We start from the raw sequence: 56,771 nt of genomic DNA, 5'->3' as shown, positions 1-56,771 counted from the left end.
GCGGGCTGAAGGGGAAGACGTGGAGGAAGGTCAGGCCGCAATCCTCGACCAGCTTCAGCGAGTTTGTGAACATCTCTTCGGTTTCAGTCGGGAAACCGGCGATCAGGTCGGCGCCGAAGATCATGTCGGGGCGCAGGCTGCGTGCTTCTTCGCAGAAGTGGATCGAATCCTCGCGCAGATGGCGGCGCTTCATCCGCTTCAGGATCATGTTGTCGCCGGCCTGCAGGCTCAGATGCAGATGCGGCATCAAGCGGGGTTCGGTGGCGATCGCCTCCATCAGCGCGGGGTCGGCCTCGATCGAATCGATCGAGGAAATCCGCAGCCGGGCAATCGTCGTCAGGCGCAGAAGCTTCAGCACGAGGTCGCCCAGATGCGGCGTCCCGGGCAGGTCCGCGCCCCAGGAGGTGAGGTCGACGCCGGTCAGAACAACTTCGGAAAAGCCCTTGTCCACCAGACGCTTGACCTGTTCGACCACCACACCCGCAGGCACCGAGCGCGAGTTGCCGCGGCCATAGGGGATGATGCAGAAGGTGCAGCGGTGGTCGCAGCCGTTCTGCACCTGGACATAGGCGCGCTGGCGGCCGAAGCCGTCGATCAGGTGGCCCGCAGTCTCGCGCACCGACATGATGTCATCGACCTGGATCTTCTCGGTCACGCCGATCAGATCGGGCACGTTCGGGGCGGAAAGCCCGGTCCAGGTCTCGGCCTGCATCTTCTCGTGGTTGCCGATCACCCGCGTCACCTCGGGCATTTCGGCGAAAGTCTCGGGCTCGGTCTGGGCGGCGCAACCGGTCACGATCATCGCCGCACCGGGGTTTTCCCGCGCAAGGCGGCGGATTTCCTGCTTGGCCTTGCGGACCGCCTCGGCAGTTACCGCACAAGTGTTCACAATCACCGCGCCGGAAAGGCCAGCAGCTTCAGCCAGTTCTTTCATCGCTTCGGATTCGTAGGCGTTCAGCCGGCAACCCAGCGTCGCAAAGACCGGAGGTTTCACATCGGCGTTCATGCGTTTGCCGCCAGATAATCGGCCGAAAGCCAGCCGTCAAAGACACGCGCCACCGGGCCGGTCATCCAGACGCCATCCTCGCGCCAGTCGATCTCCAGCACGCCACCGTCAAGGTCCAGCCGCACCTTGCGCCCGGTCAAGCCGCGCAGATGCGCCGCCACCGCCGTCGCACAGGCACCCGAGCCGCAGGCGAGCGTGACGCCCGCGCCACGTTCCCAAACGCGCATGCGCAAATGATCCGGCCCCAGAACGGAGGCGAACTCGACATTGGTCCGTTGCGGGAAGAGGGGATCATGCTCCAGCGCGGGGCCACGGGCGGGCAGGTCGACCGCCTCGGCATCGGGGACGAAGAACACGCAATGCGGGTTGCCCATGCCGACAGCCACCGGATCGCCCGGCAGCGGCAGGTGCAGCGTGTCGACTGCATGGGCCAGGGGCACCTCGGTCCAGTCGCGCTGCGGCGCGCCCATGTTGACCGAGACGCGGCCATCGGCCAGCCGCCGCGCCGACAATCTGCCGCGCACCGTCACCAGATCGACGCTGTCGCGCCCCAGCCCCTGCATCACATAATCCGACACGCAGCGTGTGGCATTGCCGCAGGCCTCGGCCCGGCTGCCATCGTTGTTCCAGAAATCCAGGATGAAGTCGGCATCCTCGGCCGAGCGAATCTCGGCCAGCTGATCGAATCCCACGCCCCGGTTGCGGTCGCCCAGAGCCTTGGCCAGCCCTTCCGTCACCACCGCCGCGCGCCCGCGCGAATCGATGATCACAAAATCATTGCCCGCCCCATGCATCTTCATGAAGCCGAGTCCGCCTTGGGCGGCGCGGTGAGAATCTGTCTTGTCCATCCGGCGCATATACGCCCGACCGCATTGTTTTGCCAGTCGGCGACGAAAAGTCTGGCGCCTGCCCTTGCGGACCCGCCGCGATGGCGCTAAATCCGCCCCCGCATGGGGCCGTTAGCTCAGTTGGTAGAGCAGCTGACTCTTAATCAGCTTGTCGCAGGTTCGAATCCTGCACGGCTCACCATGCAAAATCTCCCTTCCGAAAAAAGTGCGATGATCGGGGTTGACGTCCCCCGCAGCTTTGCTTAGTCAGCGCCGCAGTGGGCCGGTAGCTCAGCCGGTAGAGCAACTGACTTTTAATCAGTAGGTCTCGGGTTCGGATCCCGACCGGCTCACCAAATCTTCCAGAAATACCAAGGGTTGCGTCGCGAAAGCGGCGCACCCCTTGGTGCTTGGAGGTCGCAAGTCCTCAGCGCTGGTACTCCGCCGCGGTGACATGTTCGAGCCAGGTCACGGCAGAGCCGTCCAGCATCTCGGCAATCGCGATATGGGTCATGGCGACGGTGGGGCTGGCGCCATGCCAGTGCCGCACGCCGGGGGCGAACCAGACCGTGTCGCCGGCGCGAATCTCTTCCACCGGGCCACCCTCGATCTGCATCCAGCCGAGGCCTGCGGTCACCAGCAGGGTCTGGCCCAAGGGATGGGTGTGCCAGGCGGTCCGCGCGCCGGGTTCGAAGGTGACCGTGACGCCCGAGACGCGGGCCGGGGCCGCGGCCTTGAAGGGCGAATCGAATCGCACCTGCCCGGTGAAATAGGATTCCGGGCCGCGGGACGAGGGAATGGTGCCGGCTTTGGTGATGCTCATGGCTCAAGGTCCTTCTGTTCTGGGCGCGGCCACGCTGTCGCGTTCGATCAGCTGCACCGGCAGGATGGTTTCGATCGGCACCGTAGCACCGCGCCCGGACAACATCGCAGCCATATGGCGGGCCGCAACCACCCCGGCGTCGAATTGCTGGATGCGCACCGTGGTCAGGCGCGGCGGGATCATGTCCAGAAAGGGCATGTCGTTGAAACCGGTGACCGAGATATCCTCGGGGCAGCGCAGGCCGAGGGTCCGGCACTGGTCGATCGCCCCCAGCGCCAGCCGGTCGTTGGCGCAGAGGATCGCCGTGGTGCCGGGATCGGCGCGCAGGATATCGGCGGCGGCACAGCGGCCATCGCTTTCGTCGAATTGGTTGGCTTCGATGATGATCAGGCTATCGGGGTCAATCCCGTTGCGGAGCGCGGCGGCGCGGAAAGCATCCAGCCGCAGCTGCCCGGTCGACAGCGCCCGCGGCCCGGCCAGATGGGCGATGCGGCGGTGCCCCTTGTCATAAAGCAGCGAGAAGACCGCGTTGATGCCCGCCGTCTCGTCGTTGATGATATAGGGGATCTGGGTCCCCTCGATCTTGCGGTTCAGCGTCACCACGGGCAAGCCCGCCGCCGCCGCGCGCACGATGGTCGGGTCATCCAGCAAGACGGCGGTGTGGATGATGCCATCGACGCCCCGGTCCTGCAAAATCTCCACCAGGCGCTGTTCGCGGCCCTTCTGGCTGTCGGTGTTCACGATGATCGAGGCATAGCCCAAAGGCTCCATCACGCTTTCGATGCCGCGCAGGATCGGCGGGAAGATCAGGTTGGTGATGTCGGGGATCATCACGCCGATCGTCATGGTGCGCTGGGTCCGCAGGCTGGAGGCGATCTGATTCGGCCGGTAGCCGAGTTTCTCCGCCGTTTCGCGGATGCGGGTGACGACATCTTCGGTCAGCGGCGTGTCGCGCTTGGGGTCCAGTGCCCGCGACACGGTCGAGACATGCACCCCGGTTGCCCGCGCTATGTCTTTGAGAGTGACACGTTTATTCATATACCCCCCGGGGTTCAATTTCCCCACTATAGGCAACCGAACCGCCGCACGCAAACGGTTGCATCTGCCATCTTGACGCAGATTGACCCAGTCGCTACGGTTTGTGCAATCGTTTGCGCGGCCCGAGCTGAGGAGGTCGGTCGCGCCATCGGGGGGAGGGGCCACGCCCAGATTCCGAACCGCCGGGGAGGGCGCTTTCGTGTCTGTCGGGTTGGCGCCTCCTCCCGGTGAAAAGCTTTCGCCGATCACGCAAACGATTGCGTGACATGTCCTTGAGGAGGAACGACATGAAGACCAAGTCAATGATCGGGGCGCTGGCCGCTTCGGCGCTGATCGCCGCACAGGCCCTGGCCGAGGAGGCGCCGATCAAGATCGGGGCCTCTCTGCCCCTGACCGGAAGCTTTGCCGTGGCGGGGACCAAGCACAAGCAGGGTTACGAGCTTTGCGTCAACCTGATCAACGAGCGCGGCGGGATTCTGGGCCGCAAGGTCGATCTGATCGTCTCGGACAACCGCTCCGATCCGGCCACCGCGATCAACCAGTATGAACGGTTCATCAATGTCGATGGCGTCGATGCGGTCTATGGCACCTTCTCCTCGCGCCTGACCTTTCCGGTCGCCAGCATCCTGGAAAAGAACGGTTTCGTGCATGCGGTGCCGGCGGGTGGCGCGCTTCGGATCTACAAGCAGGGCTACAAGAACCTCTTCTACTTTCAGCCCAATGCCGCGGAATATGTCGGTGCCTCGCTGGAAGGCGTGATCAAGGATCTGGTGCCCGCCGACAAGCCGCAGACGGCTGCGATCATCTCGGCCGATGACTTCTTTGCCAATGGCGTCTGGTCGGGGCTGATGGGCGAGAAGGTGATGGACCCTGCCTCGGGTGCCGAGGTGGCGGATCTTGCGCCGGGCTATCTGGCCGATGCCGGGATCAAGGTGGTCTTCCAGCAGAAATGGCCGGAGGAGGGCTTCAGCGACTGGCTCAACCTTGCCAACCAGGTCAAGCAATCCAAGCCCGACCTGATCATCGGCCTGACCGCCTCCGAGGATGAGGCGGTCGAACTGACCCGCGCCCTCAAGACCGTCCATGCCGAGGCGAAGATGGTTTACCTCAGCCAAGGCACCCAGGCCGAATATGCCGAGGGCACCGGCGACAGCGCCAATGGCGTGCTGGTCCACACCTCCTGGCACAAGGACGCGCCGTTTGAATCGGTGCTGGGCGGCAAGCCCTTCTCCAACGCCGATTATGTCGCGGCGCATCAGGCGGCCTATGGCGCCGTGCCGGACGAGGACAGCGCCATTCCCTTCGCCGTCTGCCAGGGCATCGAACAGGCGATGATCGGCGCGGGCAGCACCGACAATGCCAAGATGGGCGAATGGCTGCATGCCCGCACCAAGGAAGACCCGGTCAAGACCATCCTCGGCCGCTTCAACTGGGACGAGACCGGCCTGCCCAAGGACAAGCCCTTCCTGATGACCCAGTGGAAGGACGGCAAGTTGCAATTCGTCTACCCGACGGACGAGTTCAAGGGCGTGGCTGCCCTCACCTATCCCAAGGGCAAGTTCTGATCCTGTGATCCTCTGGGTCCGGCAGGTCCGGGCCCCTCCCCCCCTCTCGCGAAAGGACAGTCCATGCTCGACGTCAAAGGGCTCGGCAAGCATTTCGGTGGGATCAAGGCCGTCGACGGCTGCACATTCCAGGTCGAGCGCGGCTCGATCACCGCCTTGATCGGCCCGAACGGCGCCGGCAAGACCACCGCCTTCAACTGCATCAGCCGCACCGCCGTGCCCACCAAGGGCGAGGTCTGGCTGGACGGCCAGCGCATCGACGGGATGCGCCCGCATCAGGTGACGCGGGCCGGCCTCAGCCGCACCTTCCAGATCAGCCGGAACCTTTCGGACATGACGGTGCTGGAGAATGTGATCTGCCAGACCAAGATCCACGGCTGGCGCGACATGTTCAAGCCCGCCATGTCCACCGCCGAAATCGACAAGGCGATGGGAATCCTCGATTTTCTGGGTATCACCCGGATCGCCCATGAAGACGGCGCCAACCTCTCCTACGGGCAGAAAAAGCTGATGGACCTGGCCGCGCTGCTGATGAGCGAGCCGAAGATCATCCTGCTCGATGAACCCGCAGGCGGCGTGAACCCGACCCTGTTGGAGGAGATTGCGGGCCATATCCGCAAGCTGAACGACAAGGGCATGACGGTGCTGATCGTCGAACACAACATGGATCTGATCATGCGCCTCAGCCACCACATCGTGGTCATGGCGCAGGGCAGGGTGATCGCCCAGGGCAAACCCGCCGAGATCCGCGAAAACCCCGCCGTGCTGGAGGCCTATCTGGGCGGCGTGCTGGAGGAGGCGGCGTGATGAGCGAACTTCTGGAAGTCACCAGCCTGACCGCGGGCTATGGCGACGGGCCCTCGATCCTCGATGGCGCGCATCTGACGGTGCAGCCGGGCAAGGTGCATTGCATCATCGGCCCGAATGGCGCGGGCAAATCGACCCTGCTCAAGGCGATCTGCGGCATGCTGAAGATCCGCCAGGGCGATGTGAAGTTCAAAGGCGAAAGCCTGAAGGGCCTGCGCCCCGACCAGATCTTGCGCAAGGGCATCTGCTTTGTGCCGCAGGAACGCGCCCTCTTTCCCAAGATGACCGTGCGGGAGAACCTGCGGATGGGCGGCTATTCCCTGGCCGACAAGAGCGGTCTGGAAAAGGCCATCGACCAGATCGAGGAGCGTTTCCCGATCCTCGGCCAGCGCCGCGACCAGCAGGCCGGCACCATGTCGGGCGGCCAGCAGCAGACCCTTGCCATGGCGCGGACCCTGATCATCAAGCCCGATATCGTGATGCTGGACGAACCCTCACTCGGCCTCGCCCCGAAGATCATCCAAGAGATGTTCGACATCATGAAGATGATGGCCTCCGAGGGCATCACCATCCTGCTGGTCGAACAGAATGCCCTGATGGGTCTGCGCAATTCCGACTGGGGCGTCGTGCTCGACCTCGGCCGCACCCTGTTCGAAGGCCCCGCCGCCGATGTGCTGGCCGACCCGCGCATCCAGGAGTTGTACCTCGGCGGCAAACGCGCCGCCTGAACCGGAGACACAGATGGACCTTTTCCTCCAGACCCTTATCCTCGGCCTGGCCCTCGGCGGTGTTTTCGCGCTGATGGGGTCGGGGCTCAGCCTTGTCTTTGGCGTGATGCGGATCGTGAACCTTGCGCATCCCTCGCTGATCATCGGCGGCGCCTATATCACCTACTGGGGCTTCAAGCTTTGGGGTGTCGACCCCCTGGTGATGTTGCCGGTCGCCACCGTCATCATGGCCGCCATCGGCGTGCTTCTGTACAAGCTCGTCTTCGAGCGGCAGGCCAAATCGGCGAAATATTCCGAGATGACCGTGCTTCTGACCTTCGCCACCGCGATGATCGTCGAAGGTGCCTTGGGCGGCATGTTCACCAACACCCAGCGGATCACCTCGCCCGCCTATGCCACCGATGCCTTCTTCCTTGGCGATATCTTCATCCCCAAGGGCCAGCTTTACGCCGGGATCGTCTCGGTCGTGCTGATCACCGCGCTGGCGCTGTTCCTCAAATACGCCCGCTTCGGCAACGCGATCCGCGCCACCACCCAGAACCGCGAGGCGGCAGAGCTTCTGGGCGTCAACGTCAACCTCGTCGGCATCATGAGCTTTGCCATCGGCATCGGCCTCGCAGGTGCCGCAGGTTCGCTGGTCTCCTTCGTCTTCTCCTTCTTTCCGGCCAAGCATTGGGAGTGGATCTCGATCCTGATGTCCCTCGTCGTCCTTGGCGGCATGGGGTCGATCATGGGGACGGTCCTCGCCTCCTTCCTGCTCAGCGTGCTGGCGGCCTTCGTCGGGGCCTATATCGGCGCGACCTGGTCGACGATGACCTTCTTCCTCGCCCTTTTCCTGATCCTGCGCGTGCGGCCCCAGGGCCTGTTCGGCGAAAAACCGGAGCTTGCATGATGTCGCTGTCCACCGATACCCAGGCCGCCTCCTCCGTGCTGGAGGCCCGCCGCGCCCATAATGCCAAACTGGCGGCGAGCGCCGACAAGACGCGGGTCGTGCTGTTCCCCGTGACCCTGCTGGCCGTGCTTCTGCTGCTGCCGGGCCTGCAATTCGTCGGCAATTACAATTACCTGCTGCATCTGGTGCTGTTCGCCGCCTGCTATGCCACCATGGCCTCGGGCTGGAACATCCTGGGCGGCTTCACCGGCTATGTCAGCCTTGGCCACAACGTCTTCTTCGCTATCGGCGGCTATTTCGCGGGGATGATCTTTGCCCGCACCGGGATTTCGACCATCCTTCTGGCGCCCCTGGCCGGCCTCATCTGCGCCGGGGTCGGCTATCTGATCGGCTCGATCACGCTGAAGACGCGGGGGCCAAGCTTCATCATCTCCTCTCTCGCGCTGACCATGATCGCGGGGATCCTGTTCAACAACTGGGAGTTTGTCGGCGGCACCAATGGCGTCACGCTGAAGGCCAACAGCCTGCCCGCGCAATGGGCCAAGCTGCCCTATTACTACGCCTTCGTGCTGCTGGCGGCCTTCGCGGTCTGGTCCTCCTACCGGATCAAGCATTCGAAGTTCGGCCTCGGCCTGCGCGCAATCTCGAAAGACGAGATCAAGGCCGAAAGCGCCGGCATCGACACCCGCACTTACAAGGTCCTGGCCTTTGCCATCTCGGGCGCTTTCGTCGGCATGGCCGGGGCGATCTGGGGCGAGTATCTGACCTATATCCGGCCCAATATCTTCCTCGTCATCCTGGTCAGCGTGAACATGGTCCTCATGTGCATCCTGGGCGGCAAGGGCACCATCGCCGGGCCGGTCATCGGCGCCATCCTGATCATCGCCTTCAACGAGCTGTTCGTGGCCACCCTCGGCGCGTCAGAGCTGAACATCCTCGCCTCGGGCGCGCTGATGGTGATCGTGCTGATGTTCTTCCCCCTGGGTATCATCGGCACGCTGGCCCGCCTGCACAAGCTGCCCCGCTTCCTGAACTGGGATTAAAGCCATGGCCTTCACCCTTTACAACGCCCCGCAATCCACCTGCTCGCAGCGCGTCCGCTACACGCTGCATGCCAAGGGCCAGGGCTTTGCCGAACACAAGCTGGACCTTTTCGTCGGCGATCAGCTGAAGCCGGACTACCTCGCGATCAACCCCAATGGCGTGGTGCCCGCGCTGGTGCATGACGGGGCGGCTGTGATCGACAGCGCGGTGATCCTTGAATACCTCGAAGACATCCTGCCCGACGTGGCCCCCCTGCGCCCGAAAGACCCGGTCAAGGCGGCCGAGATGCGCGCCATGATGCGCTTCATCGACGAGGTGCCGACGCCCGCCATCCGCGTGCCCTCCTACAACCTGGCCTTCCTGCCGCATTTCCAGACCATGACCGAGGACGCCTTCCAGGCCCTGGCCGACAGCAAGCCCCTGCGGCGCGAGTTCCTTCTGAAGATGGGCCGCACCGGTTTCCCCAAGGCCGAGATGGACGAGGCCCTGGGCCGCCTGCAGCGCGGCATCGACCGGATGGCGCAGTGGTTGGCGGCGAGCGGCGGGCCATGGCTGATGGGCTCGGCGATCACGCTGGCCGATATCGCCCTGATGCCGGTCATCGTGCGGATGGCCGATATCAACCTCGACGGCATGTGGGCCGGCAAGCCCCAGGTCGCCGCCTGGCTGGAGGGCATCCGCGCCACCCCGGCCTTCGCGCCGACCTATTACCACGGCTCTCTCCTGACCGAGAAATACCCCCATCTGGCCAAAGCCAAACAAACGGCTGCCTTCGCCTGAAGCCAGCAGCAGGACCGCGCGAACCGGACCTAACCCAACCCTACGAGGCTCCCCATGGATTTCCATGCCACCCAAGACCCCGCGCTGACCCGCCTCATCATCTCCCGCGAGGAGGAGGTGACGCCCAAGGTGCTGAACGCGATGCAGAACACCGAGGACGCGCGCCTGAAAGAGCTGATCACCGGCCTTGTCACCCATATGCACGCCTTCATCCGCGAAACCAGGCCCACCGAGGCCGAGTTCGAGGCCGGCCTGCGCTGGATCACACGGCTGGGCCAGCTGACCGACGAAAGCCATAACGAGACGGTGCTGGCCGCCGATGTCTTCGGCATCTCGACCCTGATCGACCTGATCAACAACAACGGCATGCAGGGCGAGACGATGTCGGCCCTCCTCGGCCCCTTCTACCGCGGCGAAAGCCCGACATGCGCCTTTGGCGAGACCATCGCCAGGTCCAAAACCCCGGGACCGGAGCTTTACATCAAGGGCCGCGTCACCGAACTGGACGGCACCCCCTTGCAGGGCGCCACGCTCGACATCTGGCAAGCCTCGCCCGAGGGGCTTTACGAAAACCAGGACCCCGATCAGGCCGATTACAACCTGCGCGGCGTGCAGATGACCGGGGCGGATGGGCGTTACGAGTTCCACTCGGTCCGGCCCGCCGGCTACCCGGTGCCGACCTTCGGCCCCTCGGGTGACCTTCTGAAGGCGCAGAACCGCGAACCGATGCGACCGGCCCATGTGCATTTCATCGTCTCGGCCCCGGGTCACAAGACGCTGGTCACCCAGATCTTCACCGATACCGAGGAGATGATGGCCGCCGATGTGGTCTTCGGCGCCAAAAGGCAGATCTGCGGCACGCTGGTCGAACATAGGGAACCGCACCCCGATTACCCTCAGGCCAGGCTGCCCTTCTTCACCTGCGAATACGACTTCGTGCTGAAGCCCGGCACCCCGTCCTTCCCGATCCCGCCGATCTCCGGCAAAGCCAAGGCCGACAGCCATGTCTGAGACGCTGTTGAACAAGATCGCCGTGGTCGTCGGCGGCTCTGGCGGCATCGGCGCTGCCACCTGCCAACGGCTGGCAAAGGCCGGGGCCACCGTGGTCGTCGGCTACCGCTCCGGCCGCGCGAAGGCCGAGGAGTTGGCGCAGGCGCTGCCCGGGCAGGGCCATGTCGCCCTTCCGGTGAGTGTGACCGACAGCGCGAGCATCACCGCCTTCCGCGATGCGGTCATGCTGGCCTGCGGCAGGGTCGATATCCTGATCAACGCCGCCGGTACCACCACGCCGGTCGTCCATGCCGATCTGGAGGGCCTGACCGACGCGATCATCGACGAGGTCTTCGCCTCCAACTGGCGCGGCGTGTTTGCGACGATCCGCGCCTTTGCCCCGGTCATGAAGGCCTCGGGCGGCGGCGTCATCATCAACCTCTCCTCCATCGCGGCCTACAAGGGCTTCGGGTCGTCGGTGGCCTATTGCGGCGCCAAGGCGGGGCTGGATTCGATGACCCACACGCTGGCACTGGCGCTGGCGCCCGACATCCGCGTGCTGTCGGTCTCGCCCGGCGTGGTGGCCACCGGCTTCGTGCCGGGCCGCACGCCCGAACAGATCGCCACAGCGGGCGAGGCCGCGCCGCTCCGCCGCGTGACGCAACCTGAAGACGTGGCCGATACAATCTATGCCGCCGTAGCCCATATGCCGCTGTCCACCGGCATCCGGATCGCGGTCGATGCCGGAAGGGCGCTTTGATGCAGTCGAAAGTCATTCTCACCTGTGCGGTCACCGGCAACCTTGCCACCCGCGAAAACCACCCCCTCCTGCCCGCCACGCCGGAGGAGATCGCCACCGCCTGCCTTGAGGCCGCCGATGCCGGCGCCGCCATCGCGCATATCCATGTCCGCGATCCCGTCACCGCCAAGCCTTCGATGGACCTCGCACTCTATGCCAAGGTGATCGAGCTGATCCGCGCCCGCAACTCGGCCTTGATCCTGAACCTGACCACCGGGCCGGGCGGTCGCTATGTCCCCTCGCTCGACAACCCTGCCGTGGCCGGGCCCGGCACCACGCTTCTGCCACCCGAAAAGCGCGTCGAACATATCACGGCCCTCAAGCCCGAGATTTGCACGCTGGATCTGAACACGATGAACTCCGGCGGGCAGGTGGTGATCAACACCCCGCGCAACGCCCGCATCATGGCCGAGATCATCAAGAGCGCCGGCGTGAAGCCCGAGATCGAACTGTTCGACACCGGCGATATCGGCCTTGCGCAGGACATGCTGAAGGACGGCTCGATCGCCGGCCCGATGATGTGCTCGATCGTGACGGGGGTGAAATACGGCCTGCCCTCGACCCCGGATGCCATGGCCGTGGCGGCCCGGATGCTGCCGCAGGGCACGGTCTGGACCGGCTTCGGCATCGGGCGGATGGCTTTCCCGATGCTGGTGCAATCCTGGCTGCTGGGCGGCCATATCCGCATCGGGATGGAGGACACCAGCTTCATCGCCAAGGGCCAGCTGACCGCCGGCAATGGCGAGCTGACCCTTCGCGCCCGCGACCTGATCGAGAAACTCGGCGGCCAGCTCGCCACCCCGGACGAGGCCCGCGCCCTTCTCGGCCTGCCCACCTGACATTCAACCGGATTCCCATACGGAGACACATTCCATGAACATGCAACATCCCCCCCTCTCCGGCCCCGCGATCCGCGTGGAGGAAAAATCCGCCGATCTGGACAACCTCAAGCTTCTGCTCGCCGACACCCCCGCGCCGCGCCCGGGCCCAGGTCAGGTCCTGGTCGAGATCGTGGCGGCAGGGGTCAATCCTTCGGACGTGAAGGCCTCGCTCGGCCACATGCCCCATGCGATCTGGCCGCGCACCCCGGGCCGCGATTTTGGCGGCATCGTCCGCGAAGGCCCCGCCAACCTGATCGGGACCGAGGTCTGGGGCGGTGGCGGCGAGCTTGGCATCACCCAGAACGGCAGCCACGCCAAATGGATGGTCCTGCCGCAAGCCGCCGTCCGCGCCAAGCCGGAGAATTTCAGCTTCGAAGAGGCGGGCTCGGTCGGCGTGCCCTTCATCACGGCCTTCGAGGGCCTGCGCGAGGCTGGCGGCGTGCAACCCTGGGACAATGTTCTGGTCTGCGGCGCCAATGGCAAGGTGGGGCAGGCGGCGATCCAGCTTGCGACCCTCGCCGGGGCGCGGGTCTTTGGTGTCGAATACAAGCCGATGGATTACCTCGGCCATGCCAATGCCGCGATCGAGATGTTCGACAGCTCCTCGCAAGACGTGGCGGCCTTGATCCGCGAAAAGACCGGTGGGCATGGCGTGGACATCGTCTTCAACACCGTGGGCAGCCCCTATTTCGCGCTGGCCAATGCGGCGATGGCCAAACAGGCGCGGCAGATCTTCATCTCCACCTTCGACCGGGCGGTGGACTTCGACATCTTCAATTTCTTCCGCGGCCGCCACAAGTTCATCGGCGTGGATACGCTGGCGCTCGACAGCGTTTACGGCGCCAAGATCTTCGACAAGCTGAAGCCGAAGTTCGAAACCGGGCAGCTCAAGCCCTTTCCGATCAACCCCGCCGCGGTCTACCCTCTGGAGGATGCGGCCAAGGCCTATGCCTCGGTCCTGCGGTCGACGCCCGACCGCGTGATCCTGAAACCGTGATGGAGGTCACTCGCATCACCGACGCCCGGGGCTACAAGGCCCCGGAGCATGTCGACATGGCCTGCCTGCGCCTGCAGGGGAAAGAGGCGAGTGGCGCGAAATCGATGTGGATGGGCCTGTCCCATCTTCTGCCGGGCGGGCATACCAGCCTGAAAGCCTCCCGGCAGGAGAAGATCTACCTCGTGATCAGCGGCCAAGTGACCCTCAGCAACGGCGTCGAGGAGGTGACCCTCGGCCCCCTCGATTCCTGCCATTTCGCCGCGGACGAGGCGCGTGCCCTGCGCAACGACACCACCCTGCCCGCGACGATCCTGCTGATCATGCAAGAGCTTCCTGCCTGACCTGGCCCGCAGTCGCGCTGCGGGTCAGGCCCAGCCGGGCGAGGCCGGGCGCAATCTCGGGCGCCGACATGAACAGCCGCCAGAGCAGCCCGCTGCGGGCGTTTTCGATCATGCCGACGATGGGCCCCTGGTCAATCGCCAGATGGCTGCCTGCCACCCAATCCGCCGTCTGGTTGAAGGCGTCGTAAAAGCCCCAGTCGCCCCAAAGCCTGTCGCCCAGATCCTCGTGGTAATGCCTGAGCGCCGCCATCGACTCCACCGGCGTGTATGGCATCGAGGCCAGCGCCGCCGTGGGCGCGATCACCCCAAGGTCATTGGTCGGCGAAAAGGCGTTATAGCCCTTGTCGCCATCGCAGGCCGTCAGCCCCCAGGCCGGACCATAGCCTTTGAATCCCTTCGGATTGGCCTTGGCATAGGCGACATGGATCTGCGCATGGGCGCGGTTCTGGGCAAAGAATTCCACCTTGCCATCGTGAAGCCCGCGCGGGTCGAGGCCGAGAAAGCTGTAATGCGTGAAGAACAGGGGCCCGCCCCAGTCGGGGCCAAGGGGCAGGGGGATGCCCAGGAAGCTCTTGCCGTTGTCATAGGTCGTCGAGGTCTTCCAGCCGACCTGATAGGCCGCCGGATCAATCGGATGGGTGGGCGAGGCCGCGGCGAGGACGAAGGCCATCAGCCCCTCGTGATAGCCGGTGATCGGCAGACCCTCGCCCCAGTCGCTGCGGATGACGTGGTGGCCGGTGCGGTGCCACATCATCTTGGAGGGCGTGGGGCAGAAGGCCGCCCAATCCACCCCGCGCCACAGGGTGTCGATCTGGCGGGCGGTGTCGCCCTCGCCCAGCCATTGCCGGGCGGTCAGCAGGCCCTGCATCAGGAAGGCGGTTTCCACCACGTCGCCGCCATCGTCATTGGCCGAAAAGGCGATGGTCTGCCCCGTGGTGCCGTTCATCCAATGCGCAAAGGCCCCGTCATAGCGCGGCGCGGCAGACAGGAAGTTCACGATCTTCGCCAACCTTTGCCGCACATCGGCGGCGGGCAGAAAGCCCCGCTCCGCCCCGGCGATCAGCGCCATGATGCCAAAGCCGGTGCCACCGGTCGTCACCGTCTCCTGCGTGTCATAGCTGGTGGTGCCAGAGGACCGCTCCCGCGCCATCCCGCTTTCGGGATGGGCGAAGTCCCAGAAGTAGCCAAGCGTCCGGCGCTGGACCAGATCCAGCAAAGCCTCGTCCGAAAGCGCCATGTCAGCTCCTTTTCCAGTCAAAGCGCAGGGTGGCCACATCCTCGGCGGAGCGTCCGATCATCAGGTCGAACAGCCCCGGCTCCCAATCCATCGTGTATTGCGCCAGGCTCTCGCCCAGCGGATAGCGCAGGGTCTCCGGCGTCAGGCGGAACGTGACGGTCGTGGCCTCGCCCGGGGCAAGCGTGACCCGTTCGAAGCCGATCAGCTGGCGCCTTGGCCGGGCAGAATGGCCGGTCAGGTCGTGGAGCCAGGCCTGCACCAGATCGCTGCCCGCCATCGCGCCGGTGTTGGTCACGGTCAGCGAGACGGTCAGTTCCGCCGCATCGCGCAACGCGGAGGCCGAGGCGGTCAGGGGCCCATGCGCAAAGCTCGTATAGCTCAGGCCGTACCCTGCCGGGTAAAGCGGCGTGGCGGGGCTTTCCAGGATGCAGTCGGTGGTGAACTTGCGAAACCACGGGCGGCCCGCAGCATCGGTCGCGGTGTCGCCCGTGACGGTCACGCCCGCCCCGGTGATCGGCCGTCCGGTCGTCAGACCCTCGGTCCGATAGGGCAGCTGGCCCAGATGCCGGGGCAGGGCCTGCGACAGCCGCCCCGAGGGGTTGACCCGGCCGAACAGCACATCGGCCAGCCCGTTCCCGGCCTCGGCCCCCAGATGCCCGGCCCAGATCAGCGCATCGACCCGCGCCGCCTCGTGTTCCAAGGCCAGCGGGCGCCCGGCCATCGCCAAGAGGATCAAGGGCTTCCCCGCCTCCGCCGCGTAGGCTGAAACCGCATCGAACAGCGGGCGCTGCGCCTCGGGCAGGCCGATGTCGAGCCGGGTCGAGCTTTCGCCGGAATGTTCCTTCGCCTCGCCCAGACAGAGCACGATCGCATCCGCCGCCTGCGCCACGGCCAGGGCCTCTGCCACCATCGCCTCGGGGCTGTCGGGACCGAGCACGACCGAGGGCATGTCCCGATTGTGCACGTTCAGCCGCGCCGCAAGGGCGGGGTCGTTGACGATGTTGCAGCCCTTGGCATGGCGCACCGCCAGCCGGTTGCCGGCCGCCGCCGTGATCCCCTCCAGCAGCGTGACCGATTGGGACGGGTCCACGTCGATGGCCCAGGTGCCCTGCATGTCGATCCGGTCATCGGCCAAGGGGCCGATCACTGCCAGAGTGCCGCCCGCATCGCGCAGGGGCAGGGCGGCGTTCTCATTCTTCAAAAGAACCAAAGACTTCGCCGCCGCCTCGCGCACCAGCGCCACATGGGCGGGGGTGCGGGTCACGGCGTCGCGCAGGGCCGCGTCCATGCCGATATAGGGGTCCTGGAACAGGCCGAGGTTCCACTTCGCCTCCAGCACCTCGCGGGCGCGCTGGGTGATCTCGGCCTCGGTCACCGGACCCGCGCGGTAGGCGCCATAGGGGGCGTGGTAGAGTGCGGGGTTGGCCGCGCCATCGGCGGCAAGTTCGGCCAGATGGCGCAGGAAGGCTTGGGAGACGAGGTCGATGTTCACCCCGGCCTTGAAGGCCAGATAGGCCGCCTCGCGCGAATTGGCGGCGATGCCGTGGTTGACCAGCTCCGGGTCGATGGCGGTGAAATCGGTGACGATCAGGCCCTTGAAGCCCAGCCTCTGGCGCAGCACCTCCTGCAACAGGACGCGATGCGCGGTCACCGGCATGTCGTTGATCGTGTTGAAGGCGACCATGATCGCCCCGGCCCCGGCCTCGATCCCGGCGCGGAAGGGTTCCATCACGCGGACGAGCGTCGCCACCGAAGCCTCGACGCTGGAATAATCCCGCCCGGCAAGTGCGAGGCCATAGCCGAGGAAGTGTTTCAAGGTCGCCATGAAGCGGTCGGGCCGGGCCATGTCGCCATCGGCCCCCTGATAGGCCCGCACGATCACCTCGGCGATGCGGGCGCCGAGGTAGGGCAGCTCGCCATTGCCCTCGGCAATCCGGCCCCAGCGGGCATCGTGGCAGACATCCAGCATCGGCGCCCAGTTGATCGTGATGCCATCGGCCCGCGCCTCGCGCGCGGTCATCTCGTTGATGCGGGCGATCAAATCCAGATCCCAGGAGCAGGACAGCGCCAGCGGGATCGGCCCGCCGGTCTTGTAGCGCTGGATGCAGTCCTTGCCGAAGAGGAGGGGGATGCCGTTCGGCCCCTCTTCCACCGCCAGGCGCTGCAACTCGCGCCGGTCGGCCACCGTGGCCCCGGTCGAGATGCCGCAAAGCTCGCCGCGGCGGATCATCACTGGCACATCGACTGCCTGCGCCACGCCGGTCGTGTCGATCCCCGCGCCGGAAGGGTAGTTCAGCTGGCCGATCTTTTCCTTCAGCGTCATCCGGCCCAGCAGCGCGTCGAGGAAGGCGTCCCTTTCAGTTGCGAACGACATGGATCACCTCCCGCCGGTCATCGCGGCGCGGCGAGGGGATGCTGTCGGCGGCGCCGGACAGGTGCAAGGGCTCGCCATCGTGATAGGGCCGGACCGCGATCACGCCGCTGTCGATCTCGGCGATATAGTCATAGACCGGCTCGCCATTTGGCAGGTAGGGCATCTCCCGGTTGTGGATCGAGGAAATCACCGTCATCTCCTTGCAGGTGCGCTTGAGCGTTTCGTAGAATTCGGACTGCGCCTGCGGGTCAAGGCCCGCCGTCACCTCGTCCAGGAAGGCGATCTCGGGCTGGTGCAGCAGAAGCCCGGCGAGGATCAGGCGTTTCTTCTGCCCGCCGGACAGGGCGCGCTCCCAGGGGCGGCCGTTGAAGTTGCGCTCGTTCAGGCAGCGCAGCAGGGGGGCGCTGTCCAGCCCCGCCTCGACCAGAACCGCGGCCACATCGGCATCCTTGAAATCCGCCGCATCGGCAGAGCCGGCCACCAGCTGTTTCAGCGTGGTATCGGGCGTGCGCACCGCCTGGCTGGCGTAGAAGGGGCGCAGGCCCAGGGGCAGGTAAATCTCCGCCCGGCCATAATCCTGCTGATGCATCAGCGCGTTGAGGAAGGACGACTTGCCGCTTCCCGAAGAACCGACCAGCGCCGTCCAGGAGCCGGTGGGAAAGTACAACTCGCCCTCGGCGCGCAGGAAGGGTTCCGAGGCGGCCCCCTCGTGCATCAGCTCCAGCCCGAGGACGACGATGCCATCCTCGACCGGGTGGCGGTGATAGCTGAAGTCATGCACCCCGGTCGCCTGATAGAAGGCGCGGGTGTCCTGCACCTTTTCCACCGCGGCGGCATATTCGGTGATCCGTTCGGTATCGGCTTTCAGGGAGGCGATGGCGGGCGTCACATCGATCAGCCAGGAAAAGCCGGTGGTCAGCTGGCCGACGAGGGCCGCCGTGGTCACATAGGCCTGAAAGCTGATCTCGCCCTGGGCATAGGCCGGCAGCGCCAGGACCGAGGCGAGGACCTGGAAGGACAGCGTGCTGTAGAATCCCTGCAGCCCCATGAACCCGGCCTGCAGGATGTTGGACCGGTGCCAGACCCGGTCAATCTCGACATAAAGCGTGCGGTTGACCTTCTTCTGCACCGCCTCGCCCGATTGCGCGGTGATCTGCCCGGCGCGTCGGATCATGGTGTTGAGCTCGGACCGGAAGGCGCCCTCGGCCTCCTGGAAGTTCTTGTTCACGTCGCGCATCACCGCCCCGATGCGGGTGAAACCCCAGGTGACCAGCAGGGCAAAGGGGATGATGCCACCGAGCGTCAGCACGAAACTGGCCGCCTCGCCGAACATCTCCATCCCCCGGACGGGGGTGGAGATGCGCCACAAGGCCCGCGAAACCTCCCAGGTCGAGGTGACGACGGACAGGATGCCCATCGCCAGCCCGATCGCATTGCCGGTCATGGTCTTCAGGCTTTCCGCCTGGCGCTGGTCGATCGAATCCAGCCCCGGGATCGACTGCATCTTCAAGAGCGCGCCGCCCTCGTCCAGCGTGGCCTCGGTGAACTGTTCGTTCAGCCAGCTGCGCCATTGCCGCTGCAGGGTCTGCGACAACAGGTGGCGGAAGGCCACCATGGTGACTGACAGCGCCACCGCGCCGGTCAGCATCAGGGCCGCACTTTCAAAAAGGGCGAAGGGTTGCAGGTTGCCGGGGGTCTGGTAGGTCGCCTTGGCGTTCTCGAACGAGCCTGCGGCCATCGCGACCCAGACACCGATCAGGCTGATGAACCACGACAGGCCGGCCACGGCCAGACCCAGCGCCCAGGCCCGCCGCCACAGGGTCGAGCGCCAGTAGGCGGCGATCAGCCCCCAGAAGTCCTGCATGCCCCCGACCGCGGTGTGCGGGCCTGATTTGGCCGACACGGCGGGGGCGAATTCTTGCCCATTGGCCTGCGCGTTCACCGGTTTTCCCCGTTGGTCCTGCGGCCTTGGCTGCGCCGCGAGGTTCGCCTCAAGGGTAGTCTAGCCTGATTCCTTTTCGCTTCGCCTGCTAAATCGGCGGTTTTTCGCGCGGTTTGAAGAAAAAGTGACGGGCTTCTGCATGGTTTGTCCCTGGCCCCGGCGCCCGCTCAGACCAGCGCCAGCCGGATCAGCCAGGCCAGCCCGCCGACCACGCAGACGCTGGCGATGTAGAGGCCCACGAACCACAAGAGCCGGGCCATCAGTGGTACCCGTCCTCGGGCTTCACCTTGCCGCGGAAGACCCAGTAGGAATAGCCGGTATAGGCCAGGATCATCGGGATCAGCACCGCCGCCCCGACCAGGAGGAAGGCCAGCGAGGTATCGGGCGCCGCGGCCTCTTCAATGGTCAGGCTCGGCGGCACCAGGTTGGGGTAAAAGCTGACGCCAAGCCCGGCATAGGACAGCACGAACAGCGCCGCCGTCGACAGGAACGGCCGCAGGGCATCGCCGTCGCGCAGGCCTTTCCACAGCTGCCAGACCGCCAGCGCCAGCAGCACCGGCACCACCGCGCTCCAGATGCCGGAGGGCCAGCCGAACCAGCGCGCCAGGTATTCCGGCCGCAGGAAGGGCGTCGCAAGACTGACCGCGCCGATCAGCGCCACCAGCGCCAGCGCGAGCGGTCGGGCAAAGCCCTGCGCCCGGACGAGGATCGCACCCTCGGTCTTCAGGATCAGCCAGGTCGCCCCCAGCAGCGCATAGCCCACCACAAGCGCCAGCGCCGTCAGGCCGGAAAAGGGCGTCAGCCAATCCCAGTTGCCGCCGCCATAGGCGCGCCCGGTCACCTTGATGCCCTGCACCAGCGCGCCGAGCGCCATGCCCTGCGCAATCGCCGCCACCAGCGAGCCGGCAAAGAAGCCGAACTCCCAGAAGCCGCGCATCCTTGTGGTGCGGTGGACGAATTCGAAGGCCACGCCACGGAAGATCAGCCCCAGAAGCATGGCGATGATCAAAGGGTAAAGCGCGGGCATCACCACGGCATAGGCCAGCGGGAACACCGCAAAAAGCCCGCCACCGCCCAGCACCAGCCAGGTCTCGTTGCCATCCCAGATCGGCGCCACCGTGTTCATCGCCAACTGCCGCTCCGCACGGCCGTTCAGAAAGGGGTATAGCAGCCCGACGCCCAGATCGAACCCGTCCAGCAGCACATAGGCCAGGACGGCAAAGGCGATCAGCGCGGCCCAGATGAAGGCGAGGTCGAAGATCATGGCTTACTCCTTCGCGGCTGTGTGCGGGGCTGCGGGGTCGGCGGCAACGGGCGTGATCCCGGCGGTGCGGGTCGGGCCGATCTCGTCGATCTCGATCCGGTCGCGCGGGCGTTTCGACATCAGGCGCAGGGCATAGAAGGTGCCCGATCCGAAGACGAAGAAATAGGCCAGAACGAAGGCCAGAAGCGAGGTGGCGACCGCCGGGGCCTGCAGGGGCGCCACGCTATCCGCGGTGCGCAACAGGCCGTAAACGGTATAGGGCTGCCGCCCCGCCTCGGTCGTGATCCAGCCGGCCAGCACGGCGGCAAAGCCGGCCGGGGCCATCACGACGGCGGCGCGGTGCAGCCAGACCGCCGTGAAAAGCCGCCCCGACCAGCGCGCCCAGGCCGACCAGAGCCCGATCCCCAGCATCGCAAAACCGATCGCCACCATGATCCGGAAGGTCCAGAAGATCAGCGCCGATTTCGGGCGGTCTTCGGGCGGAAAGTCCTTCAGCCCCTTCATCGGCGTGGTCAGGCTATGGGTCAGGATCAGCGAGCCGAGATAGGGGATCTCGACCGCATAGCGCGTCACCTCGCCCGTGTCGTCGGGCAGGCCGAAGAGGATGAGGGGCACCTTGCCCTCGGGATAGCCCTCGAAATGGCCCTCCATCGCGGCGATCTTGGCGGGCTGGTATTCCAGCGTGTTCAGCCCCTGGGAATCCCCGGCAAAGATCTGGATCGGCGTCACGATCAGCGCCATCCACATCGCCATCGAGAACATGATCTCGGCCCCCCGGCTGTCGGGGCTGCGGATCAGGTGCCAGGCGCCGACGCCGCCGACCATGAAGGCCGTGGTCAGATAGGCCGCCAGCACCATATGGACCAGACGGAAGGGGAAGGAGGGGTTGAAGATCACCGCCCACCAATCCTCGGGGACGAACTGGCCCACCGCGTTGATGCTGTAGCCCTGCGGCGTCTGCATCCAGCTGTTGACGCTGAGGATCCAGAAGGCGGAAAAGAGCGTGCCGACCGCCACGATCGCCGTGGCCGCCATGTGCAGCCGCTCGCCCACCCGTTCCCGGCCAAACAGCATGATGCCAAGGAACCCCGCCTCCAGGAAGAAGGCCGACAGCACCTCGTATCCCATCAGGGGGCCGATCACCGGGCCGGTCTTGTCGGCAAAGACCGACCAGTTGGTGCCGAACTGGTAGGACATCACGATGCCCGACACGACGCCCATGCCGAAGATCACCGCGAAGATGGTCTTCCAGTATTCGAAAAGCCGCAGATAGACCGTGTCCCTGTGCCAAAGCCACAGCGCGTTCAGCACCGCAAGGAAGCTCGCCAGCCCGATGGTGAAGGCCGGAAAGATGATATGGGCCGAGATGGTGAAGGCAAACTGCAGACGCGCCAGATCAATCGCCGAGATATCGCCGAACATGGGGTTCTTCCTGAAGTCGTGAGACGCCCTGCATGGGGGGATGGGCGCAAATCTTGGCATCAGCCTGCCCAGAGGGGCCGGTCTTTGCAACTATGCGAAGGTATGCGGCCGCCCGATCCCCCTTGTGACGTCAGGGCAGAAGAACGGTTGCCCCGGTGGTGCGGCGGTTTTCCAGATCGTCATGCGCCGCGGCGGCCTCCTGCAGGGGGCGGGTCTGCGGTGCCGGGGTCTGCAGGTCGCCGCTGGCCAGACGGGCGAAAAGATCGCCGCTGCGGGACAGAAGCTCGGCCCGGCTGGCGATATAGTCGAAGAGCACCGGACGATTGGCCGAAAGCGAGCCGCCCCGCGCCAGATCGGCCAGGCTAAAGCCGGTGATCATTCCCGAGGATTGGCCGAAGTTCACAAACATCCCTCGACGCTGCAGGCATTTGAGCGAGCCGGCCCAGGTGTCCTGCCCGACAGAATCGTAAACCACCGCAACGCCCTGGCCCTCGGTGACCTCGCGGACCACGCTGACGAAATCCTCGCTCCGGTAGTTGATCACATGGGCATAACCGTGCTGGCGGGCCAAGGCGACCTTCTCTGCCGAACCCGCCGTGCCGATCGCCGTGGCCCCCAAAGCCTTGAGCCACTGGCCCAGCAACAGCCCGACCCCGCCCGCCGCCGCATGGACCAGCACCCGGTCGCCCGGCTGCACCGCATGGCAGGCGGTGACGAGGTATTGCGCCGTCAAACCCTTCAGCAGCGCGCCCGCGATCAGCACATCGGAAATCGCTTCCGGCAGGGCCAGAAGCCGCTCCGCTGGCACCACCCGACGCTGGCGATAGGCGCCATGCGGCAGGACATAGGCCACCCGGTCGCCGGGGGTGAGGCCGGTGACGCCGGGACCCGTCGCCTCGACCACGCCCGCCGCCTCCGCCCCGGGGATCATCGTGGGGGTGGTCCAGGGGTAAAGGCCGGAGCGGTGGTAGATATCGAGGAAATTGACCCCGATGGCCGTCTGCCGCAGCAGAACCTCGCCCGGGCCGGGGGCAGGGGTTGCGATGTCCTGCCAGAGCATGACTTCCGGGCCGCCGGGGCGATGGGCGATCAGGGCCTTGTCCATAGCGTCAGCTTTCGTAGAGGAATTCGGGATCGACCGGCACCTGCATCGCGGTCACCAGATGGTTGGTTTGCGCGGCCAGCCCGATGATCGCGACCAGTTCGGCATGCTGCGCCTCGGTCATGCCCTTGGCGCGGGCGGCGGCGGTGTGGGAATGGACGCAATAGCTGCAGCCATTGGCGGTGGAGACGGCGATATAGATCATCTCCTGCACCACGCGGCCCAGAACGGTTTCCCCGGCCATGACCTCCTTCAACCCGCCCCAGGTCCGCTCCAACAGCGCCGGGTCATTGGCCGCCGCCCGCCAGAAGTTGTTGATGAAATCCGATTTCCGCGTGGCGCGGATGTCGTCGAACACCGCCTTGACCCGCGGGATCGCCTCGGCCTCGGCATCGGTCAAGAGTTTCACGGTTGCCATGCTATCCTCCTTGGTGCGGTCAGTGGACCGCAGCATACATGATCTTTTCCTCGGTCGCCTGGGTCGGCGACAGTTCCTCGACAATCCGGCCCTGACGGCAGACGAGAATGCGGTCCGACAGGTTTAGCACCTCGGGCAGGTAGCTGGAGATCACGACGACCGCGAGGCCGGCATCCGCCAGGCCATTGATGATCTGGTGAATCTCGGCAATCGCCGCCACATCGACCCCGCGCGTCGGCTCGTCGAAGATCACCAGACGCGGCGCCTGGACCAGACCCTTGCCGATGACGACCTTCTGCTGGTTGCCGCCCGAAAGCTCCACCACGCGGGCATTGTCGTTGATGGCGCGGATGTTCAGCTTGGCGATCCACTCCGCCGCGAGCGCCTTGATATCGGCCAGCCGCACCACGGTCGCCCCCGTCTTGGCCGCCGCCAGCGCGCCGCCAAACATGTTCTCGCCGATGCTCATCGTCTCGAAGATGCCTTCGGTCTTGCGATCCTCGGTCACATAGACGATCCCGTCGCGCACGGCCGGGGCCGGGGTGATGTAGCGCACCGGCTTGTCGTCCAGAAGGATCGTCCCGCCGCGCAGAAAGTCGCGCTTGGCGATGCCGGCGACGATCTTGAAAGTCTCGGTCCGGCCCGAGCCGATCAGGCCGAAGACCCCGGTGATCTGGCCTTCGAACACCGAAAACGAGGTGTTGCGCACCATCGCCCCCATCGAGATATCCTGCACCGACAAGACCTTGCGCCCAGGCTTGCGCAACGACGCATCGTCGCGCGCCTTGTAGATGCTGGCGGACAGGCTCCGCCCCACCATCGCCGCGATGATGCTGTCGCGGGTGAAAGTGGCGGTCTCCCCCGTCACCACCAGCTCGCCATCGCGCAGGATGGTGATGCGGTCGGAAATCGCCAGAGCCTCCTCCAGCGCATGGCTGATGAAGATGATCGACACGCCCGAGGCCTTGAGCCGCCGGATCAGCGCGAAGAAATGCCGCTTCTCCTCCGGTGTCAGGGTCGCGGTCGGCTCGTCGAAGATGATGACTTCCGCGTTGTGGTGCACGGCGCGGGCGATCTCCACCATCTGGCGTTTGGCCGCGCCCAGGGTTTCCACCATCGCCGTCGGATCGACGCTGAAGTTCAGGGATTGCAGGAACTGCTGGGTCGAAATCGTGATGCCGCGCAACCGGTTGAGGAACTTTTCCGACCCGAGGTACAGGTTCTGCGCCACGGTCATCGAGGGCACCAGCGAGGTTTCCTGAAACACCATCGCGATCCCCGCCGCCAGCGCCTCGTTCGGCGTGGCAAAGCTGCGCTCCACCCCCTTGTGAAAGATCTTGCCAGAGGACGCCTGCACCACCCCGGCCATCATCTTGGTCAGCGTCGATTTCCCCGCGCCATTCTCGCCCAGAAGCGCATGGATTTCCCCCTTCATCAGGGTGAAATCCACCCCGCTGACCGCCGGCACGCTGCGATAGGATTTGGAGATCGCCTCCAGCTTCAGGATCGGTTCCATTCAGCCCTCCCCCCCGCAAGCCAGGATGCAATCGCCACCCTTGGCGGCCACCAGAAGCCGCCCCTGATGTTCCAGAACCGAGGTCACCCCGTGCCGCCTGCCATTGGCCCGGCTGTGCAGCGCGTGCAGCGGCGCCAGATCGGCCCCAAGCCGCACCACCAGCCCTTGCGAGCGGGTCGGCGACCAGGCCTTGTGGACGCCCATCATCCTTATGCCGCCGCATTGCAAAGGCTCCAGAAAGCTTTGCCCGGAGGCGAGCGCCGGGGCGATCCAGAACGCGGGCGGCACCTCGGCCATCATGGCAAGGCGGTAGTGGGTTTCCTGCAAGACAAACTCGATCAACCGGTTGCGCGGGGCGAACAGCGCGAGCCAGGCCCCACCCCCATCGGCAGGCACCAGCCGCGCCGGATAGCCCGGCAGGCTTTCCAGCACCGCCTGCGGCCGCGCGCCCCCCAGCCGCAGCAGCCGATGCCGCCAGCTTTCGCTGACGATGACCCCCGCGCCCTCCGGCAAAAGCCCATAGGGCCAGGCGAGGCCGCCCGCTACCTTCCGCCAACTGCCCTCAAAGACCCAGACCGAGCCGGAGGCGTTCTTCATCATCAGATCGGTGGCCCATTGCGCGGGCTTCAACGTGGCCGAGCCATTGGCGAGCCACAGCCGCCCGTCCGCCCCGAAAGCCAGCGCCGTGATGCAGGCGACCCCTGCCGGCAGGGGCAGGGGCTTGCGCGCCAGAGACAGACTGCCATCCTCCAGCGCCACGGCCAGATCGCCCGAGGGGGAGACGGCCAATGCCGTCACCTCTGACCCAAAGCTTTGTACCACGCTCCCATCGGGCCGCACCAAGTCAGCGCCTGAACTGGCCAGAACCTGCCCTTGCCACAGCACCAGATTGTCCGGCGCGGGCATGGCGGCAAGGACCGGGGCGTCATCAAGCGCCGTGTTGGGCCGGAAGGCGCCATCCAGCGGCGGGATCGTCACGGCCTTGCCGCGGAAGATGTCGAGGATCGGATCGAAGATCATTGGCCCAGCCCCCAATAGGACTTCATCCCGCTCCACCCCTCATCGGCGCCTTCGATCGCAAAGCGCCCGATCCGGTTGTTGAAGATGCCGCCGATGAAGAGCTGGCCCTTGTGCTCGCGCATCGAGGTCACCATCGCATGCGAGGCGCCGGTGAGGTCCCCCATCGTGCCGATGATCCGCCCGGCCTCATCAAACTTCACCACGCCGCCGGTGTTGATATTGGGGAACAACCAGTCGTCCTGCGGAAGGCGCCGCGCCATCCGCTTGCGCATGCCGGGATGGCGCAGCGAAAGGTCGAAGGAAGGGGTGCGCATCCCGAGCCAGGCCATCCAGTAGCTGCCATCCGAGGCGCGGTTGATGTTGTCCGGATAGCCCGGCATATCGCGGATCACACACTCCGCGGTGCCGGCCTTCGGCCCTTCCAGCCAATAGCGGTGGATCCGGCAGGCCCAGCTTTCGGCGAAGAACAGCGATTTGTTGTCATGCGCCATGCAGACGCCATTGGTGTAGCGATAGCCGTCGAGCAGGGTCCTGGTGCTGCCATCCTTCGGATCGTAGACCAGAAGCCGCCCGGTGGCGCGGTTTTCGATACTGTCCAGCGTCCATTCATGCGCATCATAGCGCTTGGTGCTGTCGGTGAAGTAGATCTTCCCATCCGGGGCAATGTCCAGATCGTTCGGGTCGCGCAGGCGGGCGTCATCGACGATCGAGGTCAGCGAACGCGCGGTTTCCGCCGAAAGCTTGGTCACCACCCGGTCGGGGGAGATCTGGTACAGCCCCATCGCCCCGACGCAGGAAATCAGGTTGCCCTTGGCATCGAAGGCGAGCCCTAAGGGAAAGCCGCCGACATGGGCAAAAACCTCGGACCTCGTGTAATCGGGGGCAAAAAACCGCACGATCTCGCCATGCCGCGTGCCGCAATAAAGGTGGTCCTCGGCGTCGAGGATCACATCCTCCGGCCCCTCCAGCTCTCCCAGACCGATCGCATCGGCCTGCGACAGCCGGTTGTTGAGCGCATAGGGCGTGCCCGAGGTGGGCTCGGCCGATTGGGTCGGGCCCATAGCGAGGTAGACGGGTGCGACATAGACCTCGTTCAAGACCTTGTGGCGGTTCTTCAGCCAGCGGATGTCGATGGTGACGGCGACGGCCAGCAGCAGGCCCAGAACCATCTGGTTGGTCCCGGTGCCATAGCCCATCCGGATCAACCCGTTGGTCATCACCAGGACGATGATCGCCCCCATCATCCCCTTGGCGACCGACCCGCGCCCGCCACCCAGCGAATTGCCCCCGACCACGGCGGCGGTGAGCGCCGCAATCTCCAGCCCTTGGCCGGTGCCCGGCCCCGCGCCCGACAGCCGCGTCGCGATCAGGAACCCGGCGGCGGAGGCACAGAGGCCGGAGAAGACATAGGTCAGGAACACCGTCCGCCGCACCTTGATGCCGGCGTTATAGGCCGACCGTCGCGAACCGCCCACCGCCAGCACATGCCAGCCCGGGCGCGAGCGGGTGAGGGCCACATGCGTCACCACGCCCAAGGCCAAGGCCGCCCAGACCGGGACCGAGACGCCGAAGGCCGTGCCGTCGCCGATGAAATCCCAGACATCCGACTGCGCCGAGGACATCTGCACCAGGGAGGCAAAGCTCACCACCAGAATGTCATAGACCGCCCGCCCGATGATGAAGGTGACCAGCGTGGTCAGAAAGGCGCGCAGCCGCAGATAGCCAATCAGATAGCCGTTGATCGCACCAAACACCGCACCCACCGACAGCGAGGCGAGGAAGGCCACCCAGACCGGCAGGTCGAAGATGAAAAAGCTCGCCACCGCCGCAAAGGCCGACAGGGCAAAGATCGAGCCCACCGCAAGGTCGATGCCGCCGCCCAGCATCACCACGGTCAGGCCGGTGACGACCAGCGAAAACTCCCCCAGCTGCCTTGTGCTTTCCTGCAAGGACAGGGGCTTGAAGAAGCCCGGGATCAGGCTGCCGAAGGTGGCCACCGTGACGACCAGCGCCAGAAAGGGGATGGCGTTGTCGGTCCAGCGCTTGGTGAGGATCTCGCCGATCAGATGGTCGGGGACAAGGTTGTAGCGCCAGGCTTGCAGCCGCTCGCGGAGGTGCATCGGATATGCTCGATCAGGTCAAAAGAAGGCCCGGGAAGGGCAGGGGGCGCCGCAGGACCTGCGGCGCCCGGTCGCTCATTGGCCGGCAGCCGCCTGCAGGGCCTTCAGATCCCAGCAGGTGTCGGGTTTCAGGTCCGCCTTGGTCGTGGCCTTCAGAAGCGTGTAGATATAGGGCGAGGCGGTGCCGGGCTTCTGACCCGATTGCAGCAGGTATTTGATCATCGCGACCATGTCGCCGGATTCGCGTGCCAGATCGGTCATGACGACCGCGCCATAGGTGCCATCCTCCAGTGTCGCGCAATCGGCGGTCTTCTCGCCGCCACCGGTGGTGACGAGGAAGATCTTGTCGCTGAGCCCGGCATCGCGGATCGCCGCCGAAGTCCCGGTCGCATCGCCATCCCAGAAGTCGATGATGCCGCACATGTCGGGATTCTGCTGGATCATCGTCGTGGCCACATTGCGCGCGGTGGTGGCATCCCAGTTGCTGTCAGGCTTGGCCACGACGCTGAAATCCGGGTGCTTGGCCAGAACCTCCATGATCCCGGCATATTGGTAGAGCGAGGTCGCATTGACCTGATCGCCCTGCACCAGCCCGATCTTCTTGGACGAGCCTTCGCCGCAGCCCTTCACGACCGCCTCGGCCTCCAGCTGGCCCAGCTTGTTCCAGTCCGAACCCACATAGGCATCGGCGGGGAAATTGGCCGGATTGTCGATCAGGATCACATAGATCCCGGCGTCCTGCGCCTTCTTCAGGATCTTGGCGTAAGAGTTCAGGTCCGGCGACATCACCACCAGCACATCGGGATGCGGGTCGGAGGAGATCGCCTCGGTCAGCGCCTGCGCCCCGGCTTCCGTGCTCCAGTTCGGGTCGCGGGTGTCGAAGCTGCCGCCAAAGGCCTCGACCTCGCGCTTCAGGATCGCCGACCAGCCCTGGGCCAGGTCGAACCCCATGGCAAGCGGCACCAGCAGCACGCGCTTGCCGGTCAGGGCGTTGGAATAGGCGGCGGGGCCTGGGTCGTCGGCCATCGCCACCGGAGCCGTAGCCAGAAGCGAGGCGGCAAGGACCGCGGCGCTGATCAGGAGTTTCGCGAGCTTCATGTCATATCCTTCTGTGTCCGAAAGGCTGGGTCAAATGGGTCAGATGTCGCCCTGCTGGGCGGTTTGTTCGTCACGCGGGTTGATCACGCCGTCAAAGATGATCGCGGCCAGAAGGATCGTCGATTTGATCAGGTTCTGGTACAAAAGCGGAATGTCGATGATGGTCATGGCGTTCAGCATGATGCCGATCAGCGCCGCGCCATACAGCACGTTGCGCACGCCGCCCTTGCCGCCCGACAGCCCGATCCCGCCGATCACCGCGACCAGCACGATGTCATAAAGCAGGGTCGAATTGACCACCCGGCTGTTGATGCTCTGCAGGCTCGCCGCCGTCAGAAGGCCTGCCACAAAGGCCGCCAGCGCCGAGATGACATAGCGCAGCACCAGCATCGGCCGCACCGGAATCCCGATGTTGCGCGCCGCCACCGGGTTGTCGCCGGCATAATAGACAAAGCGGCCCCAGCGGGTGAAGCGCAGGAAAACGAAGGCCACGAAGGCGAGGATGGCAAAGAGGAAGACCTCCGGCGGCACGGTGGCCAGCCGCATCTGGCCCAGCATCTCGACCCAATGGCCATGCGGCACCGGAATGGCGTCGCGGTCGATCAGTTGCGAGCGGACATAGCCGAAGACGAAAGACCCGGAGGCAAGGGTGACGAAGATCGCCGGCACCTCGGCATAGGCGACCAGAAACCCGTTGACGAGGCCGATTACCACCACGAAGCCCAAAGCCAGCGCGAAGGCAGAGGCATCGGGCACCCCCTTGCCCAGCATCTGCAGATACCAGGCCACCGACATCGCCATGACGGCGACGATGGACAGGTCAATCCCGCGCCCGATGATCACCACCGCCATGCCGAGCGACAGGATTCCCAGAACCGAGACCGAACGCAGGATGGCAAGCAGATTGCCCGTGGTCAGAAAGCCCGGCAGGCCAATCGCCGAGACGACGAAAAGCCCGATGGCGATGGCCAGAACGATGCGCTCCTGGTTCAGGCTTTTCCAACCGAAGCTGCGTTCCATTCCGGTGCTGTCCCTGCTTTTCCGCGCATCGCGTCACCCCGCCGGAGCGCGCGTTTTGGTGATCCTAACGGGGCAGGAAACCATACGTCCAATGAATAATAGCGCTGCTGACCCATGCGGAATGAGCATGGATCGCGCCGCAGCCGCTCAGGCGATGCGCAGGGTGGCCTGGGTCTGGCTGGCGGCCTCGACCTGGCCGATATGGGCGGCGATGTCGGTCAGGAAGCGGCGGCCGTAAAGAGGCAGGGGCGCGCGGCTGTTCCACATGGCGCCGATGGCAAATTCGATCGGCGTGCCGCGCAGCGCAATCGCCCGCGCGACCAGCGCCCGGCTGGCCCCGCCCTGCGCCGAACCCTGTGCCACGGCGGGCACCATGGCCGAAGAGGGCACCACCGCCACGCCATTCCCCCCCGCCGCCATCGCAAACAGGGTCGAGGGCGCGCTGCTTTCCAGAACCACCTGCGGCACCGCGCCAAGCAGGCGACAGGCGGCATCGAACACCTCGCGCGAGGCGTGGCGGCGGTTCAGCGTCAGGATCGGCAATTCCATCAGATCGGCAATCTCCACCGGGCGCGGGCTGGGCGGCAGATGTTCGGCCGTGGCGACGGCGAGAAAGCCCAGCTTGCCCAAGGGCAGCGCCTCGAACTGCGCCACCGGGGCCGCGGGCATCGCGCTGAGGATCAGATGCAGATCCCCGGCGCGCAGCTTCTCGCCCAGCTCCGGCCCGCCGCCGTCCTCGATATGGATGTCGATATCCGGGTTGGCGGCGCGCCATTGCGGCAGGAAGTTCGGCAAAAACCGCTCGATCAATTGCGAACAGAAGCCGATCTTCAACAGCCCGGTCTGATTTTTCGCAATGTCATCGGCAAAGGTCCGCAGCGTCCGGTCGGCGATCAGCACCGCATTGACCCGCGAGAACAGCGCCTGCCCGGCCGAGGTGAGCCGCACATTGCGCCCGGCCTTCTCAAAGAGGGCGACGCCGAGCGAATCCTCCAGCGCCTTGATCTGGCGCGACAGGGCCGATTGCGTCAGGTTCAGGCGCTGCGCGGCGAGGGTGATGTTCATCGCCTCGGCAGCGGCCACAAAACCGGTGTAAGCCCGCAGATCCATGCCAATCCCTTCCTGTCCCGGGCCGAAGCCTAGGGCGCGGGCGGCGGCGCTGTCAATTCGCCCCTCAGGTCGGGTGGCGCATCGCCATCAGATGCACGACCGTATCGGCCAGCGACATGCCCGGCCCGTCCACCCCATCGGCGGTGCGGGTGTCCTGGGCGTAACGGGTGAGGACCTCATCGACCTCGGGCCCCGGCAGATCGGCGAGGCTGGTCAGGAACAGGGTCACATCATTGCCATCCGGCGTATCGGCGATCTTGGCGGCTAGAGCCTCCAGAGCGCCGGGTTCGCCGAGGCTCGCTAGGTACATGTAGTAATCCCAGGTGTCGCCCTCGCTATAGGGGGTGGCAAAGGTCCAGTCTGGGCGGACCTTGCCGCGCAGCTCCTTGCGCAGATCGATCCCGGTGCGGCGCAGGCCCGCGAAGTATTCGCCGGCGATCTTGCGGTTGTAGGGATAGTGCAGATAGGCCTCCCGGATCACCGGGATCTGGTCCGGCTCGAAATCGCTGGCATAGGAGGCGACGGTATTGGCGAAGGCGCCGAAGACCTGCGGATCGGTCAGGGCCGAGATCCGCCGCGCCACCGCCTCGGTCGCGGCCAGAACGCAGCGCCGGTCGCCGGCGCCTTGGACAAAGGTCAGAAGGTCGCTGCTGGCGGAGGATTTCAGATCCGCCTCCTGGATGCGGTAGACGATCGCGGGCGGGCAGACGTTGACGTAATCCATGGTCACTTCCGATCCATCGCTTTCCATTGGTGATAGCGCAGCTGATTGCGCACCGCCCGGTCATGCCAATAGCCCATCAGGTTCAGCGGGTCATTGCCCTGGACGTTCTTGGACTCCCGTATCTCGTCCGCCGTCGCATAGGGATAGGCCGTGACCGCCGGTTCGGTATTGGTGGCGGCCCAGGCCGGTGTCGGGTTCTGGCCGGCGGATTTGTAATTGTGCTCGGCATATTGGCCCGATCCCTTGGGGTCGCTCGGGTGGCGCAGGCTGAGGCTGTGGCCCAGCTCGTGCCCGCAGGTGGAGAAATAGTTCGGCGCCGTATCGTAGAACAGAAAGACCGAGGAAAACCCGATGTTGCGCGCCATGCCGTTGAGGTTGCAGCCCAGCGTCGGCACATAGAAGATCAGCTTGCGCGTCTTGTCGCGCGGTTTGGGGCCGGTGGGCCGGATCGCCAGCGCGCCATTGATCGCGCCTTCCAGCCCGGCCAGCAAATTGTTCAGGGCCGGGTCGTCGTCCTTGAAGGGCGCGCTGCCATCGGAAGGGTAGACCTTCGATTCCAGCGTCGAGATCCCGGCTGAGGCGGAAAGGTCGATGGTCCCCAGATCCAGCGTGCTGACCTTCAAGGCCGCCTGCCGGTAGATCCGGTTCAGCCGCGTGTCGATATCGGCCGCCGAATAGACCGCCGCCCGGGCGCGGGTGGTGGTGACCATGCAGATGTCGAGGTTGACCGTGGCTTCTTCCTTGCACCAGATGTGGAACCAGCCGATCTCCTTCCCGTCGCAGACCACTTTCAGCGTCGCCTCGCCCTCGGCCTTGCCCTTGATCTTGAACCAGGAATGCTGCGTCGTGATCTGGGCGGTCACCACCTCGGCCACGGTGGCGGGGATCACCTCATAGGTCGTATTGGCCAGACAGGGCACGCAGGGCGTATCGCTGAAGAGGAAGTGGATCTCCAGCTCCGCCTCCTGCCCGACCGCAACCGAGACCCAGCGCGCCTCGTCGCGGGTCAGCCGGTCGGTCGGCATCTTCAAGGAGCCCTTGGGCGGGATCGGGTCCCAGTAAGAGGGTTTCGGCGCCGCCCGCATGTTGGTCTTGTGGTCGAAGCCGAAGTAATTGGGCCGGATCTTGGAGCCTTCGAAGAAGGCGACATTGGCGCATTCGGGATGCTGGATCAGGTCGACGGTGGTCTTGGCGCCATCGGGGACCGAGACGGCTTTCTTCTCGTCCTTCTCCTCGTTGCCATTGCGCTTCTTGCCATGGCCGGGCTTGGCGGCGGTGATGTCATAGGTGCCGGGGGTGACCTTGCCGAAATCGGCGACACCGGTCTTGTCGGTGGTCTTGGTCCCAAGCGCGCCCGCCGTCACGGTGACGCCCTCGACCGGCTTGCCGTTCAGATCCTTCACCGTCACCAGAAGTTCGGCCACCGTCACGGGTTTCGGCTTGGGTCCCGGGCCGGGACCGGGTCCGGGGCCGGGCCCCGGCGGGTCGACCTTGCCGCCGCCGCCGCCACCGCCCTTGAGCAGACCGCGTTCCAGTTCGGCGATCCAGAGCTCACCCGCCATGATCGCATGGGCCAGGCGGTTCAGAAAGACGCTGCGGTTGCCGGAATGGATGCCCAGATCATGGCTCCAGCGCCGCACGGCAGAGGCGATCTCGTCCGGCATGAGGTGGATGCGCAGGAAGCGCAGGGCTTCGGCATGGTCATTGAACCTGCGCGGGATCCGCTCCCCGACCGGTTCCTGCCAGTTCATTAACTCAAATCGGTTGGTGCGGTCACCAATCCTGATGCCCATGAATTCAACCCGCCAGAGTATTCAACCCGCCACAGTACAGGTTACGTTCTACAATGCGGCGAGCCTATGGGCTTGACGGCACAAAGGCAACGCCGATCCGCGGGATTAGCCTTGTTCCTGCGCCCAAGCGCCGAAAGGCCACCCGCCCGCAAAGGGGCAGGTGGCCGCATCACAACCGGCTCAGAACGGCGAGTCGGGGAAGTAATAGGCCTTGGCATTGTCCTTGGTGATCAGCGTCGCATCCAGCGTGAAGGTGCCGCGCACCGGGACCTGGCCGTAAAGGCCCGCCACCGTCATCTCCAGCGCGGTGCCGACCATGGCCGGCGGGTAGAGCACGTCGACCGGGATCATCTTGTCGCCGTCCATGACCTTCTTGATCATGTCCTTGGACCCGGCACCCGCCACGACATACTGGATGTCGGTGCGGCCGGCCTGCTCGATCGCCTGCAACACGCCGACGGCCATGTCGTCATCCTGGCACCAGACCACGTCGATCTTGGGGAACTTGGTCAGGTAATCCTGCATGACCTTGAAGGCGTCGTCGCGGTTCCAGTTGCCGAACTGGCGGTCCAGCACCTTGACGCCCGAGCCTGCAACCGCCTTGTCAAAGCCATCCTGACGGGTCTGGTCGATCGGGATCGGCAGGCCGCGGATCACGACGACCTGCGCGTCCGGCGTGGTCGCCTTGATGTAATTCCCCGCCGTCTCCCCCAGCGCGAAATTGTTGCCCGCGATGTAAAGATCGCGCACGGAATCGTCGTTCACCGAAGGCGCCCGGTCCACGATGGTCACGAACGTGCCCTTGGACTTGATCTCCTTGATCGAGTTGACCAAGGGATCGGGGTCGCTCGGCAGGATCACCAGCGCGTCGATGCCCTGGGTTTCCAGGTCCTGCAGCGCGTTGGCCTGGCTCGCCGGATCGGGCGAGGTCTTGACGATGATGTTGAGGCCCGGGTGCTGATCCATCAGGATCTTGGCCACGCGGTTGGCATGGAACACCACGCCCGAGGTCCAGCCATGGTCGGCGGCCGGGATCGACACGCCAACGGTCATCGGCTTGTCTTCGGCGAAGGCGGCTGTGCTGCCCATCGCCAAGGCGGCGACGGTGACAAGGCTCATTAGTCCTTTACGCATTTTCTCTCTCCCTTTGGACAGGTCTGGTCTTGCAGTGCCGGGGCGACCCCTCCCCGGCGCTGTCGTCACGACTTGCGCACCAGTGATCGTTGCACCAGCATCGCAATGATGATGATCGCGCCTTGAATGGCCCCGATCAGATATTCGCTGATAAAATTCGACAAGAGCATGATATTGCCCACCAATTCCAGAATGAAGGCGCCGCAGATCGTGCCCCAGACCCGGCTCGCCCCGCCTTTGAGCGCGGTGCCCCCGATGACGACGGCGGTGATCGCCTGCAGCTCCCACAGGATGCCGGTGGTGGCCGAGGTCGACCCCAGACGCGGCACATAAAGCATCACCGCAATCGCCACGCAGACGCCCTGGATCACGAAGGCCGTGGTGCGGACGCGGTCCACCTTGATGCCCGAATAGCGCGCCACGTTGGCGTTCGACCCGACGGCGACCACATGCCGCCCATACCGCATCCGGTAGAGCACGAAAGCCGCAATCGAGGTCACCACCAGCACCACCACGATCGGCACCGGCACGCCGAGGATGTAGCCGAAATAGGCCGGCCGGTAGAGGTTCTGCTGTTCCGCCGACTTCAGGGTGATCGCCCCGCCCTGGCTCAGCCAGGTGGTCAGGCCGCGGTAGATCCCCATCGTGCCGAGCGTGGCGATGAAGGGCTCGATCTTGCCCAGGGTGGTGATCAACCCATTGGCCAGCCCGCACAAGGCACCGATCACCAGCGCCAGCAGGATCGCCGCCGCAATCGCGAGGCCCGGATCGGCGATCACCCCGGAATTGAGGAACAGGATCATCAGGCTGGCCACGAAAGCCACCATGGACCCCACCGACAGGTCCAGATCGCCCGAGGAGATGACGAAAGTCGCCCCCACCGCGATCAGCGCGATGAAGGCGCTGCGCGTCGCCACATTGGCAAGGTTGTTGAGGCCGATGAAATTCGGATTGACCAAGGCCCCGAGGATCAGCAACAGCGCCAGCGCCGCAAAGGGCGCCACCGCGCGCAGATCCACATCCTGCCAGCGCCTCTTGCGCGCCTCCGGCTCGTTCCCCGTCGTCATCTCTTCCCCCCTTACGCCACGGCTTTTTGTTTCAGGCCCGCCGCATAGCGCATGATTTCCTGTTCGTTGATCTCGCTGCCTTCCAGCACGCCGACGATCCGCCCCGCCCGCATCACCACCACCCGGCTGCACAGGCCGATCACCTCGGGCATCTCGGACGAGACCATGATGATGGAACAGCCCTCGCGGGCGAGGCCGGCGATGAAATGGTAGATCTGCTGCTTGGTGCCCACGTCGATGCCGCGCGTCGGCTCGTCGATGATCAGGATCTTCGGCGTGATCTCCATCACCTTGGCGAGGAGCAGCTTCTGCTGGTTGCCGCCCGACATCCGCCCGGCCACCACACCGGCATCGCGCACCCTTATGTCGAAGCGTCGCCGCGCCCGCTCCAGCGCCTTGGCCTCGCTGGCGGGGCTGAGGTAGCCCCAATGCCCATGCCGGTCCAGGGATTGCAGTGTCAGGTTGGCCGTCATGTCAGAGCCGAGGAGAAGCCCCTTCGACTTGCGGTCCTTGGTCATATAGACCAGCCCCGCCGCCGCCGTCGCCTGAATGTCGCCTGCCGGCACAAGGTCGTTGCCAATCCGCACTTCACCCGCAAGCCGCGGATAAAGCCCGACAATCGCCTCCATCAACTCGGTCCGACCTGATCCGATCATGCCGGAAAAGCCGAGGATCTCGCCTTTGCGCAGATCAAAATGCGCGTCGCGGACATGGGCCGTCGTCAGCCCCACCACCGACAGGACCCGCGCCTCATCGACATCGGGTTCGGATTTCTGCGGATAAAGGCTGGACAGCTCGCGCCCGACCATCAGCTGGGCAATCGACTCGCCATCCAGCGTGTTGGTCGCCGCCGTCTTGACCCATTGCCCATCGCGCAGCACCGTCACCCGGTCGGAAAGCTCCGTCACCTCATCCAGCTTGTGCGAGACGAAGACAAAGCTCGTCCCCAGGTCGCGCAGCTTGCGCACCTGCCGGAACAGGGCCTCGGTCTCATCCCGCGACAGGACGGCGGTGGGTTCGTCCATGAAGACGATCCGCGCATCGCGGCTGATCGCCTTGGCGATCTCGACCATCTGCTTGTCGGCCACCGACAGCGAGGAAATCACCGCAGTCTCGCTGATATGCGAGCCGAGCATGTCCAGCACGCGCCGCGTCTCGGCCCGCATGAACTTGCGGTCCAGAACGCCAAAGCGGGCGACCTCGCGGCCAAGGAACAGGCTTTCGGTGACGGTCAGATGTTCGGCAAGGTTGAACTCCTGATGGATCACCACGATCCCCAGCGCCTCTGCCGCGCCATTGGGCGGCAGCTTGACGCTGACGCCATCGAGGAAGATCTCGCCCGAGGTCGGCTGTTCGAAGCCCGACAGGATCTTGACCAGCGTGGATTTCCCCGCCCCGTTTTCCCCCATCAAGGCATGGATCTCGCCCCGCCGCAGGGTGAAATCGACGCTGAACAGCACCTGAACGCCGCTGAATGTCTTGCTGATCCGCTCCGCAGACAGCACGATGTCGCCGCGACCCAAAGCCGCTGACTCCATGACTTCCTCCCTCGCGGCTCCCCCCGCTGCCTCAGGTGTAAACCTTTGCATTTTTCATGTAAAGGTTTACATTGCCGGGACCGCCCGAGATTTTTACCGCCAGCTTTGCACCTGCAGCGAGGAGCGTGTAGGAAAGGGGGGTCAGCAGGAACAGGCCCCCAAGTGACGAACACTTCACCCGCCACCATCGAAGACGTCGCCCGCATCGCAGAAGTGTCGATCGCCACCGTCTCGCGCGCGATCCACCTGCCGGAGAAGGTGGCCGTCTCGACAAGGCTCAAGGTCAATCAGGCGATTGCGCTGACCGGCTACACCACCAACGCCATGGCGCGCAGCCTGCGCCTGGGCAAGTCGAACATGATCCTCGTCGTGGCGCCCGACATTGGCGACCCGAATTTCTCCAGCATTCTCGTGGGGTTGGAGAATGAGGCCCGCGCCCATGGCTATGGCGTGCTGATCGGCCATACCCAGAACGATGCGCAAAGGGGGGTGGAGTATCTGAAGTTCTTCTCCTCCAACCAGGCGGCCGGGATGATCCTTTTCACCGGCATCCTGCCCTTCGGTCACCAGTCGATGACGGCCAAGCTGCCGCCGACGGTCGGCGTCTTCGAGCCGGTCTTCAACGGCGGCATTCCCTATGTCGGCGTCGATGACATCGGCGGCGCGCGCAAGGCGGTGGACCTGCTGATCTCCGAAGGTCACCGCAAGATCGCCTTCATCGGCGCGGCGCGCAACCGGCTGGCCTATCAGCGCCGGCTGATCGGCTGCGAGTCGGGGCTCGATGCGGCGGGCATCCCCGCCGAAAGCCGCATCGTGATGGAGGGCGACGGCACCATCGAAAGCGGCCGCCTCGCCGTGGACCGGCTGTTCCTGCGCGACACGCTGCCGACCGCCTTCATGTGCGTGAACGACCAGACCGCCATCGGCGTCATGCTGGGCCTCGCCGCCCGCGGCTATGACGTGCCGCGCGATTTCTCGGTCACCGGCTTTGATGACGTTCCGCAGGCTTCCTACATGTCGCCCGGCCTGACGACGATCCGTCAGCCACGCGGCATGATCGGCAAACACGCGATGGCGCTTCTGTTGCAGCTTTTGGGCGAGGGCGAGCCGGCGGAGACGGAAATCCTCCTCCTCCCCGACCTCGTCGTGCGCAATTCGGTCGGCCCGCCGCGCAAGATCTAGAGCCCCGTGCCGCAACGTCACGGCCGGAAGGCAGGCCCATGCCCTTGCCCCGCAAGGGCCTTGGGAACAGCGTGAGGCAGCTGTTTTCAGGAGATTGCCATGACCCGTTCCGTCATCATCGCCTCTGGCGTCCGCACCGCCATCGGTGACTTTGCAGGCGCGCTGTCCGGCATCAGCCCCGGTGATCTCGGCGCCGCGGTCGCGAAAGAAGCCATCCTGCGCGCGGGATGTGTCGGCGCCGATATCGGCCAGACGGTCTTCGGCCATGTCATCCACACCGCGCCCGAGGATATGTATATCTCCCGCATCGTCGCCATGCGGGCCGGCGTGCCCGAGACCGCCCCGGCGCTGACCCTCAACCGGCTCTGCGGTTCGGGCCTGCAGGCGGTGGTGACGGCGGCAGAGCAGATCCTGCTCGGCCATGCCGAGATCACCCTGGCCGGCGGCACCGAAAGCATGAGCCGGGCGGGCCATCTGATCACCCAGGGCCGCAGCGGGCAGAAGATGGGCGATATGAAGGCCGTCGACATGATGCTGGGCGCCCTGACCGATCCTTTCGGCAATGGCCATATGGGCATCACGGCGGAAAACGTGGCGGCCAGGGGCCAGATCGACCGCGCCACGCAGGATGCCTTTGCCGTCGAAAGCCACAGGCGGGCAGCGCAGGCCATCGCCGAGGGGCGCTTTGCCTCCCAGATCCTGCCGATGACGGTGAAGAAGGGCCGCGCCGATGTGATCTTCGAGGCCGACGAACATGTCCGCCCCGGGGTGACGCTCGCCGATATGGAAAAGCTGCGCCCGGCCTTCGCCAGGGACGGCTCGGTCACCGCAGGCAATGCTTCCGGCCTCAATGACGGGGCCGGGGCGCTGGTCCTGATGGACTCTGCCGTGGCCGAGGCGCGCGGGGTGAAGCCCTTGGCGCGGATCGTCGCCCATGGTCTGGGCGGGGTCGCGCCCGAGGTCATGGGCCTTGGCCCCGTTCCCGCCGTCAAGCAGGCCCTGTCGCGGGCCGGGCTGACGGTGGCCGACCTCGATGTCATCGAATCCAACGAGGCTTTTGCCGCCCAGGCCTGCGCCGTGGCGCAAGAGCTGGGCTTTCCGGCCGAAAGGACCAATCCCAATGGCGGGGCGGTGGCGCTGGGCCATCCGATCGGCGCATCGGGGGCGATCATCCTGATCAAGCTGATCCACGAATTGCAGCGGACCTCTGGCCGCTATGGTCTGGCGACCATGTGCATCGGCGGCGGGCAGGGCATTGCCGTGGTCGTCGAAAACCCCAAGGCGGGCTAGGGCTTACCCCTCCGCCGACAGGGCCAGAAGGCGCGACCAGAAGGCCATCTCCACCGGCCCGGCCGCACCATGCAGCCGGGCGGCGCGCACCAGAAGCGGGCAGCTCGGCAGGCTGGGCGACAGATCGCAGAGCCTGCCGCTCGCCAGCCGCTCCGCCGCCAGCGATTGCGGCACCCAGGCCACCGCCACGCCCACCGTCGCCATCTCCAGCGCGGCCAGCGTCAGGGCGGTTTCGGCCATCGGTACCGGGGTCAGATGCGGCGGCAGCTGCGGCAGGATCCGCCCCTCCATCACCTTGCCGAAGGAGACATCGCCCGGATAGGCCACATAGGGCAGCTCGCCCCGCGCCACCGGGGCACTGGCAAAGACCGGGATCAGCCGATCGGTGCCGAGGGTGACCACATCCAGATAGGCGTCGCTGACGTCGATCTTCTCCTCCGGCACCTGATAGAAGATCGCCACATCGGCCTGCCGCGAAAGAAGCAGGCCGAAGCACTCGTCGAGGTTGGCCGAGCGCAGCCGCACATAGGTCTCTTCGCCGCTTTTCTGGATGCCCTGGATGATCGCCGGGGTGAAGGAGGTGGCCAGCGAGTGCTGGCTGGCAATCACGACCTTGTTGTTGGCGATTCGGTCGCCGCGCCGCAGGTCCACCACCAATTGGCGCAAGGAAGCGGCAAGCTGCGCAATTTGTTCGCTTTGCGCCAGGGTGGTGGGCCGCAGAACCACCGGCTTGTGGCTTCTGTCGAACAATTCGACGCCGACATGCTCTTCTATCTGCCGCACGCGCCGCGAAAAAGCCGACTGAGTCAGCCGGCGTTTTTCGGCTGCGCCACTGAAGGAACCGGTCTGGGCAATCGCCAGGATATCCTCAAGCCATTCCAACTGCATGACAGACCTCAAGTTGCAATTCTTGCAAGATATATGGAAAATTTCGCATTTGCTATTTGATTATGCCCGATCAATGCTCGTCTTGCGCAAGTTAATTCAAGGACGCTGCCATGCATCTCGCCCGCTTTCCCCGTGTCTTCCTGGCCCATCTGCCGACGCCTCTGGAAAAGCTTGACCGCCTGTCGAAGGAATTGGGCGGGCCGGAAATCTGGATCAAGCGCGACGATTGCACCGGGCTGTCGACCGGCGGCAACAAGACCCGCAAGCTGGAGTTTCTGATGGCCGAGGCTTTGGCTGCGGGGGCCGATACGGTGATGACGCAAGGCGCCACCCAGTCCAACCACGCCCGCCAGACTGCCGCCTTTGCGGCCAAGCTCGGCCTCGCCTGCCATCTGCTGCTGGAGGATCGGACCGGCTCGAACGACGGCAATTACAACGGCAATGGCAATGTGCTTCTGGACCATCTGCACGGGGCGACCACCTCCAAACGCGCCGGCGGCATGGACATGCAGTCCGAGATGGAGGCGGTGGCCGAAAAGCTGCGGGCCGAGGGGCGGAAGGTCTACCTCATCCCCGGCGGCGGGTCGAATGCGACGGGCGCGCTGGGCTATGTGAACTGCGCCTTCGAGCTGGTCGGTCAGGCCAATGACCGCGGCCTTGCGATCGACCATATCGTCACCGCCACCGGCAGCGCGGGCACCCAGGCCGGCCTCATCACCGGGCTGAAGGCGATCAATGCGGGCATTCCCCTGACCGGGATCGGCGTGCGGGCGCCCAAGGACAAGCAGGAGGCGAGCGTCTTCGCCCTGGCCCAGAAAACCGCCGAAAAGCTCGGCTGCCCCGGCGTCGTGCAACGCGCGGATGTGGTGGCCGATTCGAGCTATGTCGGCGCCGGCTACGGCGTACCCCGCGCCGACACGCTGGAGGCGATTGCGATGTTCGCCCAGCTGGAAGGCATCCTTCTCGACCCGGTCTATTCCGGCAAGGGCGCGGCGGGGCTGATCGACTATTGCCGCAAGGGCCATTTCAAGAAGGGCGAAAGGGTGGTCTTCATCCACACCGGCGGTTCGGCGGCGCTTTTCGGCTATGACGCGGTCTTCGCGGAAAGCTCCAAGGCGCTGGTGGTCGCCTGATCCGATGAACCAGACGCCCACACCCCTGGCACCTCAAAACCCGACCGCCCCGCGGCGGGTCGGGATTCTGGGCGGCATGGGGCCGGGCGCCACGATCCTGATGATGCAGAAGGTGATGGGCGCGGTGCGGGCGTCGGATGACGCGGACCATATCCCGCTGATCGTGGACCAGAACCCGCAGGTGCCCTCGCGCATCTTGCACCTGCTGGAAGGGGGCGGCGAAGACCCCGGCCCGGTGCTAGCCGCGATGGCCCGCCGTCTGGAGGCCGCCGGGGCCGAGGCGCTGGCCATGCCCTGCAACACCGCCCATCACTATGCCGCTGCGATCCGGGCGGCGGTCAAGGTGCCCTTCATCGACATGGTGGCGCTTTCGGTCGCCCATGCGGCACAGCTTGCGGGCGCGGGCGGCACGGTTGGCATCCTCGCCTCCCCCGCCGTGCGCAAGGTCGGTCTCTTCGAGGCGCCCTTCGCCGCCGCCCATCTGACCCCGCTTTACGCCGAGGACGAGGCCGCCACCCTCGCCGCGATCCGCGACATCAAGGCCCATGGCGCCACCGAAGACGCGCGCCAGACCCTCTTGGCCGCCTCCGCCGCCCTTCTCGCCCGCGGCGCCCGCGTCCAGATGATCGCCTGCACCGAGTTTTCGCTCATCGCGGATTCGGTCGCGCCACAGGTGCTGGCTTTTGATACGCTGGACATCGTGGTGGCCGCGATTGCAGACTTTGCCGTGACGAGACCCCGACCCGACCAAGACCCATAAGAACAAAACCGACCCAACAAGGAGCCCTGCCCATGAAACTCCCGACCCGACTTCTGGCGCTTGCCGCCTCTGCCATGATGTTCGCCAGCGCCGCTTCCGCCGAAAAGATCATCATCGGCCATTTCGGCAACCCGACGCCCATGCAACTGCTTTCCACCTCTGACACGCTGGCCAAGGAAACCGGCTGGGACATCGAATGGCGCAAGTTCGATTCCGGCACCGATGTCATCGCGGCGATGGCCTCGGGCGATGTGGTCCTGTCCGAGCTTGGCTCTTCGCCCCTGGCGATTGCCGCCAGCCAGGGCGTGGATCTGCAGCTGATCGCCTATTCCGACGTGATCGGCAAAGCGGAATCGCTGATCGCCCACAACGGTTCGGGGATCGAGAAGGTCGCCGACCTCAAGGGCAAGCGCATCGCCGTGCCGGTGGGTTCCACCGCGCATTTCTCGCTGATGGGCGCGCTGCAGCATGAAGGCATCGCCGAAACCGACGTGACCATCGTCAGCATGAAGCCCGACCAGATCGCGGCATCGTGGGATCAGGGGGTGATCGACGCCGCCTGGATCTGGCAGCCGGTGCAATCGCAGATCCTGAAGTCGGGCAAGCTGATCATCGGCGCCGACCAGACCGCCGAATGGGGCTTTCCGACCTTTGACGGCTGGGTCGTCGACCGCAAGTTCGGCGAGGCGAACAAGGACAAGATCGTGATGTTCCTGAAAGAGATCGACAAGGTCAACGCAAGCTACCTGAAAGACCCCGCCGCCTGGACCGCCACCGCGCCGGAAGTGATGGCGCTGGCCAAGGCCACCGGTGCCGATGCCTCCCAGGTGCCGGACATCCTGCAAGGCTTCACCTTCCTGCCGATGGCGACCCAGGCCAGCGACACCTGGCTTGGTGGTGCTGCCGCCAAGATCAAGGCCACGGCCGAGTTCCTGAAAGGCGCCGGCCGGATCGACGCCACCGCCGATGACTATTCCGCCTTCGTGACCCCGGCCTATGCCGAAGCCGCCGCGAAGTAAGCCATTTGCCCTGCCCGGGACCGCCCGGGCAGGGAGACCATCTGAAAGGGAAAGCGGCTCATGGCGCTGAAAATCGACAGTGTTTCGGTTGTCTATCCGGCAGCGGACGGCCGCCCGCCGGTCTCCGCGCTGAGCAAGATCGACCTGGAAATTGCCGAGGGCGAATTCGTCGTGGCGCTGGGCGCCTCGGGCTGCGGGAAATCGACGCTGCTGAACCTGATCGCGGGGTTTCTCTCGCCCTCTTCGGGCGCGCTGACGCTGGACGGCCAGCATGTCGCGGGCCCCGGTGCCGACCGTGCCGTGGTGTTTCAGAAACACGCGCTGCTGCCCTGGCTGAACGTGCTGGACAACGTGGCTTTCGGCCTGCAGATCCAGGGCATCGGCAAGGCCAGGCGCCACGAGGTCGCCAATAAATTCGTGGGCCTTCTGGGGCTGGACGGCTTCCAGAACTCGCCCGTCTACAAGCTGTCGGGGGGGATGCAGCAGCGCGTCGGCATTGCCCGGGCGCTGACCTGCGACCCGAAGATCCTCTTGATGGATGAACCCCTTGGCGCGCTTGATGCCCTGACGCGGGAAAAGGCGCAGGAGCTGATCCTGAACATCTGGAACGACACCGCGAAGTCGATCTTCTTCATCACCCACAGCGTCGAAGAGGCGCTGTTCATGGGCACCAAGCTGGTCGTCATGTCGCCGCGCCCGGGCCGGATCACCCATCTGTTCGACCTGCCCTTCTCGCGCCGCTTTCTCGACGGGATGCCGGCGCGGCAGGTCAAGGCCTCGCCCGAGTTCATCGCGATGCGGGAAGAGGTGCTGAAGATCATTTTCGCCGATGAGGAGGCCGTGGCATGACCGACCAACCCATCCTGCAGAAGGCCCCCGGCCTCTGGGCCCGCGTCTCGCGCGCAAGGCCCACCAAACCGGGCGAGATCTACGGCGTGCCGGGGCAGGGCAGCTCGCTCTGGCTTTCGGCCTTCTCGATCGCGCTGTTCTTCTTCGTCTGGTGGCTGGTCACCTATATGGGCTGGGTCAAGCCGCTCTTCGTGCCGGCGCCGATGGCCATCGTCACCAAGTTCATCGCGATCTGGAACACCGGCTTCACCGGCACGCCGTTTCTGGACCATCTGACCATCTCCACCCTGCGCGTCTTCGGCGCCTTCCTTCTGGCCTGCGTGATCGGCCTGCCGCTCGGCCTCGCCATGGGCATGAGCCCCCTGATGCGCGGCCTCTTCGACCCGCCGATCGAGTTCTACCGCCCGATCCCGCCCTTGGCCTATCTGCCCCTGATGATCATCTGGTTCGGCATCGGCGAGACCTCGAAGGTGCTGCTGATCTTCCTCTCGGTCTTTGCCCCGGTCGTGCTCGGCGCGCGCTCGGGCGTGAAATCGGCGGCGATCGAACAGATCCACGCCGCCTATTCCTTCGGCGCCACCCGCTGGCAGGTGATGCGCTATGTCATCATGCCCTCGGCCCTGCCCGAGATCCTGACCGCCATGCGCATCGGCATCGGTTTCGGCTGGACCACCCTGGTTGCGGCCGAGATGGTCGCCGCCACCAAGGGCCTTGGCTACATGGTGCTGTCGGCCAGCCAGTTCCTGCAAACCCCGGTGGTGATCATGGGCATCTTCGTGATCGCCATCATCGCCTTCGCCTTCGACCTTTTGATGCGCTTTGTCGAGCGCCGCCTCGTGCCCTGGAAGGGCCGCATGTAACCGGAAAGCCAAACCCATGATTTACCTCAAGAAAGCCGGTCGGACTGCCGAGACGGGCCAGGAAGACGTGCGCGCCGTCGTAGCCTCCATGCTGGCCCAGATCGCCGCCGAGGGCGAGGAGGCCGCCCGCCGCTTCGCCCGCGATCTGGACGGCTGGGAGGGCGAGATCGTGGCCTCGCCCGAGGTGCTGCGTGCCGCCGCGGCCCAGGTGCCCGAAAGGCTGAAGGCCGATATCCGCTTTGCCCATGACAACGTCCGCCGCTTTGCCGAGGCGCAGCGCGCCACCGTCACCGATTGCACGGTGGAGATCCTGCCGGGCCTGATGGCGGGGCAAAAGCAGATCCCGGTCTCGGCCGCGGGCTGCTATGTGCCGGGCGGGCGTTACAGCCATGTGGCCAGCGCCATCATGACGATCACCACCGCCAAGGTGGCAGGCGTCCCCCATATCGCCGCCTGCTCGCCGCCGCGTCCCGGCCAGGGCATCCCGCCCGCGATCCTCTATGCGATGGACCTTTGCGGCGCGGATGTGATCCTGAACATGGGCGGCGTGCAGGGCGTGGCCGCCATGGCGAACGGTCTCTTCGGCCTGCCCAAGGCCGATATCCTCGTCGGCCCCGGCAACCAGTATGTCGCCGAGGCCAAGCGCATCCTTTACGGCCAGGTCGGCATCGACATGTTCGCCGGCCCCACCGACAGCATGGTGGTGGCCGATTCCGGCGCCGATGCCGAGATGGTGGCCTATGACCTCGTCGGCCAGGCCGAGCATGGCTACAACTCCCCGGTCTGGCTGGTCACCTCCGATGCCGCGCTGGCCGCCCAGGTTGTGGGCCTGGTGCCCCGGCTGATCGAGGCTTTGCCCAAGCTCAACCGCGACAGCGCCCGCGCCGCCTGGGCCGATTTCGCCGAGGTCATCCTCTGCGACAGCGCCGAGGAAATGGCCCAGGTCGCCGACCATTTCGCCCCCGAACATTTGCATATCCAGGCCCGCGATCTCGACTGGTGGCTGGGCCGCCTGCGCTCCTATGGCTCGCTGTTTTTGGGGGAGGAGACGACCGTGGCCTTTGGCGACAAGACCTCCGGCCCCAACCACGTCCTGCCGACGTCGGGTGCTGCGCGCTATACCGGCGGCCTCTCGATCCACAAGTTCATGAAGACCGTCACCTGGCAACGCGCCACCCGCGCCGCCGCCCGCCCGCTGGCCGAGGCCACCGCCCGCATCTCGCGGCTGGAGGGGATGGAGGGCCACGCCCGCTCCGCCGACATCCGTCTGGCCAAGTTCTTCCCCGGTGAGGTCTTCGATCTGACCGCCAGCGACTTGGCCACTCCCGATCTGGCCGCCCCCGACCTGGCATCATGACCGGCCTCGCCTTCCAAAGACGCGGCAGCGGGCCAAGCCTGGTTCTGGTCCATGGCTACCTCGCCGGCAGCGCGATCTGGACGCGCGAGCTCGCGACCTTCAGCGCCAGCCATGACGTGATCTGCCCCGACCTCGCCGGCTTCGGCGCCAGTGCAGCACTTCAGGCGCCCGCGACGATCACCGGCCATGCAGAGCTGGTCCTCGACCTGCTCGACCGCCTCGGCGTGGCGGAGTTCGACCTTCTCGGCCATTCGATGGGCGGCATGGTGGTGCAGGAAATCGCCCGCCTCGCGCCCCAGCGCCTGCGCAGCCTCATCCTTTACGGCACCGGCCCGCAAGGCCTGCTGCCCGGACGGTTCGAGACCATCGCCCAATCGCGCGACCGCTTTCTGGCCGAAGGCGTCGCCCCCACCGCCCACCGCATCGCCGCGACCTGGTTCCTGCAGGGCGAGGCGGCCGAGGCCTTCCCGCTCTGCCTCGCCATGGGCCGCCAGACCACGCTGCAAGCCGCCCTCGCCAGCCTGAGCGCCTGGGAGACCTGGGACGGCCGCGCCGCCCTGGCGCAGATCACGACCCGCACCCTGGTGATCTGGGGCAGCCGCGACCGCTCCTACCCCTGGTCCCAGCCCGAGGCGCTCTGGCGCGGCATCCCCGGCGCCGATCTCGCCGTGGTGCCCAATGTCGCCCACAACGTCCATCTGGAAAACCCGGCGCTCTTCGCCGCGATCCTCGGCACCTTCCTCGACCCCTGACCCGGCCTGCCCAAAAGCACGCCCTGTCCGGTAGGATGGGCAATCTGCCCATCTTCCAAACCTCACCCCTTGGCCACCACCCAGTCGAGCATCCGCGTCGGAAGCAGCCTGCGCGCCAGCCCGGCAATCCGGGTCGGCACCGTCACCGCATAGCGCGCCCGGGGCCGGCGCGCCTCCACCGCATGGATGAGCGCCTTGGTCACCGCCGCAGGCGTCAGCTGAAACCGATCGGGTCCGCCCGCCGCATAAAGCCTGTCGCGCAGCTTGGCGTAATGCGCCGTGCGGACCGAGCCTTGCCAGTCGATCCAGCGTTCGAAATGCGGAATGGCGTTTTCGCGGATCCTGGTGCCGATCGGCCCCGGCTCGATCAGGATCACCTTGATCCCCTGATCGCGCATCTCCAGCCGCATCACATCGCTCAAGCCTTCCAGCGCGAATTTCGTCGCCACATAGGCGCCGCGCCACTCCGCCCCCACGATCCCCAGCACCGAGGAGCAGTTGACGATCCGCCCGCCCCCCGCCGCCCGCAACAGGGGGATCACCTGCCGGGTCAGGTCATGCTGGCCAAAGAGGTTGACCTCGAAGATCGACCGCAGGGCGCCCCGTGGCAGGTCCTCGACCAGACCGGGGCAGGCAAAGGCGCCGTTGTTGAAAAGGGCGTCGAGCTTGCCGCCGGTGCGCGCGGCCACCTCGGCCACCGCCGCACTCACACTCGCCTCATCGGCATAATCCAGCACGAAGCTTTCCAGCCCCTCGCCCTGCAGCCGGGCAGCGTCCTCCGGCTTGCGGCAGGTGGCAAAGACGCGCCAGCCGCGCGCCTTCAGGCCATGGGCTGCGTCATAACCGATGCCAGAGGAGCATCCGGTGATCAGGATCGTGCGGTCCATCGTGGTCCCTGCCTTTGCGCTGCAACGCGGCAGGTCTAGCAGATGTCCGCGCCGCGCCAACCGCTATTCCCGCAAGAGGCTCGCCGCCACCCAGGCCTCGCCGCCGTCGTCGGTCCGGATCCTTGTCCAGCCGGGGGCCGAGGTTTCGTCCACCACCATCACCACGAAGCCCGCCTTCAGCGTGCCGAGCTTGGCAAAGCTGGTGCCCGGCCCGCCGCGCACCGTGGCCCCGGCGGGGGCGCGCATCAGGCGGATCACCTTCATCTCGGTCGACGGCTGCGGCAGGGACAGCGAAACGCCGGTCGGCGTCACCGCGTCATCCTGTGCGCTGCCCGTTGCGCGGTCGGCTGCCGGCTGCAGGGCCGGCACGACGGCGGGCAGGGCCGCGGCGGCCTCAACCGGGGTCGCCCCCGCCGGCAGGCCGGTGGTGGATTTGGCCGGCACGAAGACCTGGCGTTCGGCGGGCTTTGCCGCGGCGACCTCCGCCTCTGGGCGGGGCGGGTGGATATATTGCCCGTGATCCGCCCCCAGAAACCAGAGAGCGCCATAAAGGAAGGCCGCAAGACAGAAGAGAAGACGAAACATGATAGGGCCCTTGATCAGTTCTTGCCGTGCACGAGGCACGGGACGCCCGCAAAGGGGCTGACTTGGCTTGGCCGGGGCCGCAGCCCGGCCTCGCCCGTGAAATCGCACTGGACCCCTTGGCCGCAGCGCACTACAGAAAGCGCATGTCCGATACGCCCGAAGACGATCTCCCCGAGGCGGCACTCCCTGACGCCGCCCTTCCTGCCCTGCGCAGCGAGCCTCTGGCCCGCGCGATCGGCGAACGCTATCTGACCTATGCCCTGTCGACGATCATGCACCGTGCGCTCCCTGATGCGCGCGATGGTCTGAAGCCCGTCCACCGCCGCATTCTCTATGCTATGCGGGAGTTAAGGCTTTCATCGACCGGTGGGTTCCGCAAGTCGGCAAAAATTTCTGGCGATGTGATGGGAAACTATCACCCCCATGGCGATGCTGCAATTTATGATGCGATGGCGCGCCTCGCCCAGGACTTCAACGTGCGCTACCCCCTGGTCGATGGCCAGGGCAATTTCGGCAACATCGACGGCGACAACCCCGCCGCCGCCCGCTACACCGAAGCCCGCCTGACCGCCGTGGCCGAGGCCCTGATGGAAGGCCTGGCCGAAAACGCCGTCGACTTCCGCCCGAATTACGACGGCACGCTGGAAGAGCCGGTGGTGATGCCCGCCGCCTTCCCGAACCTTCTGGCCAATGGCTCCTCGGGCATCGCCGTCGGCATGGCGACCAATATCCCGCCACATAACCTGGACGAGCTGATCCTCGGCTGCCACGCGCTCCTCCGCGACCCCGACACCACCGATGACCAGCTGGTGGCCCTGATCCCCGGCCCCGATTTCCCGACCGGCGGCGTCATCGTCGAGGACCGCTCCACCATCCTTGACGCCTATCGCACCGGCCGCGGCTCCTTCCGCACCCGCGCAAGATGGGAGATCGAGGACCTCGGCCGCGGCATGTGGCAGATCGTCGTCACCGAGATCCCCTATCAGGTCGCCAAATCCAAGCTGATCGAGCGTCTGGCCGAACTGGTGAACCTCAAGAAGGTCCCGCTCCTCGCCGATGTCCGCGACGAATCTGCCGACGACATCCGCATCATCCTCGAACCGCGCTCGCGCACGGTGGAGCCTGACCAGCTGATGGCCGCCCTCTTCCGCAATTCGGAACTGGAAAGCCGCTTCTCGCTCAACATGAACGTGCTGATCGACGGCAAGGTGCCGCGGGTCTGCTCGCTCAAAGAGGTGCTGCGCGCCTTCCTCGACCACCGCCGCGACGTTTTGAAACGCCGCTCGCAGCACCGGGTCGACAAGATCGACGCGCGGTTGGAAATCCTCGCCGGCTTCCTGATCACCTTCCTCAACCTCGACCGCGTGATCGACATCATCCGCTATGATGACGACCCCAAGCGCGCCCTCATGGCCGAGAACTGGGACAAGAAGCACAAGCGCGCCACCTCCGAGCGCGACTATGTCCCGCCGCCCGCAGGCCAGGGCCAGCTGAACGAGGTTCAGGCCGAAGCCATCCTGAACATGCGCCTGCGCAGCCTGCGCCGTCTGGAAGAGATGGAGCTGATCGCCGAACGCGACGCCCTGATCGCCGAACGCGCCGAGCTGGCCGCACTCCTCGCGTCGGACGTCGCCCAATGGCAGCGCATCGGGACCGAGCTGGAGGAGATCCGCAAGGCCTTCGGCAAGGACACCAAGGCCGGCCGCCGCCGCACCACCTTTGCCGAGGCGGGCGAGACCATCGAAATCACCGCCGAATCGATGATCGAGCGCGAGCCGATCACCGTGATCTGCAGCCAAATGGGCTGGATCAGGGCGCTGAAGGGTCATGCCGACCTCAGCCTCGAACAGAAGTTCAAGGACGGCGACGGCCCGCGTTTCGCCTTCCATGCCGAGACGACCGACAAGATCCTGATCGTCGCCGCCAATGGCCGTTTCTACACCCTGATGGGCGTGAACCTGCCCGGCGGGCGCGGCATGGGCGAACCGGTGCGCCTGATGGTCGATCTGCCCAACGACACCGCGATCGTCGATCTGATGATCTTCCGCCCGGGCGAGAAGCTGCTTCTGGCCTCCACCGCCGGGGATGGGTTCGTCGTGAACTCCGACGAGGTTCTGGCCCAGACCAAGGCCGGCAAACAGGTCCTGACCGTGGCCGAAGGGGTGAAGACCGCCGTCTGCCATCGGATCACCGGCGATCATGTCGCCGTGGTGGGGGAAAACCGCAAGGTGCTGATCTTCCCGCTGGTCCAGGTGCCCGAGATGACCAAGGGCAAGGGCGTGCGGCTGCAGAAGTACAAGGACGGCGGCCTGTCGGATGCCACGACCTTCGTGCTGGCGCAGGGCCTGTCATGGAAGGACCCCGCCGGACGGACGAGGACCGAGACCGACCTGCGGATGTGGGTCGGCAACCGGGCCGGATCAGGCGCCATGGCCCCGCGCGGCTTCCCCCGCGACAACCGCTTCAACTGACCAAGGCTTGACGGGGCGCGACCGGACCAGCACTGTCGCGGCCAGTCTTGTCTGGTAGCGAGTGGAGCGGCTTTTTCATGGCGAAATACATCTTCGATAATCCGCCGGGCGGCTCTGGCGCTTACCTGGCCGACGGTTTCGATCTGGGCAACCTTCTGGCCTTCGTCCCCGTCTCGATCTCCACGACAAAAATCGTCTGGAGCGAAACCAACGGCATCATCACCGACACCTTCACCCTCACCGGCTCGGGTTTTGTGGTGCAGAAATCGGGAGACCTGATCGTCGACGTGACCGCCGGGCAGCTGTGGGGCATGAGCGAGCAGGTCGTCGATAACGCGGGCCGGGTCTATTCCGCGACGGCCACGCAGCTGAACTCGGATATCGGGACCTTCTTCGACATCATCGCGTCAGGGGATTGGGCCAATCTTCTCAGCTATCTGACCCGTGGCAGCGATCAGATCATCGGGACGCGCAATGGCGATGTGCTGGCGGGCGGTGGCGGCAAGGACCTCCTCTTCGGCAATGGCGGCAATGACACGCTGATCGGCAATTACGGCGATGACCGCCTGTCGGGTGGCTATGGAGCGGATTCGCTCGATGGCGGCGTCGGCACCGACAGCCTGTTCGGCAGCGTCGGGCATGATGTGCTGACCGGCGGCAGTGGCCGCGATCAATTCGTCTTCAACACGGCGGTGCGGGCGGCGGATTCCGACCGGATCACCGATTTCACCCGCGGGCAGGACCAGATCGCCCTCTCCGCCAAGGTCATCGGCGGTCTGGGTGCTGCCGGGGTGCTCGACGCCAGCCACTTCGCCAGTGGTGCTGCCACCACGGCCGATCAGGTGGTGCTTTACGACCGGACCTCGGGCTGGGTGTCCTATGACAGCGACGGCAGCGGCGCGGCGGCGGCGATTGCGCTGGTTCAGGTGAAGGCGGGCCTCGACCTTCAGGCGACCGATTTCCTTGTGCTGTGAGTCGGCGTGGCATGGTTAACAAGCCCTGCAAGCGCCGCGCGTAGAGACCAAAGGAAGACAGGGGCAAGACGCCTTCAAGACGCGGGTCTTGCCCCGCATCTGTGCCGTTAAGACAGCGTTCTGAAGGGCTTAGACCTCGGCCCACATCCGCAGCAGGTTGCTGCGGGTCTTGGTCAGACGGTCGAACTGCGCGCTCTTGCCCTCGGCGGCAAAAGAGGCCTCCACCGCCTGGTCAAGGTCGAAGAGGATCTCGCGCTGGCCCGGGTCGCGGATCACGCTTTGCACCCAGCCGACCACGGCCAGCCGCTCGCCCCGGGTGACTTCCTCCACGCGGTGCAGGGTGGTGGCGGGGTAAAGGATCAGCTCGCCGGGGTCGAGCTTGATGGCGCGGGCTTCGAAACGGTCCTCGATGATCAGGGCGCCGCCGTCGTAAGTCTCGGGATCGGAAAGGAAAAGCGTGAAGGACAGGTCGGTGCGCAGCCCCTGCATCAGGGCGTCATCGACATGGAGGCCATAGGTCTGGCCCCGCCGATAGCGCGACAGGATCAGCCGCGTCATCGCCTTGGGCCGCGCGGCCGAGCGGAACAGCGGGTTCACCGCCAGCGCCTTTTCGACCTTGGACAGGATGCCGTCGAGGGCGGGGCCGGGCAGGGCCTGGTCATTGGCCTTGACCAGCGCCGCATGCCGCCCCGCCGTCGCCCGCCCATCGCCGAAGCTCAGCCCGCCCGCAGCCTCGCGCAGGGCCGTAACCTCGGCGGTGGACAGGATATTCTCTATGACGATCATAGAGTTACCTGACGGAGGAGGAGACAAGCTCCACCCGCGCCGCGACCCCCAGCAGGATCTGCGGATCGCCGGCCAGAAGGGTTTCTGCCATCGGGTCGCCAAAGGCGGCATCGGCCTCGCGCGTTGCGGCAAGGGCCTTGTTGGCGGCGGCGGTCCATTTCGGCGTCGCGGCCAGATCCTGCAAAGCCTCGCGGGCGAGGGTCACGAAAGAGCGCGCCTCGTGCCAGGCCATCACATCCTCGACCGCGCCATCCTTGAGGCTGCCCTCATATTCCCCGGCCGCGGCTTTCAGCAGCAGGGTCACCGCATCGAACCGCGCGCGGATCTCGGAGGCATGAGTGGCGGCGATGCCGTTGAACACCTGGGTGAGGGCGGTAAGTGATTGATCCACCTCGGTTTGTGACGCGCCCTTGGCCATGGTTTCCGAGAAGGCCTCGCTCGCGGCGGCCATGTCGGCGGCCTGCTTGGCCTCCATTTCCTTGCCGAGGGTGTCGAGCGTGCCCTCCTCTTTCGGGTGGCGCGAGAGTTCGACCGCCAGGTCCTTCTGGCCCTTTTCGTAAAGGTCGCGGGCGGCCAGCATATGGCCTTCGACCACCATCAGCTCGGCCAGAACCGCCGCCTCGGGGGTCGCCTCATCGGTCAGCCCGGCCTCGCCCGACTCGCCACCCTCGGCCTGCGCCAGCCAGAGCCGCGCGCTGCTGACCTCTCCGGGCATGGCCAGGGTGATCGGCGCGGGGCGGTGCACCTGGGCCATGGCCGGCGCCACGGCAAGCGTCACCGAAGCGACGGCGAGGCTGGTCCAGCGGCGCGGTTTGGTGGCGCGGGGTTCGGAAGGGCGGCGGGTCATGGCGGGTCCTATTACCTAGTATTATTGTCAGAATAGACCGCGATCCCGACCAAGGTCAAGATTGCCCAAGGGTTTTACTTGGGCAATCGGTTCGGCCCTTAGGCGCGCTCCACCTGCAGCCAGACGCCGCCTTCGGGGCGAAGGGTCAGGATCATCACCGGCCGCGGCGCCTTGCCCGGCAGCGGGGCAAAGCGGAAACGGGCGAGCAATGTGGCCAGGATGATCACCGCCTCCTGCAGGGCGAAAGAGGCTCCGATGCAGACGCGCGGCCCGTCGCCGAAGGGCAGATAGGTAAAGCGCGGGATGGCTTTGGGGTCGGAAAAGCGTTCCGGGTCAAAGGCATCCGGGTTCTTCCAATAGACCTGGTGGCGGTGCAGCGCATAGATCGGCAGGATCACCGTGTCGCCCGGCCGGATCTCGCGGCCGCAAAGCGTGTCGGCCTTCTGCGCGGTGCGCGACAGGAAGGCGGCGGGCGGGTACAGCCGCAGGGCCTCGTCCACGATGCGGCGGATCAGCGGCAGGGCGGGCAGATCAGCCGCCGTGGCGGGACGCGCGCCGAGCGCCGCCTGCGCCTCGGCCCGGGCGGCGTCCTGCACCTTGGGATCAAAGGCGCAGAGGTACAGCGACCAGGCGAGGGTCAGGGCCGTGGTCTCGTGCCCGGCGACGATGAAGGTCAGAAGGTTGTCGCGCAGCTCGTCCACATCCATCTTGCGGCCGGACGCCGGGTCCTCCCCGGCCATGAGCAGGTCCAGAAGGTCGGGCACCCCGGTTGCGGGCCGGTGGCGGCGCTGGTCGATCGAGGTGTCGGCCATCGCCTTCATCTGGCGGAGCGCCGGACCGGAGAACATCCGCCCCGGACGCGGCACCCAAGCGGGCGCGCCGAGGATGTCGAGCAGGGAAATCCGCGCCGTCTTGCTGATGTAATCCTCGATCGCCTGATGCACCCCGGCGCGGTCAAAGCCCTCGCCGCCGGAAAAGGTCACGTCCGAGATCACCTCGAACGTGGCGGCCACCATCTCCTCGAAGGCGTCGATGGCGCGGCCCGCGGCGGCATCGAAGCGGGCGGCGGCGCGGGTGGCGGCGGCGCTCATCACCGGGGCCAGGGCCGCGATGTTGCGGTGCGAGAAGACCGGGGCGGCGGTGCGCCGCTGCCAGAGCCATTCCGCCCCCTCGGCCACGAAAAGGGAATCGCCGATGGCCGGGCCGAGGATCAGCTTGGTGACAAGCGATTTGGGGTAATCCGCCACCCTTTCCCGCAAGATGATGTGGAGCGCCTCGGGGTCCATCACCATATGCCAGCGTTTGCCGGTGGTGCCCGACAGGATCGGCACGCGGGTCGCGATCTCGGGGATCAGCTCCAGCACATTGCGACGCCCGGCCTGAAGCGAGCCCCAGATGCCCAGGGGCTGGGTGTGTAGCGGCACACGGACCGGAAGCGCCGCCTCGATCTTGTCCTGATGTCCCATCGCGTCTCCTGAACCGGGGCCCGGGTCTTGCAACGATATAGCGCCGATATCATCTGCGTCCAACCGCGCGCCAGTTGCCAAGTGGCCGAGCCGCCGCTATCTCGGAAAGGACCCCCGAGGACCCCCCGAGGGAGACCGGCGCCAAGGAGCCTTGCCCGACCATGACCCTGCCTCGCATGTTGCGCCCTCTTCTGGTCCTTTGCGGACTTTTCCTGCTGGCTGCCTGCGATGCCCATGATGCGGGGGAACCGCCGCGGCCGATGGGGAATTTTGCCCTCGGGCTGAACATCGTGGTCGCCGATACGGCGCAGACCCTGCCGATCTCGCGCCAGGCCAAGCCCGAGGAATGGAAGGAAGTCATGACCAAGGCGATGGCCGACCGCTTCGGCAGCTATTCGGGCGACAAGCTCTTTGACTTCGGCATCTCGATCGACGGTTATCTTCTGGCGCCCCCCGGCGTGCCGGTCGTGGCCAGCCCGCATTCGGCGCTCATCTTCACCGTCAACGTCTGGGACGACGCCAAGCAGGAACTGCTGGTCAAGGGCGGCAAGCGGATGACCTATGTCGAGGGCGTCTCGGCCGAAAGCGTGATCGGCTCGGGCTGGACGCAAAGCAAGGACCAGCAGATGAAGAAGCTGGCCTTCAACGCGGCCAAGATGGTGCAGAACTACATGCTGGAGCATCCCGAATGGCTGGGTCTGACCCCCGAACAGGTGGCGAACCCGACCGCGACGGCGACCGCGCCGCCGCCCGTCCCGGCGGTGACCCCGGCCCCGGTCGCCACGACGGTGACCCCGGCACCGGTCAAGCCGGCCCCGCCGAAGCTGCCGGCGTCGAAACTTCCGCCGAAACCGGCAGACATCTCGCCCTTGCTGCTTCTGGGGCCGAGCCTGCCGTAACGGCGCGGCTGCCGTCTGGCCTTGATTTTCCCTCGCTTCCGGCTTAAGTCGCCGCGCGTGGAAATCGGGGTCCCTGCGGCCCCCCCAATCCGAGGGCACCCCAAATGGGTAAGGCAAAGTTTGAACGGAACAAGCCGCACGTCAACATCGGCACGATCGGCCACGTTGACCACGGCAAGACGACGCTGACCGCTGCGATCACCAAGTATTTCGGCGAATTCCGCGCTTACGACCAGATCGACGGCGCGCCGGAAGAGCGGGCCCGCGGCATCACCATCTCGACCGCCCACGTCGAATACGAGACCGAGAGCCGTCACTACGCCCACGTCGACTGCCCCGGCCACGCCGG

General features: G+C 65.8%; 52 protein-coding genes and 2 tRNA genes (1 of these 54 running past the window's edge). 26 read left to right on the top strand and 28 right to left on the bottom strand.

Annotated features, from left to right (window positions below):
• Positions 1-994: the 5' portion of a tRNA (N(6)-L-threonylcarbamoyladenosine(37)-C(2))-methylthiotransferase MtaB gene (gene mtaB / locus AC1DZT_RS05280; protein WP_478005911.1), read on the bottom strand. Its footprint begins 275 nt before the window's first position; only the first 994 of its 1,269 coding nucleotides appear in the window; its start codon is at positions 992-994; its stop codon lies beyond the left edge, outside the window.
• Positions 995-1,002: 8 nt separating this feature from the next.
• A complete protein-coding gene (dapF, locus tag AC1DZT_RS05275) occupies positions 1,003-1,806 on the bottom strand; it encodes a diaminopimelate epimerase (protein WP_478005565.1) in 804 nt (267 codons plus the stop codon).
• A 153-nt stretch (positions 1,807-1,959) separates the two neighbouring features.
• On the opposite strand from dapF, the gene AC1DZT_RS05270 reads away from it, so the two are divergent.
• A tRNA-Lys gene (locus AC1DZT_RS05270) sits at positions 1,960-2,035 on the top strand.
• 78 nt (positions 2,036-2,113) lie between these two features.
• Positions 2,114-2,189 (top strand) — tRNA-Lys (locus AC1DZT_RS05265).
• Between the two features lie 71 nt (positions 2,190-2,260).
• Here AC1DZT_RS05265 and AC1DZT_RS05260 read toward each other — a convergent pair.
• Complete coding sequence (locus tag AC1DZT_RS05260) at positions 2,261-2,656, bottom strand: (R)-mandelonitrile lyase (protein ID WP_478005564.1); 396 nt, start codon at positions 2,654-2,656, stop codon at positions 2,261-2,263.
• Between the two features lie 3 nt (positions 2,657-2,659).
• A complete protein-coding gene (locus AC1DZT_RS05255) occupies positions 2,660-3,694 on the bottom strand; it encodes a LacI family DNA-binding transcriptional regulator (RefSeq protein WP_478005563.1) in 1,035 nt (344 codons plus the stop codon).
• Between the two features lie 287 nt (positions 3,695-3,981).
• Here AC1DZT_RS05255 and AC1DZT_RS05250 point away from each other — a divergent pair, with 287 nt between their 5' ends.
• The 11 genes from AC1DZT_RS05250 to AC1DZT_RS05200 all read left to right on the top strand — a co-directional run bounded on the left by AC1DZT_RS05250 (position 3,982) and on the right by AC1DZT_RS05200 (position 13,518).
• Complete coding sequence (locus tag AC1DZT_RS05250) at positions 3,982-5,259, top strand: amino acid ABC transporter substrate-binding protein (RefSeq protein WP_478005562.1); 1,278 nt, start codon at positions 3,982-3,984, stop codon at positions 5,257-5,259.
• 63 nt (positions 5,260-5,322) lie between these two features.
• Positions 5,323-6,066, top strand: coding sequence for an ABC transporter ATP-binding protein (locus AC1DZT_RS05245; protein WP_478005561.1), 744 nt, complete (start codon positions 5,323-5,325; stop codon positions 6,064-6,066).
• Positions 6,066-6,794, top strand: a complete 729-nt coding sequence (locus AC1DZT_RS05240) for an ABC transporter ATP-binding protein (RefSeq protein WP_478005560.1) — start codon at positions 6,066-6,068, stop codon at positions 6,792-6,794. Before AC1DZT_RS05245 ends, AC1DZT_RS05240 begins: the two co-directional genes overlap by 1 nt.
• A 13-nt stretch (positions 6,795-6,807) precedes the next feature.
• Positions 6,808-7,686 carry a branched-chain amino acid ABC transporter permease gene (locus AC1DZT_RS05235; RefSeq protein WP_478005559.1) on the top strand — a complete coding sequence of 293 codons (879 nt, stop codon included), beginning with the start codon at positions 6,808-6,810 and terminating at the stop codon, positions 7,684-7,686.
• Positions 7,683-8,729: a branched-chain amino acid ABC transporter permease gene (locus AC1DZT_RS05230; RefSeq protein WP_478005558.1), complete on the top strand. Its 1,047-nt coding sequence runs from the start codon at positions 7,683-7,685 to the stop codon at positions 8,727-8,729. Before AC1DZT_RS05235 ends, AC1DZT_RS05230 begins: the two co-directional genes overlap by 4 nt.
• Before the next feature lie 4 nt (positions 8,730-8,733).
• Positions 8,734-9,510, top strand: a complete 777-nt coding sequence (locus tag AC1DZT_RS05225; protein ID WP_478005557.1) for a glutathione S-transferase family protein — start codon at positions 8,734-8,736, stop codon at positions 9,508-9,510.
• Positions 9,511-9,564: 54 nt separating this feature from the next.
• Positions 9,565-10,521 carry a dioxygenase family protein gene (locus tag AC1DZT_RS05220; RefSeq protein WP_478005556.1) on the top strand — a complete coding sequence of 319 codons (957 nt, stop codon included), beginning with the start codon at positions 9,565-9,567 and terminating at the stop codon, positions 10,519-10,521.
• The gene (locus AC1DZT_RS05215; protein WP_478005555.1) at positions 10,514-11,260 is read left to right on the top strand and encodes an SDR family NAD(P)-dependent oxidoreductase; all 747 of its coding nucleotides are present in this window, start codon (positions 10,514-10,516) and stop codon (positions 11,258-11,260) included. Before AC1DZT_RS05220 ends, AC1DZT_RS05215 begins: the two co-directional genes overlap by 8 nt.
• Positions 11,260-12,138, top strand: a complete 879-nt coding sequence (locus AC1DZT_RS05210; protein WP_478005554.1) for a beta-keto acid cleavage family enzyme — start codon at positions 11,260-11,262, stop codon at positions 12,136-12,138. Before AC1DZT_RS05215 ends, AC1DZT_RS05210 begins: the two co-directional genes overlap by 1 nt.
• A 34-nt stretch (positions 12,139-12,172) precedes the next feature.
• Positions 12,173-13,177, top strand: coding sequence for a quinone oxidoreductase family protein (locus AC1DZT_RS05205; RefSeq protein WP_478005553.1), 1,005 nt, complete (start codon positions 12,173-12,175; stop codon positions 13,175-13,177).
• Entirely contained in the window at positions 13,177-13,518 is a 342-nt protein-coding gene (locus AC1DZT_RS05200) for a cupin domain-containing protein (RefSeq protein WP_478005552.1), read from the top strand. Before AC1DZT_RS05205 ends, AC1DZT_RS05200 begins: the two co-directional genes overlap by 1 nt.
• Here the strand turns inward: AC1DZT_RS05200 and AC1DZT_RS05195 are convergent.
• From AC1DZT_RS05195 to AC1DZT_RS05110, 18 genes are all read right to left on the bottom strand, one after another.
• Positions 13,496-14,755: a glucoamylase family protein gene (locus tag AC1DZT_RS05195; protein ID WP_478005551.1), complete on the bottom strand. Its 1,260-nt coding sequence runs from the start codon at positions 14,753-14,755 to the stop codon at positions 13,496-13,498. The two genes, AC1DZT_RS05200 and AC1DZT_RS05195, sit on opposite strands and share 23 nt — an antisense overlap.
• A gap of 1 nt (position 14,756) precedes the next feature.
• Entirely contained in the window at positions 14,757-17,129 is a 2,373-nt protein-coding gene (locus AC1DZT_RS05190; RefSeq protein ID WP_478005550.1) for a glycoside hydrolase family 3 N-terminal domain-containing protein, read from the bottom strand.
• Entirely contained in the window at positions 17,113-18,993 is a 1,881-nt protein-coding gene (locus AC1DZT_RS05185) for an ATP-binding cassette domain-containing protein (RefSeq protein WP_478005549.1), read from the bottom strand. The genes AC1DZT_RS05190 and AC1DZT_RS05185 overlap by 17 nt, the downstream gene beginning before the upstream one ends.
• 337 nt (positions 18,994-19,330) lie before the next feature.
• Positions 19,331-20,335 (bottom strand): cytochrome d ubiquinol oxidase subunit II, encoded by a 1,005-nt coding sequence (gene cydB / locus AC1DZT_RS05180; protein WP_478005548.1) that lies wholly within the window; start codon positions 20,333-20,335, stop codon positions 19,331-19,333.
• 3 nt (positions 20,336-20,338) lie between these two features.
• Positions 20,339-21,757: a cytochrome ubiquinol oxidase subunit I gene (locus AC1DZT_RS05175; RefSeq protein ID WP_478005547.1), complete on the bottom strand. Its 1,419-nt coding sequence runs from the start codon at positions 21,755-21,757 to the stop codon at positions 20,339-20,341.
• Between the two features lie 130 nt (positions 21,758-21,887).
• On the bottom strand, positions 21,888-22,862 hold the full coding sequence (locus AC1DZT_RS05170) for a quinone oxidoreductase family protein (protein WP_478005546.1): 975 nt from the start codon (positions 22,860-22,862) through the stop codon (positions 21,888-21,890).
• A 4-nt stretch (positions 22,863-22,866) separates the two neighbouring features.
• Positions 22,867-23,277: a carboxymuconolactone decarboxylase family protein gene (locus AC1DZT_RS05165; RefSeq protein WP_478005545.1), complete on the bottom strand. Its 411-nt coding sequence runs from the start codon at positions 23,275-23,277 to the stop codon at positions 22,867-22,869.
• 19 nt (positions 23,278-23,296) lie between these two features.
• The gene (locus AC1DZT_RS05160; RefSeq protein ID WP_478005544.1) at positions 23,297-24,793 is read right to left on the bottom strand and encodes a sugar ABC transporter ATP-binding protein; all 1,497 of its coding nucleotides are present in this window, start codon (positions 24,791-24,793) and stop codon (positions 23,297-23,299) included.
• Complete coding sequence (locus AC1DZT_RS05155; RefSeq protein ID WP_478005543.1) at positions 24,794-25,813, bottom strand: SMP-30/gluconolactonase/LRE family protein; 1,020 nt, start codon at positions 25,811-25,813, stop codon at positions 24,794-24,796.
• Entirely contained in the window at positions 25,810-27,933 is a 2,124-nt protein-coding gene (locus AC1DZT_RS05150; RefSeq protein WP_478005542.1) for an ABC transporter permease, read from the bottom strand. Before AC1DZT_RS05150 ends, AC1DZT_RS05155 begins: the two co-directional genes overlap by 4 nt.
• A gap of 75 nt (positions 27,934-28,008) precedes the next feature.
• A complete protein-coding gene (locus tag AC1DZT_RS05145) occupies positions 28,009-29,031 on the bottom strand; it encodes a sugar ABC transporter substrate-binding protein (protein ID WP_478005541.1) in 1,023 nt (340 codons plus the stop codon).
• A 39-nt stretch (positions 29,032-29,070) separates the two neighbouring features.
• The gene (locus tag AC1DZT_RS05140; protein ID WP_478005540.1) at positions 29,071-30,051 is read right to left on the bottom strand and encodes an ABC transporter permease; all 981 of its coding nucleotides are present in this window, start codon (positions 30,049-30,051) and stop codon (positions 29,071-29,073) included.
• A 147-nt stretch (positions 30,052-30,198) separates the two neighbouring features.
• On the bottom strand, positions 30,199-31,161 hold the full coding sequence (locus tag AC1DZT_RS05135) for a LysR family transcriptional regulator (protein ID WP_478005539.1): 963 nt from the start codon (positions 31,159-31,161) through the stop codon (positions 30,199-30,201).
• 64 nt (positions 31,162-31,225) lie between these two features.
• Positions 31,226-31,885: a hypothetical protein gene (locus tag AC1DZT_RS05130; RefSeq protein WP_478005538.1), complete on the bottom strand. Its 660-nt coding sequence runs from the start codon at positions 31,883-31,885 to the stop codon at positions 31,226-31,228.
• Positions 31,886-31,887: 2 nt separating this feature from the next.
• Positions 31,888-33,636 (bottom strand): carboxypeptidase-like regulatory domain-containing protein, encoded by a 1,749-nt coding sequence (locus AC1DZT_RS05125; protein WP_478005537.1) that lies wholly within the window; start codon positions 33,634-33,636, stop codon positions 31,888-31,890.
• Positions 33,637-33,858: 222 nt separating this feature from the next.
• Complete coding sequence (locus AC1DZT_RS05120) at positions 33,859-34,812, bottom strand: substrate-binding domain-containing protein (protein WP_478005536.1); 954 nt, start codon at positions 34,810-34,812, stop codon at positions 33,859-33,861.
• 65 nt (positions 34,813-34,877) lie between these two features.
• Entirely contained in the window at positions 34,878-35,879 is a 1,002-nt protein-coding gene (locus tag AC1DZT_RS05115; protein ID WP_478005535.1) for an ABC transporter permease, read from the bottom strand.
• Between the two features lie 11 nt (positions 35,880-35,890).
• Positions 35,891-37,417: a sugar ABC transporter ATP-binding protein gene (locus tag AC1DZT_RS05110; RefSeq protein WP_478005534.1), complete on the bottom strand. Its 1,527-nt coding sequence runs from the start codon at positions 37,415-37,417 to the stop codon at positions 35,891-35,893.
• Positions 37,418-37,579: 162 nt separating this feature from the next.
• Between AC1DZT_RS05110 and AC1DZT_RS05105 the strand changes: the two genes are divergently transcribed.
• Both AC1DZT_RS05105 and bktB read left to right on the top strand, forming a co-directional pair.
• Entirely contained in the window at positions 37,580-38,599 is a 1,020-nt protein-coding gene (locus AC1DZT_RS05105) for a LacI family DNA-binding transcriptional regulator (RefSeq protein ID WP_477998851.1), read from the top strand.
• A gap of 99 nt (positions 38,600-38,698) precedes the next feature.
• Positions 38,699-39,889 (top strand): beta-ketothiolase BktB, encoded by a 1,191-nt coding sequence (gene bktB / locus AC1DZT_RS05100; protein ID WP_478005533.1) that lies wholly within the window; start codon positions 38,699-38,701, stop codon positions 39,887-39,889.
• Between the two features lie 3 nt (positions 39,890-39,892).
• Here the strand turns inward: bktB and AC1DZT_RS05095 are convergent, their stop codons facing one another.
• Entirely contained in the window at positions 39,893-40,789 is an 897-nt protein-coding gene (locus AC1DZT_RS05095) for a LysR family transcriptional regulator (protein ID WP_478005532.1), read from the bottom strand.
• A 98-nt stretch (positions 40,790-40,887) separates the two neighbouring features.
• Between AC1DZT_RS05095 and cuyA the strand changes: the two genes are divergently transcribed.
• From cuyA to AC1DZT_RS05060, 7 genes are read left to right on the top strand one after another with little or no spacing between them, the layout of a single operon-like run.
• Positions 40,888-41,910: a D-cysteate sulfo-lyase gene (gene cuyA / locus AC1DZT_RS05090; RefSeq protein ID WP_478005531.1), complete on the top strand. Its 1,023-nt coding sequence runs from the start codon at positions 40,888-40,890 to the stop codon at positions 41,908-41,910.
• A gap of 4 nt (positions 41,911-41,914) precedes the next feature.
• Complete coding sequence (gene cuyB, locus AC1DZT_RS05085) at positions 41,915-42,670, top strand: cysteate racemase (protein ID WP_478005530.1); 756 nt, start codon at positions 41,915-41,917, stop codon at positions 42,668-42,670.
• 32 nt (positions 42,671-42,702) lie between these two features.
• On the top strand, positions 42,703-43,689 hold the full coding sequence (gene tauA / locus AC1DZT_RS05080) for a taurine ABC transporter substrate-binding protein (protein WP_478005529.1): 987 nt from the start codon (positions 42,703-42,705) through the stop codon (positions 43,687-43,689).
• Positions 43,690-43,749: 60 nt separating this feature from the next.
• A complete protein-coding gene (locus tag AC1DZT_RS05075; protein WP_478005528.1) occupies positions 43,750-44,538 on the top strand; it encodes a taurine ABC transporter ATP-binding protein in 789 nt (262 codons plus the stop codon).
• Complete coding sequence (locus AC1DZT_RS05070; protein WP_478005527.1) at positions 44,535-45,398, top strand: ABC transporter permease subunit; 864 nt, start codon at positions 44,535-44,537, stop codon at positions 45,396-45,398. The genes AC1DZT_RS05075 and AC1DZT_RS05070 overlap by 4 nt, the downstream gene beginning before the upstream one ends.
• Positions 45,399-45,414: 16 nt before the next feature.
• On the top strand, positions 45,415-46,755 hold the full coding sequence (gene hisD / locus AC1DZT_RS05065) for a histidinol dehydrogenase (protein ID WP_478005526.1): 1,341 nt from the start codon (positions 45,415-45,417) through the stop codon (positions 46,753-46,755).
• On the top strand, positions 46,752-47,507 hold the full coding sequence (locus AC1DZT_RS05060; protein ID WP_478005525.1) for an alpha/beta fold hydrolase: 756 nt from the start codon (positions 46,752-46,754) through the stop codon (positions 47,505-47,507). Before hisD ends, AC1DZT_RS05060 begins: the two co-directional genes overlap by 4 nt.
• A 62-nt stretch (positions 47,508-47,569) precedes the next feature.
• Here the strand turns inward: AC1DZT_RS05060 and AC1DZT_RS05055 are convergent, their stop codons facing one another.
• Positions 47,570-48,394, bottom strand: a complete 825-nt coding sequence (locus tag AC1DZT_RS05055) for an SDR family NAD(P)-dependent oxidoreductase (RefSeq protein ID WP_478005524.1) — start codon at positions 48,392-48,394, stop codon at positions 47,570-47,572.
• Between the two features lie 63 nt (positions 48,395-48,457).
• Positions 48,458-48,979, bottom strand: coding sequence for an SH3 domain-containing protein (locus AC1DZT_RS05050; protein ID WP_478005523.1), 522 nt, complete (start codon positions 48,977-48,979; stop codon positions 48,458-48,460).
• A gap of 143 nt (positions 48,980-49,122) precedes the next feature.
• Here AC1DZT_RS05050 and AC1DZT_RS05045 point away from each other — a divergent pair, with 143 nt between their 5' ends.
• Positions 49,123-51,450, top strand: coding sequence for a DNA topoisomerase IV subunit A (locus tag AC1DZT_RS05045; protein WP_478005522.1), 2,328 nt, complete (start codon positions 49,123-49,125; stop codon positions 51,448-51,450).
• Positions 51,451-51,527: 77 nt separating this feature from the next.
• A complete protein-coding gene (locus AC1DZT_RS05040; RefSeq protein ID WP_478005521.1) occupies positions 51,528-52,424 on the top strand; it encodes a calcium-binding protein in 897 nt (298 codons plus the stop codon).
• A gap of 129 nt (positions 52,425-52,553) precedes the next feature.
• Here AC1DZT_RS05040 and AC1DZT_RS05035 read toward each other — a convergent pair whose 3' ends face one another.
• The 3 genes from AC1DZT_RS05035 to AC1DZT_RS05025 all read right to left on the bottom strand — a co-directional run bounded on the left by AC1DZT_RS05035 (position 52,554) and on the right by AC1DZT_RS05025 (position 55,523).
• Positions 52,554-53,210 (bottom strand): Fe2+-dependent dioxygenase, encoded by a 657-nt coding sequence (locus tag AC1DZT_RS05035; protein ID WP_478005520.1) that lies wholly within the window; start codon positions 53,208-53,210, stop codon positions 52,554-52,556.
• Positions 53,211-53,214: 4 nt separating this feature from the next.
• The gene (locus AC1DZT_RS05030) at positions 53,215-54,057 is read right to left on the bottom strand and encodes a hypothetical protein (protein ID WP_478005519.1); all 843 of its coding nucleotides are present in this window, start codon (positions 54,055-54,057) and stop codon (positions 53,215-53,217) included.
• A 98-nt stretch (positions 54,058-54,155) separates the two neighbouring features.
• The gene (locus AC1DZT_RS05025; protein ID WP_478005518.1) at positions 54,156-55,523 is read right to left on the bottom strand and encodes a cytochrome P450; all 1,368 of its coding nucleotides are present in this window, start codon (positions 55,521-55,523) and stop codon (positions 54,156-54,158) included.
• A 161-nt stretch (positions 55,524-55,684) separates the two neighbouring features.
• Here AC1DZT_RS05025 and AC1DZT_RS05020 point away from each other — a divergent pair, with 161 nt between their 5' ends.
• Complete coding sequence (locus AC1DZT_RS05020; RefSeq protein ID WP_478005517.1) at positions 55,685-56,422, top strand: hypothetical protein; 738 nt, start codon at positions 55,685-55,687, stop codon at positions 56,420-56,422.
• Positions 56,423-56,526: 104 nt separating this feature from the next.
• Positions 56,527-56,771, top strand: a 245-nt coding sequence (locus AC1DZT_RS05015) for a GTP-binding protein (protein WP_478005516.1), incomplete at its 3' end; no start/stop codon positions are given.

The sequence above is a fragment of the Rhodobacter sp. P1_C2 genome (assembly GCF_056406375.1).
Note: the sequence above shows the minus strand (reverse complement) of the source record. Positions and strands in the feature narration are given on the sequence as shown.

Coding starts and splice junctions, on each gene's coding strand:
- AC1DZT_RS05135 (WP_478005539.1), bottom strand. CDS start 31,161: ATGGATCTGCGGGCTTACACCGGTTTTGTGGCCGCTGCCGAGGCGATG.
- tauA (WP_478005529.1), top strand. CDS start 42,703: ATGAAACTCCCGACCCGACTTCTGGCGCTTGCCGCCTCTGCCATGATG.
- AC1DZT_RS05170 (WP_478005546.1), bottom strand. CDS start 22,862: ATGGACAAGGCCCTGATCGCCCATCGCCCCGGCGGCCCGGAAGTCATG.
- AC1DZT_RS05230 (WP_478005558.1), top strand. CDS start 7,683: ATGATGTCGCTGTCCACCGATACCCAGGCCGCCTCCTCCGTGCTGGAG.
- AC1DZT_RS05255 (WP_478005563.1), bottom strand. CDS start 3,694: ATGAATAAACGTGTCACTCTCAAAGACATAGCGCGGGCAACCGGGGTG.
- AC1DZT_RS05070 (WP_478005527.1), top strand. CDS start 44,535: ATGACCGACCAACCCATCCTGCAGAAGGCCCCCGGCCTCTGGGCCCGC.
- hisD (WP_478005526.1), top strand. CDS start 45,415: ATGATTTACCTCAAGAAAGCCGGTCGGACTGCCGAGACGGGCCAGGAA.
- AC1DZT_RS05150 (WP_478005542.1), bottom strand. CDS start 27,933: ATGCACCTCCGCGAGCGGCTGCAAGCCTGGCGCTACAACCTTGTCCCC.
- AC1DZT_RS05220 (WP_478005556.1), top strand. CDS start 9,565: ATGGATTTCCATGCCACCCAAGACCCCGCGCTGACCCGCCTCATCATC.
- AC1DZT_RS05215 (WP_478005555.1), top strand. CDS start 10,514: ATGTCTGAGACGCTGTTGAACAAGATCGCCGTGGTCGTCGGCGGCTCT.
- AC1DZT_RS05075 (WP_478005528.1), top strand. CDS start 43,750: ATGGCGCTGAAAATCGACAGTGTTTCGGTTGTCTATCCGGCAGCGGAC.
- AC1DZT_RS05050 (WP_478005523.1), bottom strand. CDS start 48,979: ATGTTTCGTCTTCTCTTCTGTCTTGCGGCCTTCCTTTATGGCGCTCTC.
- AC1DZT_RS05160 (WP_478005544.1), bottom strand. CDS start 24,793: ATGGAACCGATCCTGAAGCTGGAGGCGATCTCCAAATCCTATCGCAGC.
- AC1DZT_RS05205 (WP_478005553.1), top strand. CDS start 12,173: ATGAACATGCAACATCCCCCCCTCTCCGGCCCCGCGATCCGCGTGGAG.
- AC1DZT_RS05020 (WP_478005517.1), top strand. CDS start 55,685: ATGACCCTGCCTCGCATGTTGCGCCCTCTTCTGGTCCTTTGCGGACTT.
- AC1DZT_RS05040 (WP_478005521.1), top strand. CDS start 51,528: ATGGCGAAATACATCTTCGATAATCCGCCGGGCGGCTCTGGCGCTTAC.
- AC1DZT_RS05125 (WP_478005537.1), bottom strand. CDS start 33,636: ATGAACTGGCAGGAACCGGTCGGGGAGCGGATCCCGCGCAGGTTCAAT.
- AC1DZT_RS05130 (WP_478005538.1), bottom strand. CDS start 31,885: ATGGATTACGTCAACGTCTGCCCGCCCGCGATCGTCTACCGCATCCAG.
- AC1DZT_RS05055 (WP_478005524.1), bottom strand. CDS start 48,394: ATGGACCGCACGATCCTGATCACCGGATGCTCCTCTGGCATCGGTTAT.
- cuyA (WP_478005531.1), top strand. CDS start 40,888: ATGCATCTCGCCCGCTTTCCCCGTGTCTTCCTGGCCCATCTGCCGACG.
- AC1DZT_RS05235 (WP_478005559.1), top strand. CDS start 6,808: ATGGACCTTTTCCTCCAGACCCTTATCCTCGGCCTGGCCCTCGGCGGT.
- cuyB (WP_478005530.1), top strand. CDS start 41,915: ATGAACCAGACGCCCACACCCCTGGCACCTCAAAACCCGACCGCCCCG.
- AC1DZT_RS05175 (WP_478005547.1), bottom strand. CDS start 21,757: ATGTTCGGCGATATCTCGGCGATTGATCTGGCGCGTCTGCAGTTTGCC.
- AC1DZT_RS05185 (WP_478005549.1), bottom strand. CDS start 18,993: ATGCAGGACTTCTGGGGGCTGATCGCCGCCTACTGGCGCTCGACCCTG.
- AC1DZT_RS05140 (WP_478005540.1), bottom strand. CDS start 30,051: ATGGAACGCAGCTTCGGTTGGAAAAGCCTGAACCAGGAGCGCATCGTT.
- AC1DZT_RS05025 (WP_478005518.1), bottom strand. CDS start 55,523: ATGGGACATCAGGACAAGATCGAGGCGGCGCTTCCGGTCCGTGTGCCG.
- AC1DZT_RS05240 (WP_478005560.1), top strand. CDS start 6,066: ATGAGCGAACTTCTGGAAGTCACCAGCCTGACCGCGGGCTATGGCGAC.
- AC1DZT_RS05145 (WP_478005541.1), bottom strand. CDS start 29,031: ATGAAGCTCGCGAAACTCCTGATCAGCGCCGCGGTCCTTGCCGCCTCG.
- AC1DZT_RS05190 (WP_478005550.1), bottom strand. CDS start 17,129: ATGTCGTTCGCAACTGAAAGGGACGCCTTCCTCGACGCGCTGCTGGGC.
- AC1DZT_RS05120 (WP_478005536.1), bottom strand. CDS start 34,812: ATGCGTAAAGGACTAATGAGCCTTGTCACCGTCGCCGCCTTGGCGATG.
- AC1DZT_RS05210 (WP_478005554.1), top strand. CDS start 11,260: ATGCAGTCGAAAGTCATTCTCACCTGTGCGGTCACCGGCAACCTTGCC.
- AC1DZT_RS05115 (WP_478005535.1), bottom strand. CDS start 35,879: ATGACGACGGGGAACGAGCCGGAGGCGCGCAAGAGGCGCTGGCAGGAT.
- AC1DZT_RS05250 (WP_478005562.1), top strand. CDS start 3,982: ATGAAGACCAAGTCAATGATCGGGGCGCTGGCCGCTTCGGCGCTGATC.
- AC1DZT_RS05245 (WP_478005561.1), top strand. CDS start 5,323: ATGCTCGACGTCAAAGGGCTCGGCAAGCATTTCGGTGGGATCAAGGCC.
- cydB (WP_478005548.1), bottom strand. CDS start 20,335: ATGATCTTCGACCTCGCCTTCATCTGGGCCGCGCTGATCGCCTTTGCC.
- dapF (WP_478005565.1), bottom strand. CDS start 1,806: ATGAAGATGCATGGGGCGGGCAATGATTTTGTGATCATCGATTCGCGC.
- AC1DZT_RS05195 (WP_478005551.1), bottom strand. CDS start 14,755: ATGGCGCTTTCGGACGAGGCTTTGCTGGATCTGGTCCAGCGCCGGACG.
- AC1DZT_RS05035 (WP_478005520.1), bottom strand. CDS start 53,210: ATGATCGTCATAGAGAATATCCTGTCCACCGCCGAGGTTACGGCCCTG.
- AC1DZT_RS05260 (WP_478005564.1), bottom strand. CDS start 2,656: ATGAGCATCACCAAAGCCGGCACCATTCCCTCGTCCCGCGGCCCGGAA.
- AC1DZT_RS05045 (WP_478005522.1), top strand. CDS start 49,123: ATGTCCGATACGCCCGAAGACGATCTCCCCGAGGCGGCACTCCCTGAC.
- AC1DZT_RS05030 (WP_478005519.1), bottom strand. CDS start 54,057: ATGACCCGCCGCCCTTCCGAACCCCGCGCCACCAAACCGCGCCGCTGG.
- AC1DZT_RS05060 (WP_478005525.1), top strand. CDS start 46,752: ATGACCGGCCTCGCCTTCCAAAGACGCGGCAGCGGGCCAAGCCTGGTT.
- bktB (WP_478005533.1), top strand. CDS start 38,699: ATGACCCGTTCCGTCATCATCGCCTCTGGCGTCCGCACCGCCATCGGT.
- AC1DZT_RS05200 (WP_478005552.1), top strand. CDS start 13,177: ATGGAGGTCACTCGCATCACCGACGCCCGGGGCTACAAGGCCCCGGAG.
- AC1DZT_RS05155 (WP_478005543.1), bottom strand. CDS start 25,813: ATGATCTTCGATCCGATCCTCGACATCTTCCGCGGCAAGGCCGTGACG.
- AC1DZT_RS05165 (WP_478005545.1), bottom strand. CDS start 23,277: ATGGCAACCGTGAAACTCTTGACCGATGCCGAGGCCGAGGCGATCCCG.
- AC1DZT_RS05225 (WP_478005557.1), top strand. CDS start 8,734: ATGGCCTTCACCCTTTACAACGCCCCGCAATCCACCTGCTCGCAGCGC.
- AC1DZT_RS05110 (WP_478005534.1), bottom strand. CDS start 37,417: ATGGAGTCAGCGGCTTTGGGTCGCGGCGACATCGTGCTGTCTGCGGAG.